The organism is Acinetobacter sp. YH12251 (assembly GCF_013417465.1).
Lineage (GTDB): Bacteria > Pseudomonadota > Gammaproteobacteria > Pseudomonadales > Moraxellaceae > Acinetobacter > Acinetobacter amyesii.
On record NZ_VPDZ01000003.1, the window covers coordinates 112,765 to 170,435 of the forward strand.

Below are 57,671 nucleotides of genomic sequence, written 5' to 3' on the forward strand. Positions count from 1 at the left end.
ATCAATCATAAAGGCACCGAGGACGGGACCGATCAGTGGCGCCAGTAGTGAAATATTCGCCATGATCGCCATGACTTTGATGGCATCTCGCTCTTCAAAAGTTTCCTGAACAGCAGCATAGCCCACGGCAGAAATAACCGATAAACCGAAACCTTGTAAAAAACGCAACGTTAAAAAGCTTTCGATATTATGTGTGAGCAATATCGCTAAACAGCATAAGCTAAAGAACGCCACACCACCCAACAGGACTTTTTTACGGCCTAATCGGTCTGACAATGGCCCTAATATTGCAGCGACACAAGCACCTCCCAATAAGTAAAATGACATCGACGAGGGTGCCCATGCACTACTCACACCAAACTCTTGGGTAATCGCAAGCATGGCGGGTTGGACTAAGTCGTTGCCGATATAGACAGAAAATTCAAATAAAACCAGTGCCAAGGGAAACATTAAGGTGGCACGACTTAATTTTGTGGTTTGTACGTTTTGCATTGTTATCTACATATCAAATATGTGCTGTCGAGCTTGAAATGACAAATAGGGAGAGACACTTCAGCCCAATGACGAGCACTGTAATATTAATTTTAAAAATGAATTTGCGGCGTATCCGCCATATGTGCGTCGTATTCACAAGACGCTAGATAGAGATAAAATGAACTTCAACGAACCGATCTGTCGGTTTGAGTCCGACTATTTTAACAGTGTTTGCTGGCGTTGTATTGGTCTTTTTAAACTACCGCTTTTATGGTTTTTCATTGTATGCTTTTTGGATAAAGCGACCTTGTTTTAGGTCTTCATAGGCTTGCATGACTTCTGCAAAATGATTCATCACAAAATAACCTCGCCCATAGATGGGTTCATTTAAAGGCTGCGCCGATAAATACAACATGTGGCTATCTTCAACTGCCGTCAATTCGACATTTTCACCTCGGCTCGACATGACTGCCATATGCTGTGCATTTAACGGTTCATCTGTTTCAGTAAATTTCAGTTTGCCTGAGCGTAAATATACCAGCGTGGTATCCCCTTCTTGTGCAGGCAGGGTGATGCTTTGATTGGCACTGACAAAGACATCAAATACTTGCATAGGTGTATGTGTCTCTGCAGGGCCGTGTGCTGTTAAATATTGCCCAGCAATCACCCTTACATAACCTGCATTATCTGCTAAATCCACTACAGGAATACTGGCTTTGGCTAAGCTCTGATAGCGTGCGGGAATCATTTTATCTTTGGCAGGCAGGTTGACCCAAAGTTGCAATATTTCAAATGCTCCGCCTCGCTGTGCAAAGGCTTGGCTAAAAACTTCTTCGTGCTGAATGCCTGAAGCAGCAGTCATCCACTGCACATCGCCCTCACCAATGACACCACCGCCGCCAGTCGTATCATGATGTTCAAGTTCGCCTTTAAACACCAAGGTGACGGTTTCAAAGCCTCGATGTGGATGTTCCAACACGCCTTTTTTCAGTTTGGTTGGTTTCAGCACTCCAGGCCCTAAATGATCGAGCAATAAAAAAGGCGAAACGGTATTCCCCAATTCATAATGGGAAAATACTGAAGTCACTGGGGCAAAGTCACCTACAGCTGAGCCTGAGTCATTGACGTGAATAAAAGCGAGGGTTTTCATCATAAATTTGAAATCTGATCATGATTTGAATTCGGTTTTATATTATTAAAAACTATACGAACTCACGAGAAAATTTTTAGGATTGAATATTCTATGTTTAGGATGAAAATTAAGATACGCGGAAACTCATCCGCAACTGTCCGAGTCAGGACACATTCAATATGTAAAGTTTCTGCGACCTACACAATTGAAGATGGTATTTGACGAGTTTTGCGGATGAAAGATGGTTTTGCTACTTTTGCCGAAACAAAAGTAGATACGAGCTCCAATCATCGAATTTAAAATGAAAGGACCCCGTCATGCTGAATATTTAATAAGAAATTTAGACCTTAACTTTTTATAATTTAAGGACACTTCGCTGATTGGAAAGTCTTGGTATTTTTACCACGTTGGCACTGATATTCCTTTTGCGTATTTACACGCTGCCAGTCACCATCCACCAATCTAAAACTATAAATAGTACGAATTGATTTCACCGAATCATCCATCAAACCCGTTTCCGTCACTTTCACCTGCCCCGCATTTGGCGACTCAACACGGTTAAAATACTGACGAATTTCTACAGTCGACAGCTCTTTACGCAAATCAGGACGTTCTTTTAATACCTGATCGAGTGGCGTAGCAGAAGAACCGACTTTAGACACAATTTTCTGCGTTGTCGCACAACCCGCCAACATCCCCACACACAATGCAGACACAGCAATTAAACGATACATAGAACCAACTCAAATTTATTATTCAGTCCTATCATGCCGAACATTTGTCCAAAACACTATTTAAGCAATGTAAAAGAAGTAGTCCAGTCCACAAAATCAACGTGCTGTTTCTCATCCATGCACGGCAAACAAGGCGTTTTATAGCCATAAAAAAACGCATCCGAAGATGCGTTCTAGTACGTCTTTAAAAATTAAAGATCGAACAATTTACCTGGGTTCATAATTGCATTTGGATCGAATACTTTTTTCAATGCTTTCATATATTCAATTTCTTCTGCTGAACGTGTGTAATCGAGGTAAGGCTTTTTAGTCATACCCACGCCATGTTCTGCAGAAATTGAACCGTCATATTTTTTCACAGTTTCAAATACGTATTTGTTTACCACTTGGCATTTTGCAAAGAATTCATCTTTACTTAAATCCGCAGGTTTCAAAATATTTAAGTGCAAGTTACCGTCACCAATATGACCGAACCAGCAAATTTCAAAGTCTGGGTAGTTCGCTTCCACAATTGCATCAATTTCTTTAATAAATGCAGGAACATGTGTAATCAGAACTGAGATGTCATTTTTGTATGGAGTGAACGGTGCGATTGACTCTGAAATGTCTTCACGTAAACGCCATAAGCTATGTACTTGGTCTAAGCTTTGGCTCATCACGCCATCCAGTACCCAGCCTTGTTCCATGCAATGTTCAAAGATTTCCATTGCCGCATCCATGATCGGTTCAAATGGTGCTTCAAACTCAAGTAATACATAGAATGGACATGGTGTTTCAAACGGACGTTGTACATGGCCATTGTCCAATACTTTTTGCATCGCAAGTTCACCAAAGAACTCAAATGCAGTCAGGTCAATTTTCTTTTGGAAGGCATGTAGAACAGGCATAATCGCATCAAAATCAGGCACACCAAGAACCAACACTTGTAAGTCATGGGGTTGGCGTTCAAGTTTGATTTCAGCTTCAGTCACGAGGCCCAAAGTACCTTCACCACCAATAAATAAGTGTTGAAGCGCATAACCAGTCGCGTTTTTGATCATGCCTTTGTTCAAGCGCAGGATGTCACCTTTACCTGTAACCACGGTCATGCCCAACACCCAGTTACGTGTCATGCCGTATTTGATAACTTTAATACCACCGGCGTTGGTACCAATGTTGCCGCCAATTTGAGATGAACCTGAAGATGCAAAATCAACTGGGTAGTACATGCCCTGTTCTTCAGCATAGTTCTGAAGTTGTTCAGTCACCACGCCTGCTTGTACGCGTACCATACGGTCAGCTGGGAAGAATTCCAAGATTTGGTTCATCTTGTCCATGCTCACCACGATTTCACCGTTAGCAGCCACAGCACCCGCAGACAAACCTGTACGACCGCCACTTGGTGTGATCGCAACATTAAATTGGTTCGCAAGTTTTACAATTTGTTGAACTTGTTCTGTGCTTGAAGGGAAAACGACGACCGACGGGTTTGGATCGAAGTGCTTAGTATGGTCACGACCCCAATTTTGGAGACTATCCGCATCGGTTTTAATTCGGCTTTCGCCAACAATAGCGGTCAATTGGGTCAATAACTCTGGGGTTAAAGCGACTGGAGCATTCATCGTTTTCAGACCTTGCAAGAAGTAAACAAGTTTTTTTAAAGGTCCAGACTTCATTCAGTCAAAACTGCGGTAACGCATATTTCAAGGGAAAAAGCCTGAAACAGAGCGCATCAAAATGTCAGGGAATTGGTCATGATGATTTTGAGCGGCACCATTATAAGCTATAACTGGGCTTTTTTTGACAAAACCCAAAGAAAAACGTGATTTCAAAATGTCACGAGGAATATGACCAAGTTAATTAGACCAAATCTAAAAAATATTGACTCATCATTCGCCAAAATAGCCATGACGTCGGTCATAAAGGAAATGTATATCGGGCGACTTCCTATGCTATTATATGCGCACTAAATTTGGCCTTTGTAGCGGAGCCGTAATGAGCCAACATCTTTCTTTACCTAAAGATAAAATTCGTTTCTTGTTGTTAGAAGGCGTTCACCAAAACGCAATCGACACTCTAAATGCTGCTGGATACACCAACATTGACTACCGTAAAACTGCGCTTGAGGGTGAAGCGTTGAAAGAAGCGGTTAAAGATGCTCACTTCATTGGTATTCGTTCACGTACTCAATTAACTGAAGAAGTTTTTGAAGCGGCGAACAAACTGATTGCTGTGGGTTGTTTCTGTATCGGTACAAACCAAGTGAACTTAAATGCTGCAATGATTCGCGGTATTCCAGTATTTAACGCACCATACTCAAATACGCGTTCAGTTGCTGAACTAGTACTTGCTGAAGCGATTCTATTACTTCGTGGTGTTCCTGCAAAATCTGCTTCAACTCACCGTGGTGGTTGGAACAAGTCTGCAGTCGGTTCATTTGAAACTCGTGGTAAAACTTTAGGTATTGTTGGTTACGGTTCGATTGGCTCGCAACTTTCTGTACTTGCTGAAAGTTTAGGTATGCACGTAATTTATTACGATGCCGTAACTAAACTTCCAATGGGTAATGCACGTCAAGTCGGTTCTATGGGTGAACTTCTTGCCAATGCAGACGTCGTATCTCTACACGTTCCAGACGTTCCATCAACTCGCAACTTCTTCGGCAAAGACCAATTTGCTCAAATGAAAGAAGGCGCAATCTTCCTCAATGCTGCACGTGGTACATGTGTCATCATTGAAGATCTTGCTGATGCAATCAAATCTGGTCATATTGCTGGTGCGGCTGTAGACGTATTCCCTAAAGAACCAAAAGCAAACGGTGAAGAATTCGTTTCTCCACTTCGTGGCTTAGACAACGTGATTTTGACTCCTCACGTGGGTGGTTCAACGATGGAAGCGCAAGCGAACATCGGTCTTGAAGTTGCTGAAAAATTCGTTGCTTACTCTGATAAAGGTATGACTTTATCTGCAGTGAACTTCCCAGAAATCGCGTTACCGTTGACTGAAGGCAAACACCGTTTACTTCATATCCACAAAAACGTGCCAGGCGTGCTTTCAAAAATCAACAACTTGTTTGCTGAACACGGTATCAACATCTCTGGTCAGTCTTTAATGACCAAAGGTGATGTCGGTTACTTAGTGATGGACGTTGACGCAACTGCTTCTAAAGAAGCATTGGATACACTTCACGAAGTGGAAGGTACGATCCGAGTTCGCGTATTGTTCTAATCACCTTAGACACTGAAGCCACAGCCTTCGGGCTGTGGTTTTTTTATTGTAATAAACTTTTAAAATCTGGCTAGTGCCACTCTCCCGCTCTTCGAGTCATCGAAACAAATTTAGTCTATGCCAAATTTTAAAATTACCCCTGCCCTACAAGCACCACTGATCTTGCTTATTGCAATGATCAGTATGCAAAGCAGTGGTTCTTTAGCCAAATACCTGTTTGGTCAGTTTCCCATCCTGACCGTGTCCGCGATGCGTTTACTGCTCGGTGCATTAATCTTGGCGATCATCTTTAAAATTTGGCAAATCAATTTTAAACAAGTCAAATGGTCTGCAATTATCAGCTATGGCTGTGCGCTTGCAGGCATGAATATGCTGTTTTACTTGTCCATTGATCGCCTACCTCTCGGCATTGCCGTGTCTTTTGAATTTATTGGCCCTTTAAGTGTTGCGCTATTGGCAGCAAGACGAAAATTCGACTTCGTCTGGGTCGGCCTTGCAATTCTAGGCCTAATTTTGCTGTTTCCTTTTGATCAAGCTGCACAACGACTTGATCCCGTGGGCATTGCCCTCGCCCTTGGCGCAGGTGCCTGCTGGGCACTCTATATCGTGGCAGGTCAGAAACCCTCTGGCGTTTCAGGCAACCATACGGTTTGTTTAGGTATGTTTGTCGGCATGTGTGTTCTGATGCCCATCGCAATCTTTGCAGGTATGCCGGCACAGGCGTTTGAGCCAAGTAGTCTGCTGTATTTTATTGCACTTGCGACCTTAGCCAGTGCTTTACCTTTTACTCTAGAAATGATTGCGCTACGTAACATGACTGCGCTGAGTTTCGGTACACTCATGAGTTTGGAACCCGCTGTTGCCGCTCTCTCGGGTTTTATCTTTTTGCATGAACAATTGTTATGGACACAATGGTTGGCATTAGCAGTGATTATCAGTGCTTCGATTGGCTGTACTTATACCACGCAAAAAGCCAAAGTCATTTAAATTCAAAATCCATCATGATTTGGTCAAATGTTAAAATTCACTCAATTGTTAGCATTAACCGCTATACTGTACTGACTCAAAAATAGGGCTCAACACCGCCCAACAACTGTGTGCCGCATGCCAAATTCACAACTTCTCGCTGTTGTTTTCATGGTGCTCTCCATGATCTCCTATCAGATCAGTGCTTCATTTGCCAAACAACTGTTTTTGGTACTAGACCCACTGAGCGTAACCATTTTAAGGCTGTGTTTTGCCTCGATTATTATTTGTTTGATGTTCCGCTCTTGGCACATTTTAAAACGACTTTCATTTTTAAAATGGCGTGATTTACTCTGCTATAGCGCAGCCCTGTGCCTGATGAATGTCTTGTTCTATATGTCACTGGGCAAACTCCCTCAAGGCATTGCCGTTGGACTCGAGTTTATTGGCCCACTGGGTTTGGCACTGCTGTCGATTAAAAATCGTAGTGACTATATCTGGGTGTTTTTGGCGATCTTAGGGATCGCGTTGATGGTGCCTTGGGGACAAGCTCAAAGCGGCAATTTCTCACTGATTGGTGCGGCGTGTGCATTGGCTGCCGGACTCTGTTGGGCCTTTTATATTTATTTCGGGCAAAAAGTGGTACACCAAAATATTGGTATGCATGCACTGACCATCGCCATTAGTTTATCGGCATTGACCTTATTACCCATCGGCCTCTATAACAACGCATCAGCTTTATTGGATACACAATATTGGCCTAAAGCCTTGTTGATTGCGATTTTAGCTACAGCCATACCTTATGCCCTTGACCTCAAAGCATTGAAGATTCTAAGCAAGCTGAGTTATGGCACATTGTCGAGTATCTCACCTGCTTTGGCAGCCATTACGGGTATGGTGGTATTGGGAGAACGCATTAATATAGGGCAATGGCTTGCTTTGGTGTGTATTATGCTTGCCTCGGTCGGGGTGACAATGCGCTCCTCTCGCACTACAACGACTAGCGGATCAAACTAATTTTCATCTTTATCGCTGAAATAAAAAGACGACCTCTGCCGTCTTTTTTAATTTGGAATTTGTCCTCAAAACTCACTAATATTTATCCCGTCAAACTGTCTTTATCCGCCTTCTTGTATTTTTTATATTCTGCCAAATATTGTTTGGCTAAACTTTCCTTTTGTTTTTCATCTAAGATTTTACCCGCTTGCTGAAAAAAGCCATGTTCTTCTTCCTGCAAATGATGATGTACCGTTTCAGATAACTTTTTCGCAATTGCCAACCAACCTGGATTACTAAATTCAGTTTCCGTCAGTTGCTCTAATAATTCATCCATCTCATGATGTTCCGCCAATGCATGACGGGTGATGTTTAGGCCTGAATCAGTCATCATTAACGGGATGTAAAAATAACGATCTTCGCCAACAGCATGAGCAAATAACTCATTTTTGAGCAGCTCAAATAAATCTCGACGCTCAGGTGTATCCCCTGATGTTTGAATGAGTTTTTCAGCAAGTTCACGTTGCTTTTCATGACTTTGGCGTAAAGCTTCAAATATATTCATTGTAGTGATGACCTCTGATGCTTAGCTAATTGTGTATTATGAAATTTAATTATTATCCACAACTCAAACGAGTCGCTTATTTTCATACTAATCATTTCAGCGACAGAATTCAGCAACGCTCTGTTAAGATTTGTTTTAAGCTTGTCCCGTAAAGGTTTGATAACCCAACCGTACAATCAAAATACTCACCAAAATCAAAAATAGAATTCGAATAAAACCACTGCCGTATTTAATCGCCGCACGTACACCAACGATCGAGCCTAAAATATTTGCTATAGCCATCATCAAGCCTATCGCAAATAACACATGGCCAGTGGGCGCAAAGAAACTCAGTGCAGCTAGATTTGTGGTTAAGTTGGCGACTTTTGACAAAGCAGAGGCATGTAAAAAGTCTGCTTGTAGATAACGAATAAAAAAGAAAATAAAGAAACTGCCCGTACCCGGCCCAAAGATGCCGTCATAAAAGCCAATCACCAGACTACCAATAGCGGCAAGACCGAGGATTTTAGGAGTCAGTTCTTGGCGTACATGCACCTGACCAAATTGTTTTTTGGCAAAGGTATAGATCGCAATCACGATCAACATGACCAAAACGAAAGGACGTAAGACTTCTTTTGGAATCATTGATACACAGGCTGCTCCCACAAAGGAGGCAACAAATGCAAAGCTTGCAATGACCGCAAGTAATTTCCAACGGAGTTTGACTTGGCGTAAAAAAGAATAGGAAGCTGACGCTGTACCAAAAATCGAAGACAACTTATTGGTGCCAAACACCGTCGCCGGAGATAAGTGCGGCATGGCATTCATAATGGCTGGAATTTGAATTAATCCTCCGCCCCCCACTGCTGCATCAATTGCACCGGCAAAAAATGCAAAAAATAAGAGGCTTAAAATAATTTCAATTTCCATAATTTGGCTTCAATGGCTGTTGATGACTATTCAAGATTTAATACACGTTTTGGTACTAAGCGCTTACGATCGGTAATTTCCGCTAGACCTAAGCAACGTTCCCCATCAAATACCAAAACCTGCGCTTCCGCAGCATGCTCAATATTACTTTCCATTCCACGACTAAAATATTCAGCTCGACCTTCCGGCGCTTGCACTTTGCAAAAATGATCGACAGGTGAATACACCGGCAGCAATAATGCTTCACGCTCAGCTTCGGTCAGACTCTCTAAATATTCAATGGTAAAGCTTGGGTTAAGATCAAAATGACCCGTTTGAATACGGTGTAGATAGGTTAAATGTCCGTAAGTACCCAATGCTTTGGCAATATCTTCGCCTAATACACGAATATACGTGCCTTTAGAACAGGTGATGTCGAGTGTAATACTATTCTCATTAAATGATAATAACTCGATGGCATAAATCGAAATTGGACGTGCTTCTCGTTCAATTTCTATCCCTTTACGTGCCAATTCATATAAAGGGCGGCCTTCTTTTTTCAATGCCGAATACATGGGTGGAATTTGTTGAATATCCCCTACAAATTGCGCCAAGACATTTTGAATATTTTCTTCAGTCAATGTTGGAACAGCTTGCTCTAATAGTACTTCACCTTCCACATCACCCGTCGTGGTACTGTGTCCTAAAAAGACGGTGGTTTTATAACGTTTAGTCGAATCCAATAAAAAATGCGAAAACTTTGTTGCTTCACCTAAGCAAATTGGTAATAAACCTGAGGCTAATGGATCTAGCGCACCTGTATGTCCTGCTTTTTGTGCTCGATACAACCAACGCACTTTTTGTAATGCAGCATTCGAGCTAATGCCCAAAGGCTTATTTAATAAAAATACACCATGTACAGGACGACGTTGGATCTTAGGAGAGGCTTTTTTCATGTCAAAATTTGGCTAATACAGGAACAGCGCAATGGTAACAACCCACCTCTAACGTTTACAACTCTTCTATGTTTTTATCTGCGTTTTATGTCATATTGAGTTCGCATTTAGAACTCTAGAACAATTAAAAACGGAATAAAGGTGCATTGGGATATGCAAAAAAATAAACTTTGGCTCATCATAGCCTTGGTCGTTATCGCAGTTGCTGCATTCATATATTGGCTGGCGCCAAAAGCATCACGAAATGATCCTTCAGATCAATCGGTTCAACAACAAAATACGCCTTTAGCGCAGGGCGAAAATGCTACAGCACAAGCCACAAGCGGTTCTTCACTGCTCAGTCCAAGTCAACAAGACACGGAAGTTAACTGTCAAATCAGTATGGATGGTTCAAACCGTCTGATCGTGAACGAACAAACACGGAATTGTTTTGAATATTTCATCACTCAATATGGTGAAAAGTCGATAGATCAAATCAAAAAGGATTTTAAAACCTACATTGCACAAGGTCATAAAGAACCTGCGCTATCCCAAATTTATGATTTGTGGGATCGCTATATGAAATATCGTGAACAATTAGGTCATTTACAGCCACCAAGTGACGACAAAGAATCACCACAATATTATCGCTCGATCTACAGCAGCACACAAAATTTAAGAAAACAGTTCTTTTCTGATTATGAAATTGAAGGTTTATTTGGCAAGGAAAATACTTATCACGAATACACGCTGAAACGGATGGAAGTAGTAAATGACAAAAAACTGTCTGAATCAGAAAAAGCCAAAAAACTAAAAGCCCTGTTTGATGAACTCCCAGAAGATTGGAAAGAAAATCTGGAACAAATCAATAAACTTGAAGATTTACGCAAGCTCACAGCAGACATTAAAGCCCGTGGTGGTTCAAGCGAAGAAATCCATCAAATGCGGTTAAATTTAGTGGGTCCAGAAGCTACTCAGCGCCTTGAAAATCTAGACAGCCAGCGCAGCTCTTGGAAATCTAGCGTAAATCAATACCTCACAGAGCGTGACAGCATTGTGAAAAGCAATATGAGTGACAGTGCGAAACAACAAGCGGTGCAGCAACTCCGTAATCAACATTTTAAATCGAAGGAAGATCAGCTCCGCGTCAGTACCTTTGAATCTGTGCATGATCAAGGTGGAAAATTACCTTTCGCAGAATAACTGCAAACAACAATTTAAAAACAACTTCAATTTCAGGATGAAATGATGAAAAAACCACAAGCTCTTTTATGCGCAATCATCGCTGCATCAGCAGTGATCTCCAGCACACAATCCCAAGCGGCGCCAGGACTCCAACATGTCACCGCCAACAGCTCGGCAAACTATGCCAAGACCAAATATCCGATTGTGTTTACCCATGGTATGTTCGGGTTTACTCGCATTGGTTTTGACAGCTTTGGCATGGATTATTTTTATCAAATTTTGCCAGATTTAGCTCGTAATGGGGCCAATACCTTTGCTGCCCAAGTTTCTCCGCTAGAGTCGACAGAAGTCCGTGGTGAGCAATTGCTCTCTCAAGTCGAAGAAGTTCTTGCTCTGACCGGCCAACCCAAAGTGAACCTCATTGGTCATTCACATGGTGGACCGACAACTCGCTACATTGCAGCGATCAAACCTGAATATGTGGCTTCGGTGACTGGGGTTGCAGGCACTTATCGTGGCTCTCTAGTCGCAGATAAAATCCAAGCGAATAAAACTATTAACTCAGTCTTTGGGGTCCTTGGCGATCAACTCTTAGCACCGATTATTACTTGGGCTGAAGGCAACTCGAGTCTACCCAACAGTGTTGATGCATCACTTACCGCGATCAGTGAAAAAGGTTCTGCTGAATTTAATGCAAAATTTCCAACCGCAGCACTGGCTGCGAACTGTAATCAGTCGGGTGCCAAAGTCGACAATGGCGTGTATTACTACTCATGGACAGGTACAGCACAAACCACGAATGTATTAGATGTACTAGATACAGTGATTAGTCAGCTTGCCCCTTTGGCCTATGGAAATCGTGACAATGACGGTTTGGTTGGACGCTGTAGCACCCACATCGGACAAGTAATCCGTGATGACTACAATCACAACCACTTAGATGAAGTGAATATGGTCTTTGGTCTACGCAGCCTATTTTCACCTGACCCAGTTGCGCTCTACCGCCAACATGCCAATCGTTTAAAATTACAGGGACTGTAGCTTCAAAAGTTGGCTCCCTTTCAGCACTGAACAGGACGTCTTTGGACGTCCTTTTTTGTTTACAATTTTTTTATTTGTACGCATTAAACAATTTAATTCAATAAGTTATTCAATAATAACAACTAAAATAAATAGCAAAAATAAAAGACGAATGTATATAAATATACTTGTCACCTCAATGCCGTCCATGTCCTAAAATGACATGGAATTTCAAACCGAGCATGAAAAAATGACAAGGCATCTTTGTCTATTCAAACTCTCTAAAATCAAAGATATGGCCTGGCCAATCACAAAGATGATGCTTAAAAATAGAGAGTATTTTCATTATTAAAAAGTAATAAAAACAACATCAGATCAAGGAACATTTATGCGATCTTTAGTAAACACGGCCAAGATGGCCTCTGTAGCTGCAATTGCAAGCTTAGCGATCAGTATATCGGCAAGCACTCAAGCTGCGCCTAGCGTCCTCCAGGTGAAGGAAACGGCAAAATCTGACTACGCAAAAACCAAATATCCAATTTTAATGGTGCATGGTTGGCTCGGTTGGTCACGTATCGGTACCGACACCATTGGACTGGATTATTGGTACCAAATCTTGCCAGATATGGCACGAAATGGCTCAACCGTATTCGCAGCGCAATTATCTCCTGCAAATACCACAGCACATCGTGGTGAGCAGTTAATTGCACAAGTTGAAGATGTTTTGGCTATTACAGGGAAGCCAAAACTTAACTTAATCGGTCACTCTCATGGTGGCCCAACGGTATTGTATGTGGCTCAAACAAAACCACAGTACATTGCGTCTATTACAGGTGTTGCAGGGACCTATCACGGCTCTAAAGTAGCGGATGATATTCAAGGCAACTCACTTTCTCGTACTGCCTTCAATATTTTAGGTGATTATATTGTCGGCCCATTGATTGCTTTGGGTCAGGCAAAACCTGAGCTTGAAATTGATTTCGATGCTTCTATGAAATCATTATCACAAAAAGGTTCTGCTACATTTAACAGTACGGTTGCAAAATCTGCTGTAGCTGACGGTGTTTTGGCATCTTCAGAAAATTGCAGTAAGAACTTGAAGCAAGTCGACAGCAAAGGCATCCAATACTATTCATGGACGGGTGTTGCGCAAACCACAAATCTACTTGATATCGACACGATCCTGATGCAACTCGGGCCATTGTCTTATGGTAATAAAGACAATGACGGTATGGTTGCACGTTGTAGTGCTTATATCGGTAAAGTCATTAACGACAGCTACAAACTTAACCATACCGATTTAGCCAATATGATGTTCGGCTTAACGGGTCTATTTGCACAAGATCCTGTGGCACTGTACCGTCAACATGCTAACCGTTTAAAACTGCAAGGACTTTAATTCTTATCGTTGAAGTTTCAATTCACTAAGGGGGCTTCGGCCCTCTTATTTACTTTAATCGATCTGATAAATCATGCTCTTTTATTTTGTTACATTTAGCGTCACAGTTAATCTTTTTCAATTTGCAACAGGTGGTCTTTATTGCTTTATTAGAAGTGACAATAAATATTGTCAAAAAACAATAATACATTGAGGATCGCTCATGAAATACGGACCATTTTTAGCAGGTTTAATTGCAGCTACATGCATCGGTAATGTATCTGCATCGCAAGCAACCCAAGTCACCGCCAAAGCTAGTTCTAGCTATGCAAAGACCAAATATCCAATCGTATTTAACCATGGTATGGGTGGTTTCATTACCGTTGGTACGGACTCTTTTGGACTCGACTATTGGTATCAAATCCTGCCTGATCTTGCCCGCAATGGTGCAAATGTCTGGGCAACGCGCGTATCGCCGTTTAACTCCACCGAAGTACGTGGCGAACAACTTTTACAACAGGTCCTTGAAATCCGAGCACTCACCGGTGCAGATAAAGTGAATTTGATTGGACATAGTCATGGTGGACCAACGATTCGTTATGTTGCCGGTGTGCGCCCAGATGTCGTGGCTTCATTAACCAGTGTTGCAGGACCTCATCAAGGCTCCCCTGTTGCAGATTTAATTTTAAAAGCTGAAGGCACCGCTGTCGAAGCACCCTTGGTCGGAGCTGTGAATTTTGTCTCTAAAGCCATTGTTTGGGCGCAAGGTCTAGATCCAACGACTTATCCTCATGATGCATTGGCAGGTGGTTCAAGTTTAACGCTAGCGGGTTCTGCAAAGTACAATACCGCATTCCCTCTGGGCTTGCCTAAATCCAATTGTGCTGATGGTAATAGCGTGGAAAAAGGCATTTATAACTATTCATTTACAGGTGTGGGCCAAATCACCAATATTTTAGATTTAGACTCAGCACTAAAAGTGACCGCATTACTGATCGATGGCGGAAAAGACAATGATGGCCTCGTATCACGCTGTAGTGCCAAGTTTGGTAAAACCATTCGTGATAACTACAACTGGAACCATTTAGATGAAGTCAACCAAGTGCTTGGTCTCAAAGCGTTGTTCGCACCAGATCCTGTCGATGTCTATCGTCAACATGCAAACCGGCTAAAATCTCAAGGTTTATAATTTTCTTTCTCGCATAAAAAATGCGCCAAAAGGCGCATTTTTTACAGCGTTGTAAAACAAATTATTTTGCTTTACGAGCTGGTAATTTTTCACGAATACGTGCAGCTTTACCAGACAATTCACGTAGGTAGTAAAGTTTAGCACGACGAACGTCACCTCGACGTTTCACTTCGATACCAGCAACGATTGGTGAGTGAGTTTGGAATACACGCTCAACACCGAAACCGCTAGAAATTTTACGTACTGTGAACGCAGAGTTCAAACCACGATTTTTCTTAGCAATTACAACACCTTCAAATGCCTGAAGACGTTCACGCTCACCTTCTTTTACTTTAACTTGAACAACTACTGTGTCACCAGGAGCAAAAGCAGGGATGTCTTGTTTCAACTGTGCATTTTCAACAGCTTGTACTAAAGGATGTTTACCGCTCATGGGGTATCTCCGATTATGCGAGTTAGAAGAGGTCTAATCATCGCTGGGGCTAGAGGCTAAAGCGCATAGACCCGATTGACTTTCCCTTTATGCTTGACCGCTTCAATGCATAAAGAGCCTAATATAAGATTTAAAAAATTAAACCTTGGAATCTTTTAGCCATTTCTTTTGCTGCTTGGTCAATTCAACTTTTTCAACCAACTCAGGTCGGCGTTCTAAAGTGCGTTGATATCGCTGCAAAAACCGCCACTTCTCAATATTGGCATGATGTCCCGATTTTAATACTTCAGGAACATCTAAACCTTCAAAATGGTCTGGCTTGGTATATTGTGGGCAATCTAAAAGACCATCCACAAATGAGTCTTGCACATGTGATTGCTCATCAGACATTGCACCCGGAAGTCTCCGAATCACACTATCCAATAAAACCATCGCAGGAAGTTCACCACCAGATAAAACGTAATCGCCTATTGACCATTCCTGATCAACATATTGTTGGATCAAACGCTCATCTACACCTTCATAACGACCACACAATACAATCAATCCATCATATTTGACGAAATCTTGTACCGAAGGTTCATTTAAGGTTTTTCCTTGCGGCGACATATACACCACAGGGACATGAACAGCACCCGCTTGCTTGGCAAGCTGTTTGGCACGATGAATTGCTCTCGCTAATGGCTCAGCCATCATCACCATACCTGGACCACCACCAAATGGACGTTCATCCACTCTTTTGTAGTTGCCCTCAGCAAATTCGCGTGGATTGATACAATGAACTTGCACAATGTCACGTTTTGCTGCGCGCCCGCTAATACCGTAGGCTGTAATCGCTTCAAACATTTCAGGAAAAAGCGTAATGACTGCAAAAAACATCGCAGACTCCTCTATTTTCCTGCTGCGTCAATCCTTAAAGGATTAATAATCTACGCCCCAATTTACGTAGATACGACCAGCTTCGAGATCAACACGCTGTACCACATCTTTATGCCATGGAATCATTCGCTCTTCGCTATCGACGCTCTCAGCAGTAGCGCGAACTACCATCACGTCGTTAGCACCTGTTTCAAACAATTCGTGGATTTGACCAAGGTTGACTTCTTGCTCATCTTCTCCAAGACCTAACACTGTTAAGCCCTTCAAATCTGACCAGTAGTACTCATCCACGCCTGCTTGAGGCAGTTGCGATTTAGAGATCCAGATATTTGCGCCAACCAAGTTATCTGCCGCGGTACGATCACTCACACCTTTTAGCGAAACAACTAAGCCTTTGCCATGTGGTTTCCAACGTTTTACATCTACTGTTTGCCAACCTGCTTTGGTCTCAATGTACCAAGGGAGGTAGTCAAAAATATTGCTCATAGGTTCTGTATTGGAATAGACCCAGAGCCACCCATTTAATCCATATGCTGAACGTAGCTGTCCAATCTGAATACGATCTTCGGGAACATTCTGTGTTGGTGTCATGGGTAACCTACTACTAATTAAGCAGTAGCTGCAGCTTTCTTAGCTTCAGCAGCTAAAGAAGCAACACGTTCTGAAGGTTGAGCACCTTGTGAAACCCAGTGAGCAAAACGGTCAGCATCTAAACGAAGTTTTTCTGCTTTACCTTGAGCTGTAGGGTTGAAGAAACCGATACGTTCGATGAAACGACCGTCACGTGCATTACGGCTATCAGTCACAATGATTTGATAGAACGGACGTTTTTTAGCACCACCGCGTGCAAGACGAATAACAACCATGATAGAACCTTATAGTTTTTACGGATTATCCCTGTACCGACCATCGATACATTTCAAACCCCTTTCATAGAGGGCAATATTTTACGTGAAATTTGCCCTGAATGAAAGATCAAAAAGTGTTTATCCACAATTTTGAATTTGAGGTTATTTACCGTCCCAGTTTGAGGTGGCAGATGGAGTACAAGGATTTCCATTGTTTTTATCTGAGCCTTTTGTCCAACAACGCTCGCCGCGAGAGTTTAGAACCAAATGGCCATTACCTGCTTGTTGTTGAGCAGGAACAGGAGTTGCTGTCATTGTCCATGTCTCTCCAGTCAACACCCCATCTGCTACAGGAGTAATCACAATATTGTAAAGCGCTTGTCCTGTGCGGGGTAAACTGTTTGGAATATCTAGATTTACGATGTTTGCACCTCGAAAACTATAATTACTTGCTTTAAAGTTGCTCAACTTTCTGGCTATTTCTAACATCTCAGTTTGCGCATCCACTCTTTTGGTCTTACGCACATATTCTTGATAGCTTGGATAGGCTATAGCAGCTAATACTCCAATAATAGCGACTACAATCATTAATTCAACTAAAGTAAAACCACGATTTACCATTTCTCAGCCCCCTCGCCACAGCCTGTACGAGTAACTAAGTTAGCCTTATTCTTGCATTTATTTCCTTCACTCGTCATCAAAAAGTTAAAACTCTTGTCTTTAACCAATGTATTGGATGTATTTTTCGTTACTATAATTGCCCATTGCTGAGCCAAACCCAATGTATCGGAATCAGGATCATTACAAGAAGCATCAACTAGGACTTGATTATTCGCCCTGCTATCAACCAAAGTTAATGTGTACTGCACATTTGTGCCGACAGCATTAATTGGATAATTAATAGCTGTTAAATTATCCAACGCCCCACCGTAGTAATCCTGCAAATCAAAACATTTATATGTAAAGTTTTTTGCTTTATGCTTTTCCAGCAATTCTGAAATTTTAAGTATCTCTTGAGTTACACCAGCTTCTGCTGCCCTACGGACATAAGCCTGATAACTTGGAAAAGCGATGGCTGCTATAATCGCCATAACCATCACTACAACCATAACTTCGATTAAGGTAAAGCCACGATTAGATTTTATCATCTCATGTTCCTACCTTTTCTCAAACCAACGTGTTGGATTCAATACACGAGTACATTGCCAATTACCTAAACCTGCATTATTCGTTGATAAGGTGTAATTACCACAGCTATTACCGCCACCACCACCATTATTCGCTAATGCCAAGCCTTGAATACCCTTTCCAACTACATTTGTGTTTTTATACTGCCCACCGACATTTTCAACCCTAAAGCCAGATTTCTTCTCTCGCTCTAAATCATTAGCTCCCGCTGCGGTTGTACAAATACCAAAAGGCAAACAATATTGCTGACGGTCGGTCTCACCAATAACGCGAGGCAAACAAGGGTCTTGAGGTGTTATACCAGTTCCCTCTGGATCATAAACAGAAAGAAATAAATTATTTCCAATTGCAATAGGCTCTTCAAAAGCCTTTAAACCACCTGATTGTCTAAAAGTGTTATTTGCTAATTCGGCACCAGCACTCGTTGTATCCCAACTCCAAGAAAGTGAGCGATACCATCCCTGTTTAGGTACTGTTGCATTAAAAAACTTGCTATAGATTGTTTCGTTACCTGAAATACTTGTTTGTGGATTTGCTAATAAATCCGCTAAAGTCAAATTCGTAGTTTTCAAACGGTTTTCAAACGGCACATCCACTACTGTCGTTGCTGTTGTATAATTACCAGTAAGCGCTCTATTTGTGATCAAGTCTTTATTAATAAAGTCCAAATCAAACAAACCATAAACTTTATTGGTCGGACGGTCTGTCAAGGCTACTAGTGGACTTAAACCATCACGCCCCTTAACAGGGGCAACATCTAATGGTGTACTACGGTCTCCAGAAGCAGCACCAACCAAAATAAATGTTTTTCCACCCTCATCATGGATTGTCAAAGTCACAGGTTCATATAACCGAGGGTTATCACCATTCGTTATTGCAGCACCTGCTGATGTAGTTGCTAAATCAGCCAATCTAACTGTACGAACCCCAAAGTCCGAATATGTGATTGCACCACTAGTTGTACTTTTGGTTTGATAGTTATCCATATCAACACGGAAAACTTGACCGCCTAAATCACCAAAGTACAAATGATCCACATAACCATCACCATCTCGATCTAAAGTACTAATACGTGAAACAATACTATGTTTTAAATTAGAGTTATTCGCATCAGAATTAGTATTACTGACCCAAAATAAACGCTTACCAGTTTCAGCATCAATTACATAAACAGCATTACCTTTAGTCTCTGTTTTATTACAAGTATCAACTACATTTCCAGTAGAATCTTTTAGTTGATATTCTGAAGGATTAGCTACACCTAATCTAAAACGTGGATTTTCATAACACGCATCATATCCACCGCCAACAACCATCGCCCGAGTTGGCACACCTTTATAACGGATATTAATTAATACAGGTTTCGACCAAGACTGCCCCATTCTAGTGTAATTTAATTGATCTGCTCCTATTCTAAATTTAAGCTTCGGCTCGCTAGTATCAAGAACATCTAAGGCATAATAGCTAGAACCACCCATTCGCAACCCGCCAAAAATATTCATTTTAGTTGCTTTAATTTGTGAAGCTGGATATTTACCCTCCGCCCTATACTCAGCATCAACTATCCAAGGAGAGTCCACGCCATGTGCCGGTGCTGGTGTACCAGAACCAGATTTAACCAAGGCATTTGATTCATTTGGCTTATTTAATATTTCTGATGGTAAGAACACCATTTGTTCCTCACCAGTTGTTCCATCAACAATATGCAAACCACCTTCCATCGAACCATACAAAATAGATTGCTTACGCGGCTTTAATATTGTTCCGTCTGGTAATTCAATATCGCTTGTTGCTAACTCGCCTGACTCAGTTACAGTACCTGAATATGTCATTTGTACTGGAAACGAATGAATTATTCCTCCCATCGAAAAATAAGGTGATCCTTCATAATTTACAGCAGCATTTTCTGGGAAATCCTCTAAAGCAGTATCGACTTTAAATCCAATATAATTCAGCAGCTTTAAACGAACCGCTAATGGAAAACTTTTTAAAACATCTTGGTTTCTAAATTGGTTAAGAATTGAATCCTTAGAGCTGATTGTTCCTGTTGCTAATTTAGGAATCTGCATCAATGGCTTAGCTACATCATACTCACCATTATTTTTTAGAGTCGATAATGCAGTAATAGTTGTACCATTTGAACTCCCCGCGTCTGTAAATACTTTTCTGAACTTTGCTGGGCTAGAAGCAATGGGAACTGGCATCATTTCATAAGCACCGCCTACGTTAATTTTCCCACCATCATTTTGAGTCCGAGCACCCCATAAATTTTTTGTTGCTGTTTCAAAATCACCTTTCGCATTAAAAATATTAGTTGTTCCATCAACCAGCACGCCATTATTAAGACTATATTTTTTTAAGTTTCCAACCCAAGCCAACAAACTGGGTTGGGCTGGATTTGGCTCCAACATGCGCAGGTAACCGACATTCTGCAACCCATTGGGATTTAAGGCATCTACAGGAATAGAAAGGGTGCCCGTCGGCAATGGCGCTAGGGGATCTGTACCTAAATTATCAATAAAGTTTAAAACGCTTGTGGTTACATCAGCCGCACTATTCCCCGTATAAAAACCACCATTACCATACCCGCCTACTGGATTGGCATGATCAACATTATTTTTAGTTAATCCGTCAGTTTGATAGTACGAACAATCATCACCTTTCAAACGAGACCCTAATTTACAAGCATTTTTTACATTATCCTTAGTCAAACTATTAAAATCAGAGCCAAATCCAACAAAAGCTGTTTGAATTTTTACTCCAGCATAATTGGTATTACTATATAGTTTTTGCGCAAATGCCCCCATGCATTTCCAACCAGTATTATTTTTAATATTTGATAAATTAGTACCAGCAGCTGAACAATTAAAGTCAGATAATGTCGTAGTGTTTGGATTTGTTAATACTTTCTGCATTAATTCTTGTGATTCTGTATCGCTAGTCCCATTAGGTTCACCATCAGAAAGTATATAAATACCCTGTCCATCACAACTGACTCGTTTTGAAGACTCCGGTAAAGGTGACTTATACTTCACACCGTCACGAACCAACACATTAGAGGCATAAAAAGATGAGTTTTTCTGAGCATAATAATAAGTATTACCAGATTTAACCTCACTTACTAGACCATCAATGTTAGGGCTATTTGTAATTTTCGACCAACTACATCCCCACCAATAACAATCATTCCTATACCAAACCGCCGGTGTATTGTTAGTTCTGTAATATATCGGGTCGGTATCTGGTTGCTTAACACCTAATAATGGACTCGTCCCCATCAAATAAGCTGCAGCCTCAGCATATGCATGAGCTGTAGGGGTATTACCACTCGCAGATAAGTCACTCACAGCATTTTTCAGAGCTATACGTTGTTCAGAACCAACAGCCCCTAATTTTTTTGCCTCTACTTTTATTACCCCTGTTTTACCATCACCATTATAAGAATAGTGACCTAAACCCATTACAATGTTATCTAATTTTGGATCAGTGCTGTTTAAAACAGCATTTAAACCATTTTTCATTGCCTGTAAGCGATTAACATCTTTAACACCCGTCGGGTCTTTCATACTCCCTGACGTATCCAACATCATTACAAGTGTTTTTTGTCCAGCTGTCGGCATGGCATAAATTTGTAAGTCACTAGCTTGTGTAACACTGCTGCACATAAGAGCCGTCAAAGAAGCACTCAGCACAGTCATTTGATTTTTTTTAAGTTGCATAATATATCTCCGACTTAGCTTAAGGTGCTTCTGTTTGTTTTAAAAATGCTGCCAACGTAAACTCTTGTACTTGGCTTACAACGGGAATATTGTATTCACTTAAGCACTCTCTAAGAGTTTTCTTGGTTGACAAATCTTCATTTAAATTATCTGAAATATAAGTTTTATTTGAAGACAAACAATTGGTTTGAACATTATTTAAGCTAGTATTTGCATAGGCTGGTAAAAAGGCTGTAGTCGTTACTCGAATTGTATCCTGAGAAACTAAATTTTTAGGCAATCCTGTACCCTCACTTAAATTTGTGCCTCGCACCAAATTATCACCGGGGCTTTTTGTTGCATCTCGTGATTTAGGGATAGTGATTGCAACTTGCGTCACTACTGCCTGCCTAGCACTGCCAAAATCACGCTCGATATCACAAAAGCCAGACACGCCACTATTAACCAACCGCGCATCATCGCCAGTCTCATTTGCAGTAATTATTGAGGTATCTGCATTTAATCCAAAAGCCCTATTATTAGTTGGCTTATAACAGAAAATAAATTCCTTATTTACACCTTTATCATCAATAGCTGCACCAACCGCTGTCGTATAGCTAACAAGCCTGCTTAAATCTGCTGTATTTAAATATTTATTTAATGGTGTGTCCGCAGATTGACTCAGTAATTGGTTAATTTGTGCATTAGTAGAAATCCCTAGAGAGGTGACACCCATTTTAATAGCATAAGTACCCACTACCATGATAATTAGGAGCAAGAAAAGAACAACCATAAGAGTTGCTCCTTTTTGGTTCTTTTTGAACATAATATTATTTTGATTAATCATTATTTCGCCCCAAACCATTTCTGAGTGCAACAGTCGCTATATATAATTGTCTTGGAACCCTATTAGCAGCCGTTGTATCAACCAAGGTACCAGATAAACCCGTTACCGTAGAGCCAAACAGATCGAATGTCTGAGCAGGGTTAATATTTTGGCTCGGAACCACGCTATCAGAGCGAATCAAGGCACTTAATTTTACAGCAACCACTCGTAAATTCGATTTTGTCTTAAAGGTTTCAATATCGTAATACGCCAAATTTCCTGCATCAGTCATACCACCTAACAGCACTTTAAACTGATCAACTTTTGGAATAATAACTTGAGCCTGAACTCCCAAACCATTAATCGTTGTTGGATTATTTTGTGTGGGGTTATCTTTGACAATTTTTTCTTTAGTTCCATCTGCGTTTGTTTTTTCTTCAGTAGTTGTGGCAGGTGTCGGTGTATTAGCATCACAAACCAGTGATAAAGAATTATTATCTTGTCTTAAAAAATACCGCTGAACAATTAAGTCACCAGTTCGAACAGATACACCTTCACAATTAAACATTGCAGTAGGTGCAATAAATTGAATTGTCAACTGATCACTTGCAATACCTGACATATTAGACGGGCCATTAGATCGACTAACAACATTTTCTGCAGTAATTGTCCCACTCAATGTTACATTTAAGTTGGAGGTCGCAGTCCCTGCAGTTAAAATCAGCCCCCCTCTAGGAGTATTTGATTTTATTTCATATTGGTTACTATTGCCAAAATTCAACATTTGAATATCTTTAACAATATAATCAAGGCCAAATAAGCCACTATCTTGTATCTGAGAGTTTGCTTCCTGCAGCCTTGTCGTAATAAAGCTTCCCAAAATAAGTTGAACTGCAGCCGCTGTCACAATCAACCCCAAAGTTAAAGCAACCATCAGCTCTAATAGTGTAAATCCTGATTGCTTATCATGAATGTTCATCAATAAACCTCCATCATCATGCAACTAGATCCAACCACATAAACACCTGCAACACTCATACACTGTGTCGTATTTTGACTTATGTTAGTTTCTCCCCATGCAGCAAAAAGACAATTTCTACGATCTGCTACCGTAACACTTGTTGTCCCAGGGCAATTTTCCATTCGCAGATGCAAACCAAAATTACGTGCATTGGCTTGAGCTTGCTGCACATCATTTCTAGCCAATGCCGCAGCATTGCATCCGGGGGTTGTTGGATTTATGCAGGCGGTAGAAATAGTATTAGGTATATCTTGATTTACTAACCCCATATACGAAGCTCTTCCTGCATTATTGGCCCTAATGCTTTCAGCAAGGCCTTTTAGCACAAAAATAGCATGCGATCGTTGAGCTGCTTCCGTAGAGGCTTCAACTGCTCTTACCTGCAATGCGGTATACCCTAGCACACCAATAGAAAGTAAGATTAATGCCACTAAAACTTCCATGAGCCCAACACCTTGTTGATTATGGATTTTCATCAACAACTCCCCTCTTCCATTGACTCAAATGCGCCAACAACCGAAAATGTAATAACTTTCGATTTTTTTAGTTTTTGTGAACAAATAGTTATTATTCTCGGATAATTTTCTATCTGATTTTCAGCTTTATTATTTACCAATATTTGATCAGCGACCCATTCTTTTTTACCATCTTCATTAGTTACTTCCTTCATTTTTACAAAACTTCTTGGCAACATTATACCCTGTGGGCTAAACACAATATCGGGTGGTGAATTATATCCCTGAGGAACACCTTCCAACGTAATATCGACATTTTTTGATACCCAAAAAAAATTGGTTGGTGTAGCTGTTGTACTCCCATTTAGCTGAACAACTGTATTTGTTTTAAGTAGAACGGCTTGACTGCGTGCTTGACTTAAAACTAATATCAATTCTTTTGTATTTGCGTCTAGTCGCTTTCTATTAAGTATATCCCCAAAAGAAGGCGCAGCCATCATGGCAATAATCGCCATTACAGCAATCGTCACCATCAACTCAATTAACGTAAACCCATTATTTTTCTGCATACTCCCCCCAAGGCAACAAAACCTTACCCTATTAAAAATAATACCCAATTAAATTACAAAACCAACACAAATAAGGATAAAAGGCATAAAAAAACAGATAATTGCCAAAAAGCAATTATCTGTCAATTCTTAAAAAAATTCAGAATGTTAAGTCATTAACACTTTATGCCTGAGTTACAGGAATACGTAACTCTTTTGGTAAACTAAAGGTAATATTTTCTTCGCGGCCATCTAGCTCTTGTGGTGCTTTTGCCCCCCAATCCTGTAAACGCTGAATCACTTGCTTAATTAAAATTTCAGGCGCAGACGCACCAGCTGTTACCCCAATTTTAGTCTGCTCATTAAACCATTCTTGCTGCAATTGTTCTGCATTATCGACCAAGTACGCATGTTTACCCATCCGTTCAGCCAATTCACGTAAACGGTTTGAGTTCGATGAGTTTGGCGAACCTACAACCAAGACCACATCGCACTGCTCGGCCAAATCACGTACCGCATCTTGGCGGTTTTGTGTCGCGTAGCAAATATCATCTTTACGCGGCCCCTGAATCTGAGGGAATTTCTGACGCAGTGCATCAATTACTTTGGCCGTATCATCAATGGACAGCGTAGTTTGAGTGACAAAAGCCACTTTTTCTGGGTTACGAACGTCTAGCGCAGCAACATCCTCTTCATCTTCAACCAAATAAATCGAGCCACCATTTTTAGTGTCATATTGTCCCATCGTGCCTTCAACTTCAGGATGCCCTTCATGACCAATCAAAATCGCTTCCACACCTTCACGTGCGTATTTGGTCACTTCAATATGGACTTTGGTCACCAACGGGCAAGTGGCATCAAAAACTTTTAGACCACGGCGCTCTGCTTCTTGTTGCACCGCTTTAGATACGCCATGGGCACTAAAGATCACGATATTATCGTCAGGTACTTCATCCAGTTCATCGACAAAAATTGCACCGCGCTGACGCAGATCATCGACCACAAATTTGTTATGCACCACTTCATGACGCACATAAATGGGTGGGTTAAAGCATTCGAGTGCACGGTTGACTATCGCGATGGCACGATCTACCCCTGCACAGAAACCGCGTGGATTAGCTAAAACAATTTCCATAGAATCCTCAATGCCCACTCAAATTTTACGGGTATCACTTGAAATAAATGCAAACAATAGACGTCTGACTATTTTGTTTGGCGCGCGTCTACTCTAAAATAGAGAAGATATTTTATCATATCAGGAAAAATATCATGTCGGGTCTCTTGTTTGTCGTTTCTGCTGCTTCGGGAACGGGCAAAACATCCCTCGTTAAAGCCCTGCTTGAACGTGTAAACAATTTACATGTCTCTGTTTCTCATACCACTCGTGGTCAGCGTCCTGGCGAATTAGACGGCGTACATTACCATTTTGCTAAAAAAGAAGATTTTCTATCTTTGGTAAATGAAGGCGGCTTCATTGAATATGCAGAAGTTTTTGGTAATTATTACGGTACTGCACAGCGCACAGTAAAAGAACAGTTGGCCAAAGGTCATGACGTTTTACTTGAAATTGACTGGCAAGGTGCTGAACAGGTTCGTAAACTTTTTCCTGAATCTAGACAAATTTTTATTCTTCCTCCGAGTCAGTTCGATTTACGTCAACGTTTATCCAATCGTGGTACAGACTCTGTTGAAGTAATTGAACATCGTCTTAGCTGTGCCGTAGAAGATATGCAGCAATACGTTAATTTTGACTATGTCATTATTAATGATGACTTTAATAAAGCACTGCATGACTTAGAGTCCGTTATTATTGCCAATCGTCTTGTTTTAAAACAACAAGCTATGCGCCATGAAAAACTGATTGAGAAATTAATCACCCCTATGGAACAGTGATTAAAACTTGAGTCTATAGACAAAGCACCTTATACTGCACAGTCTGTTAAAAATTTATATTCAAACGAGAATTCTTATGGCACGCGTAACCGTTGAAGATTGTTTAGACCATGTAGACAACCGCTTTGAGCTTGTACTAGTGGCAAGCAAACGCGCGCGTCAATTGGCACGTCAAGGTATCGAACCTACTGTTGAGTGGGACAATGACAAACCAACCGTTGTTGCTCTTCGTGAAATCGCAGCGGGTCACGTTTCTAAAGACATTTTGAAACAACGTGAACAAGACTACCAAACTTCAAGTTTAGACCTTGCACTTTCTGCAAATAACCTAAACTTAGACGGTTTTTCTTTCCAATAAGATAAACCTGACCTTAAAAGCCTAGTTTTTAACTAGGCTTTTTTTTATGGATTCTCTTTAATATTTTACTCAGAACAGTTATAACATAAGCTTAAGAAGTGCAAAGCAGGCGAAAAAGATTTTCATTTTTTTTAAACTAAAAAATTGACAAGTCATGCAATATGCATTTCATTAAAGTATTAACCGTTTCATTTGTAAATCAGTAGTAAAAGGGTGTTCTATGCCAGGCCCAATGGTCAGCCAAGCCAAGCAACAGTTAAATGTGATAATCGACGCTTACCTTTCAGTAAGTGATGTCGAACGCGTGCTTGAAGCTTGCGACTATGCGGATATTGCCCATGATGGCATTACTCGTAAAAGTGGCGAACCCTATATCCTTCACCCGATTGCGGTGAGCTGTATTTTGGCGCATATGCGCCTTGATGCGGAAACTTTAATGGCCGCTTTACTGCATGATGTCATCGAAGATACTGAATTTACCAAACAAGATATTACTGAAAAATTTGGCCTGACCGTTGCTGAACTCGTCGACGGTGTCACCAAACTCAGCCATTCTAGTGATAAAGAATATAATAAAGCCGCATCCTTCCGTAAAATTCTGCAAGCCACACTACAAGACCCACGTGTCATTATTATTAAACTAGCAGATCGCTATCATAATATGACCACACTAGGTGCTTTACGCCCTGACAAACGTGCTCGTATTGCCCAAGAAACCTTTGAAATTTTTGTACCTATGGCACGTCTTGTCGGTATGAATGAAATGGCCGACAACCTTGAACATTTGTGTTATCAAAATTTAGATTTAGATATGTATAACAATGTTCAAGAAGCTTTATTACAAACCAAACCGAAACGCTGCGAATACCAAACCAAGTGGGAAAACAACCTCACTACCCTACTTGAACAGCACCATATTTCAGGTCGAATTAAAAAGAAAAATAATAATATTGAATTACTTCGTCACTTTGTAAAAAACGATATCGATCTGCAAGAGCTCACCCATAGTCATGCCTTTGAAATTATTTTACAAAGTATCGCAGACTGTGACCGACTTGCAGACATCCTCAAAGAAAGCTTTAAAGTTTTAAATTACGCCGATCATATCCGTCGCCCACTCCCTGGTGGAAACCAGTCACTGATGATGCGCTTAAAAGGTGAAAAAACTATTTTGTCTCTGACCATCCAAACAGAGCTGATGCGTAAAGCAGCGCGCTTTGGTGTGGTCCTCGGTGAAAATGCACCGCAAGCTTGTCGTTCAGCGATCCAAGCCTCCATGCAAAATTTAAACGTGTTAGTCGATGGCGCATGTGCAAAGACCACATTTAGTGAATTACTGGATTATCTACATCAAGAAAAAATTTGGGTTTATACCCCACACGGTCATTTGCATGAACTCCCTCAGGGTGCAACAGCTGTTGATTTTGCTTATTCAGCAAGCTTATTTTTGGGCAACCATGCTGTTGGTGCGAAAATTAATGGGGAAACCAAGCCCCTTTCAACACCATTACTAAGTGGTCAAGTGGTTGAAATTATCACCGATGTTCTTGCAACACCGAATCCTGACTGGCTCAGCTTTATTAATACCCAAAAAGCCCGTCGTGCATTACAAAATATCCTTCGTGACCAAGACCAAGACGAACAACGTTTAGTTGGTCAGCAAGCTTTAAATCGCGCATTAAAACTCTTTAACCGTTCTGTGAGTGATTTGACATTAGCCGATTGGGAAAATGTACTGAATTGGCGTCATTTAAATGATAAAGAACAATTATTTGAACAGATTGCCGTGGGTGACTTACTACCTCAATTGGTTGCCAATCATTTATATGCTCAAGACACCATTCAGACTTCAAACTCTGCACGCTTGATCTTGGGCACTGACGGTGTCGATGTTAAATATGCGCACTGCTGCAACCCCGTTTTAGGCGATCCAATTCAAGGTCATTTATCACGTCGTGGTTTAATTGTGCACCGTTCACGTTGTCATAATTTATTACATGAACAGCATTTACATCCTGAAAATATCATGCCTTTACACTGGACCACAGAAGACAGTGAAGACATTAGTTTTACAGCCTATTTATGCCTAAACATGCTGTTAAATGATGAGCAAATTTCAGAACTGATCTATCTATGCCGTAAAGAAAAAGTCGGTGTAGAGACTGTCCGCTCACATGAAGAAAAAACCTATGTGAATATTGTTGTACATAACCGTAAACAAATTGCCGAAATTATCCGTAATTTAAGAATGCATTTTGGCTTCCCACGCATCAGTCGTTTGGCACAACCTGTTGCCATTGCTGAGCCTGCGAAAGTTGCCAGCTAACCTGACACCGCTTATTTATATGTGCTGTATCTGTGATGATAATAGGAGAAATAGATGTCCCGCCAGGTAATCCATACTGAAAATGCACCCGCTGCAATTGGTACTTACTCACAAGCCATTTTAGTGGGCGACACTTTGTATTTATCAGGTCAAATTGGCTTAGATCCATATAGCATGGAGCTGGTAGAAGGCATTGAAGCTCAAATTCGCCGTGTATTCGACAACTTAAAAGCGGTATGTGAAGCTGCAGGTGGTACGCTAGCAGATATCGCTAAGCTGAATATTTTCCTCACTGACCTTTCTAACTTCCAATTGGTCAACCAAATTATGGGCGAATACTTTGCTCAACCCTACCCTGCACGCGCAGCACTCGGTGTTGCTAGCCTTCCAAAAGGTGCACTAGTTGAAATGGATGGCGTGGTGATTATTAATCAATAATTTAGTAAACTCTGATTAAGCCTTTCGCGAAATATCTCATACTAAAAGATCAAAAGCCTTTCATGGAAATCTGAGCATTACTCAGATTTCCGCTTAAATGACATTTTTTTATTCAAAAACTCAATCAGCATTATAGTATTTTTAAATGATTTTTATTGACAAACGATAATAATTATCAATAATATTACTTATCCCATTTATTCACTTGGTTTTATTTCATGTACGTTTGTTTGTGCCGTGGTATTACTGATCAAGACATTAAAGATGCAATTGCCAATGGTGCAGAAAGCTATCGTGAAGTTCGCGATATGCTCGATTTAGGCACCTGTTGTGGTCGCTGTGCTCCTGAAGCACGCATGATCATCAGTGATGAAGTTGCACAAATTGCAGCCCGTATCGCAATTGCTGCTTAAACCAAGTTTTTAAGTTTCATCAACAATCATAATTATAAAACCAATGGTTTTAGACCATTCCTCCTCCCCCGCTTCTGACTCTAAGCGGGTTTTTATTTATTAAAGTCCTGAGAATTAGCGCCTTGTTTTGATTGTGATTTTCATTTGCTGTTCTATAAAATACTCGCTATAAAATGTCTTCTTGTTTAAGATATTTCTTATCTTGTTATATTCGCACGGCTCAGCTGGGCTAAGCATATTTGATGGAGCAAAGGCAATGAAAGGCAATCGTGATGTAATCAATCAGTTAAATCAGGTGCTGTACCATCATTTGACTGCAATCAACCAATATTTCCTGCATTCCCGCATGTTTAACGACTGGGGCATTGAACAGTTAGGCGCGGCGGAATACAAAGAATCGATCCGCCAAATGAAACATGCCGATAAAATTATTGAACGCATTTTATTTTTAGAAGGCCTGCCGAATTTACAGCATTTAGGCAAATTGTATATCGGCCAGCATACTGTTGAAGTATTAAATTGCGATATCCGTAAAGTCAAAGAAAATATTGAAGCGATTCAACAAGCCGTGGCTTTGGCTGAAATGCACATGGATTATGTAACACGCGACTTGGTTCAAGAAATTCTAGAAAAAGAAGAAGAATGGCTGGACTGGGCTGCTACACAGTTAGACTTAGTGGAAGCTGTGGGCGCTGAAAATTATATTCAGAGTCAGATTTGAGATTAATTGATTAATATAAAAAAACCTGCTTAAGCAGGTTTTTTTATACTTTCATAGTTACAAAATTATCAACCGCATCATAAAGCACAAAAACCTATAAACTTACAAACACGCTTCTTGCTTAAATTTAGGTATAAAATCTAAGCTATAGCGGCACTTCCAGTTGCCATTTAAATCCCTGTCAAAATAAATGACCCGATCACTCAGCGCAGATGATGCTTTTCCTAGAATTTTACATTCAAAAGCTGGAGCCGATACCCCATCGATAGGTTCATAAACTTTATATAAACAAAAATTTGACTTCTTATTTAAAAATACATTCTCAACAGTAAAAGAGCGGACACCAAAAACGGACGCACTATTTAATATTAATTCATATTGAAGCTTACCGCCCTTCAGTTCAGCTAAAATAGAATTTACTTGAGCTTTAACTATATAATTTTGATAATTATAAACACTAAGAGCTGCTAAAATGGAGATAACCGCCACAACAATAACAAGTTCCAGCAATGTAAACCCTATCTCATAAGTTTTCATAAAAATTCCTTATTTTTTTCAAAATAAGCAATTTTTATGCCAAGTAAATTACCAGTAAAATCAACATCTTAAAATTTTTATATTTTAATTGAGTCAATTAATCACAAAATTTGTCATTAAATTACACTAATACTCATTCAGGCCTAAGATCAACTATATTTACGATCTGTTTCTCTTTACGATTGATCAAAACAACCATGTCAATATTGTATGTTTTTAAAGGCAGCCAAGCATCTGCCTTCATGTTATTCTTCAACGCGTCTTTAATTTTATCTTTATCATTTAATCCGTTTAAATCATTTAAATCTTTAGACTTCCTTACTATCTCCGACTCCGCCGTGTCTAAGGTTTTATAAAATGCCGGCATTTGAGCGCGAGAATACCCTTGATTCATTTCTTTAAACATTTCGCTATACTTTTTCTCATCATCCCTCGAATATTCAGCTGCAACAAATTGCGGTTTAAACCATGACAACTTTTTGAATTGAGCAGCAACAGTACCGCCTTTGTCATCAATAATTTCATTTTTTCTTACCAAATCAAAATTATTACCTGTATAAACCACCCAAACAGGCCGTGTTTTTTCTAATGAGTACACCCCATAAGCCATTGCTAAACATTGAAAGAAAATGATCACCGCTAAATCTATTTTTAAAGTTTTTTTCCCTTTTTTATATACTAGAAACCCCAATAAAGGCCCCAAAATAATATCGACTATAATAACCATCCATAGAATATTGACAGCGCCAAGAGCCTTTGCCAGCGGTGCTGGATACCAGACAAAAAATACCCACCCCAAGATAAAACCAGACACTAAAACTGATAAAGCTAAATGTTTACAAAAAAAATGCAATCTGCTTTTTTCAAACATAAAAAACACCTAGAGCTATAACTCTTTATTTAATCAATGGAAAATATTCGTTTTGCAATGATAATCTTATTTCATCTATAACTGCATTTCTTTTTTTCTCACTGGTATAGCCATTGCTTAAACCCACAAGCACACCGCCGCGCTCATCAACTAATGCATAACCTGTAAAACCTGGGTAACTGCCAGTATTGCCATATAATTGAAAGCCACCTTCATAGAGCTTCTGCATTAATACGCCCCGGCTGCAGCTGCTACCATTTCTGCAATGATAGATATCTTGGTTGAAAATATATTCCTTGCCAAATTCACTTACAAAATATTGATATAATCTTGCTAATTCATCGGCACGCCCTGAAAGTCCAGATACAGCGCTCAATGCCTGCATATCTCTCGTAAGCCTAAAATCAGGGATGTAATTATAAAAATCATCATAGCCAACTTCATCTTCTAAGTAATCTTGATCTATAAACTTAAAGTGATTATCAGGTACTGATTTATTCAAAAAACTCATTGCAAGCTGTCTATATTCAAGCTGAGTTTGGCGCTCAATAACTGCACCCAATAAACAGTAGCCTAAATTTGAATAAATTGCCTGCTCACCTGGCGGATATTGAAGCTCTATTTCACTTAGCCTGTTTAAATTTTTTGGACACCATACTTGATCTTTCTGCTGAAACATTGGCTCACCCGTCACATACCGATCAAAACCAGCCTGATGACGCATCAAATCAATTATTAGAATCTTGCCCATTCTTTCATCTACTGGCTTGCTTTCATGTGTAAAACTAAAAGCCTTATCATTTAAATCCAGCGCCGCATGTTTTGCCTGCTCTAAAATGAGCGCGCTGGTCAATGCTTTGGTTATACTGGCATAAACAAACCGTGTGTCCTTGGTTATTTCATTGGCATCATCAAAGGACGCCTTACCGCCAACAACACATGTAAATTGCTGCTTCTCAGGAGAGATATAACTGACTTGACTTGCATAAGCTTCAAAATTTTGAATATTTTTAATAATCGTTTTTTTTAACCACGAAGGCGCATTGGCATCACATTTTATTTCTTTAAAATGCAATCTTAACTGAGCCGCATAATAATGATATTGAATACGATGCTGCCAGTCCCTGCGCTCAACATACACATAAGCCCCAAATACAGTCAGCCCTACCAGCAAAATGACCGTAAGGATATTAATAATTATTTTCTTCATAAAGTTCTCAAAATAAAAAAATGCACTCAGATGAGTGCATTTTTAATTCATAATAAAAATTATGAAGCAGGAGTTTGACTACCAGAACCGCCTGTAGAAGTTGGGTGTGGGCAGTTTTCAGGTAGGAATTTTGCATCGATTGTGTCTTGAGCTGAACAAGTCCAAGTGCCTGCATTTGCAGCAGTGTATGCAGCACGAGACCAAGTGATCGTTTTAGTGCTTAGCGCGCCGCTTGCACCCTTACCAAATTTACCTTGAATTGTTGAATTACCATCTGCACGGTTAAATGTAATCAACATACCTGTCGTAGTTAAAGAACCTTGGGTAGTCGGAACTGTAGCCGGAGCTGTAGGTGTATCGCCTTGTTTAAACAAAGATGACTCTGTAATTGTAAAAGTACATTCTTTGCTGTCTGTTAAGCAAAGATCAACAATCGTTTTATAGTTGCCTAATTCACCAATCGCACGAGTAACTTGAGATTTAGTGACATAGTTTTGGTACTGAGGAATCGCAATCGCAGCAAGAATACCGATAATCGCAACAACGATCATTAATTCGATAAGAGTAAAACCCTTTTGAACTGATTTCATAACATTCTCCACAAATGTTTTTTAATTTAATTATTTAATAAAGCTATGTAGCTTGTTTTATAAATAGCACAGAGCGTGCCAAGATTTATTATAATAAAATTGACAGAAAAAACAGCACTTTAAGAAAATATTTTTATTTTTGTAAATATTATGTCTCTTTTTGTGTAAAAAAGTGACGATTTGTGTCACTTTCCTACGCTTTATTACCTCAAAATAATTGGTGTATTGCTCAGTTCATTGGCACGGTCTACAGACTTACCTGCATAAAACTCATCCATGACATTTCCGATCTCTTTTACACCCTCTGTCATGGCAGTCCTATACATCTCTTTTTGCATGTGTTGAATGATCCTTTGGCAAATTCCATCCCAAATATTTTGCTCTGTTGCATTTTTAATGCCGCGATCAATCACAATTTCAACCTGACGTTCACACAGGTTTAAATACAGTAAAACACCACTATTAAATTCCGTATCCCACACACCCAGTTCCGCAAAGAGCTGTTCAGCACGTGCACGAGTATTCTGATAATAAGCTTGGTTTGAAGGAATATGCCCTTCGATCACCACTTGTATTTCACCTACATGTCCATGCTCTGCTGCTGTGACTGCTTGCGCAATGGCCTGCTGATCTTGCTTATTAAAAAAACGGTTTGCCGCAGGCATATAAAAGAAGTGCTTCAACCAGCGTTTAAAACTTGGTTGTTGTATTTCCTGTGTTTTAGGACAGGTGACAATTTCTGTTGTTTCTGTTTTCGTTACCATGAACCTGATGCTCCCCCTCCGCCAAAACCACCACCGCCTCCGCTATAGCCTCCGCCACCAAAGCCACCACCTCCGCTACGGCCTCCACCACCCCCACCACCGGCAAGGAACATTTGAAAAATGGTTTGAGCAATAGCAGTGATGAGTAGAAAGAATATTGCCCCACCCATCAACAGACTGGTGAGTAGACCTGCACCATTGACCAAACCCGCAACGGTCCCGGCAACAGCTGCAGTTGACGCACTTAAGCGCTTACCCACAATAAAGGATGCAAAAATACCAATCACCAAAATAATGAGAACCGTTGTAAACGTTTTCTCTTTGGCTTGTTGCTCGTGTAAGGCTTGTTCCTGACGTTCTTTCAGCTCTTGGGCTGCTTGAGCTGCAACTTCAGGGTCTTGATTTAAAATACGTGCTATTTCCGTTAAGCCAGCATCTATGCCTTGAGCATATTGGGCTTCCTTAAAATGAGGTGTAATTTGATTTCGAATTATGCGACTAACGATGATATCGGGCATGATTCCTTCTAACCCATAACCCGTTAATATTTGTATGCGACGATCATTCACAGCGATCGCCATCAATATCCCGTTGTCACGTTTTGCTGAACCGAGTTGCCATTTTTCTGCAACACGCATGGCATAATCAAAAATATCTTCTTGACCTGTGGTTGGCACAATCACGACACCAATTTGCGCCTTGCCTTGTTCGTGTAACTGTAAAATTTTCTGGCTAATGGCTTGCTTTTCAGCAGCGGAAAGTAAGTTTGCCTGATCAACTACAGGTTCATTGAGCGTCGGCAAGCCACGAATCGACTCGCCATCTGCCATATCATTGGCGATATTCGGCTGCTGAATTTTGATTTCAGGCTGTGCTGTTGTTTCTTTTTGCGTAGCTGACTGCTGATCTTTTAATATTTTACCGACAACAACTGTTTCAGCATCTACATCTGTAGCGGTGGCAGTTTCTGCATGTGTGAAACCCACCACACACAATAAGCATGCTAAGACTATGCGCTGCAGCCACAACAAACCTGTATGTTTTAGCTCAAAAACCACCATCAGCCCACCTCACAATGCAGTGACGCCAATTAATTAAAATCAACTTTTGGTGCAGTTTGTGCACTTTGCTCTGCGCTAAAGTTAGGCTTTGTATCCATACCAATGACTTTAGCCGTCATCACTTGCGGGAACTGGCGTGCATAGCCATTAAAGTCTTGTACCGTAGTAATGTAGCGATTACGTGCGACAGCGATCCTGTTTTCAGTGCCTTCAAGCTGTACCTGTAAATCACGGAATTGCTCATTGGCTTTTAAGTCTGGATAATTTTCCGAGACTGCAATTAAACGAGAAAGTGCGCTGGTCATCTGCGCTTGAGCTTCTTGATATTTTTGGAACAGTGCTGGATCTTCCAAAACTTCCTTATCCACTTTTAAGCCCGCAACATTGGCACGTGCTTGAGTCACTTCTGTCAGTACTTGTTCCTCATGTTTCGCGTAACCTTTAACCACATTGACAAGGTTAGGTACCAAATCTGCACGGCGTTGATATTGGTTTTGCACTTCAGACCATGCTGCTGTAACGGCTTCGTCTTTAACTTGTAATGTGTTATAGCCACAACCACTGAGGGTCAATGTACTGACTAATGCGATTGCGAGCATGCTTTTTTTCATTGAATTCATAACCCTTAACCTCAAGTATTTATTTGTAATTGTTTAAATAAATTCATTCTAACCCTATTTTTCGAATGAATTATGTATTTTCTTTGTGATTAAACTGATCCACTCGAAAAATATTTAGCATTAAAAAAAGCCCACGACTCGGGCTTTTTTTATCATATTGAACTAACTATACAATTGCGGTGTAATTTCAGTCTGAAAACTTTCCATTTGATATTCATCAGCAAGGCGTTCTTTCCAATATTTCACAAACTGACTGTAATCAATTTCGCTCGGATGGAATTCTGCTTTGTAATATGACAAATATTCTGGCGTCAGTTGAATAAACATTTTTGCCAGCAAATATGCCCCGAAAATATTTCCACCCAGCTTTGGCAAACTTTTTTCTTATCCTGCATAAATAGCTTTGTTGCAGAATAAAACGTAAGACTAGCAAAACCTGTGGTCACACTGCGCATAATCATGCGACGTATTTTGTCATCACCGTAGACATGCTGATATACATCGAATGCCACCGCGCGATGCTCAATTTCTTCAATCGCATGCCACACCCAAAGTTTCACCGCATCATCATCTAAAGTACTGAGCACTTCAGGATGTCTTAAAATATAGCCGCCAAGTAAAGCGGTAAAATGTTCAAATGCACAGGTAATTGCCAGCTGAATCTTTGGATGTAAGTTTTTTACATAGCTGTCTTTACGTGCCAGCCATGCTTGGAAACGATCTAAATTATAGGTTTCACTGCGCCAAGCATCGTTAAATTCAGCATGGGCTTTGGAATGCATCGCTTCTTGCCCAATGAATGCTGCGATCTCAGCTTGTAATTTTTCATCACTGACTTTATCGCGTACATTGCGCACGCTATGCACAAAGAATTGCTCACCAATGGGAAAGGTCGATGACAATGCCGTCAACAAATGCGACATCACCGGTGAATTTGCAAAATAATGCCGGCGAATCGCTTTAGGATTGAATTGTGCTCGACGTACCGTAATGCCAATGGCTTTCGGACGATTTAGATATGTTTTTTGTGTCGTCACTTGCGTCATGGTCGCTTCCTAAGATTTGGATCATGATCGCAGTATGTAATTCCTAAGCTCTTTCACACATGGCAAAATGTGCTAGCACATTTGCATAATTCACCATTCTAAAGCGCTGTCTGACAACTTTGCAGTGTATTTATCTGCAAAATCTATTCACGTGTCATTTGAGGTAAATTCCAAAAAAAACCCGCCGAAGCGGGTTTTTTGAATAAATCCAGTGTAAGCACTGGCGTGTCATGACTTAAACATCTAAGTAGTCAAGAATACCCTCTGCAGCTTGGCGACCTTCCCAGATTGCGGTTACCACAAGATCAGATCCACGTACCATATCACCGCCGGCAAAAATTTTCGGATTCGATGTTTGGAACTTAAATTCTTGCTGTTCAGCAGCAATGACGCGGCCTGAACCATCCATACTGATGTTTGATGTTGTAAACCAATCTGCGGGGCTTGTACGGAAACCAAAGGCTAGCAATACTGCATCTGCTGGTAAAATTTCTTCTGAACCTGGAACTGGCTCAGGGCTACGACGACCGCGACTATCAGGCGCACCAAGCTGTGTAGTCACAACTTTAACACCCGTTACTTTGCCATTTTCACCCACAATTTCAATCGGCTGACGATTAAATTGGAAATCTACACCTTCTTCACGCGCATTTTTCACTTCACGACGCGAACCCGGCATGTTTTCTTCGTCACGACGGTAGGCACAAACAACCGATTCGGCACCTTGACGGATCGAGGTACGGTTACAGTCCATCGCGGTATCACCACCACCGAGAACAATCACTTTTTTGCCTTCCATGCTGATGTATTCAGATGGATCTTTTTCCCAACCTTGCGTACGGTTGACATTGGCAATCAAGAAATCCAGTGCATCCTGCACACCAACAATGTCTTCACCCGCAAAACCGCCCTTCATGTAGGTATAGGTTCCCATACCCATGAATACAGCGTCGTAATCAGCCAATAGCTGATCTATCGTCACATCTGTACCAATTTCGGTATTTAGACGGAATTCAACGCCCATGCCAGAGAAAATCTCACGGCGACGTTTCATTACGTCTTTTTCCATTTTGAATTCTGGAATACCAAAAGTCAGCAAACCACCAATTTCAGGACGTTTGTCGAATACAACTGGCTTCACACCATTACGTACAAGAATATCTGCACAGCCAAGGCCAGCAGGACCTGCACCAATAATCGCAACTTTCTTGTCTGTCCACTTAACGTGTGACATATCTGGACGCCAGCCCAATGCAAAAGCCGTATCGTTAATGTATTTTTCAGCATTACCAATGGTGACTGCACCAAAGCCGTCATTTAGCGTACACGCGCCTTCACATAAACGGTCTTGCGGGCACACACGACCACAAACTTCAGGCAAGGTGTTGGTTTGATGACACAATTCTGCCGCTTGGAAAATGCGACCTTCTGCAATCAGTTTTAGCCAGTTTGGAATGTAGTTATGTACTGGACATTTCCATTCACAATACGGGTTACCGCAACCTAAGCAGCGGTGTGTTTGGTTTTTTGCAACTTCAGCTGTAAACGGTTTATAGATTTCCACAAATTCTGCTTTGCGGACAACTAGATCTTTTTTCTCTGGATCTTGGCGTGCTACATCCAGGAACTGAAAGTCATTATTTAGGCGCTCTGCCATGTCTCTCTCCGTGGGTAGGTGTAAGCATGTTTGCACTTACACCTGCCTATCAAATCTGCAGTAGTGGAATTATTGTGGATCAGCTTGAGTTGTTTTCAACAAAGTCTGCAAATTAGCAGCTTTTGGTTTCACAAGCCAGAATTTGCGGCTATAGAAGTCAAACTCGTTGCGGATCTTATACGCCCAAGCACTACCTGTTTCTTTAATATGTTCATCTAAGATACGGCACAAGAACTCTTTGTGTTCTTCCATCGACTCTGTAGAGATACGGTTCAATTCAATTAATTCGTGGTTGTAATGGTCAACAAAGTCATTGTCGAGGTCGAGCACATAAGCGAAACCGCCTGTCATACCCGCGCCAAAGTTATGACCCACTTTACCCAATACAGTCACGATACCACCTGTCATGTATTCACAGCAGTGGTCGCCTGCACCTTCAATCACAGCAAACGCACCCGAGTTACGTACTGCAAAACGCTCGCCTGCTGTACCTGCAGCAAACAATTTACCGCCTGTTGCACCATATAAACAGGTGTTACCAATGATTGCAGTATTTTGCGTTTGGAACGGTGAACCTTTAGGCGGGAAGATTGAGATACGACCACCAGCCATACCTTTACCCACGTAATCATTCGCATCGCCTTCTAGGCTGATGTGTAAACCGCCTGCGTTCCAAACACCCAATGACTGACCTGCAGTCCCTGTTAATTTAACTTTAACAGGATGCGCTTCCATACTGAGGTTGCCATAACGTTTTGCAATCTCACCCGAAATACGCGCGCCTATTGAGCGATCACAGTTACCAATTGTGAAGCTATATTCACCGCCTGTGCCTGCTTCAATCGCTGGCAGCATTTCAGCTACCATTTTCTCAGCCAATAAGCCTTTATCGAATGGTGCATTGCCTTGTACTTCACAGTACTGAGCTTTACCTTCAGCCGCAGGATGCGATTGGAGTAATGCACTCAAATCAAGGTGTGCATGTTTTTCAGTTTCACCTGGAAGCATTTCCAGTAAATCTGTACGGCCAATCAAATCTTTCAGACTTGAAACGCCTAGCGCTGCTAACCATTCACGTGTTTCTTCCGCAATAAAGTGGAAGAAATTGATCAGCATTTCAGGCTCACCGATATAGTGTTCCTGACGTAAATGATCTTGCTGAGTTGCAACACCAGTCGCACAGTTGTTTAAGTGGCAAATACGTAGGTATTTACAACCCAATGCGATCATTGGCGTAGAACCAAAACCGAAACTTTCAGCACCTAAAATCGCTGCTTTCACAACGTCTAGACCTGTTTTCAAACCACCATCAGTTTGTACACGTACTTTACCACGTAGGTCATTTACGCGAAGTGCTTGATGCGCCTCAGATAGACCAAGCTCCCATGGAGAACCTGCATGGTGAATTGAAGAAAGTGGAGAAGCCGCTGTACCGCCGTCATAACCAGAAATGGTAATGAAGTCTGCGTATGCTTTTGCTACACCTGCCGCAATCGTACCGACACCCGGCTCAGAAACCAGCTTAACGGACACCATCGCCTGTGGGTTAACCTGTTTTAAATCGAAAATTAACTGTGATAAATCTTCGATTGAGTAGATGTCGTGATGCGGCGGCGGAGAAATTAATGTCACACCCGGTACTGAGTAACGTAAACGTGCAATTAAGCCATTCACTTTACCGCCCGGCAACTGACCACCTTCACCTGGTTTTGCACCTTGTGCCACTTTAATTTGAAGGACTTCTGCAGAAGTTAGATATGCAGGGGTCACACCAAAACGGCCAGATGCAATTTGTTTGATTTTCGAGTTACGAATAGTGCCGTAACGCGCTGGGTCTTCGCCGCCCTCACCTGAGTTCGAGCGACCACCAATGGTGTTCATCGCGATTGCAATAGCTTCGTGCGCTTCAGGCGATAATGCGCCTAAAGACATCCCAGCCGAGTCAAAACGTGGCAGAATTTCTTCCACGGATTCAACTAGATCGAGTGCAATCGATTGATCTGTTTTCAGCTTGAATAAGTCACGAATCGTCGCGATTGGACGGTTATTCACTAGTTCCGCGTATTCTTTAAAGTCCGCATAATTACCAGAACGCACAGATTTATGCAGCGCATTGATCACGTCTGGGTTAAATGCGTGATATTCCTTACCGAATACAAATTTCAGCATACCGCCTTGATCGATTGGCTTACGTGATTTCCACGCCAAATCTGCCAATTTTTTCAAGTCATTTTCTAGATCAGAGAATGTTGCGCCTTTAATACGGCTCGGTACACCCGTAAAGCATTTTGCAACCACTTCATCAGAGAGTCCTACCGCTTCAAACAACTGACCGCCACGGTAAGAGGCAACAGTAGAAATACCCATCTTAGAAAGGACTTTCAGCAAACCTTTCTCAATGCCTTTACGGAAGTTCGCTTGTGCATGGATTGGGTCACCCAGCAACTCGCCTTTCGCGATCAAGTCATTAATCACGTCATAAGCAAGGTACGGATAGATCGCAGTCGCACCGAAACCAAGAATCACCGCAAACTGGTGTGCATCACGTGCCAAACCAGTTTCGACAATGATGTTGGCATCTGTACGTAGACCCACATTGATTAAATAGTGGTGAACTGCACCAGTTGCCATCAATGCATTTGCAGGTAAGAAACCTTGACTGATTTTCTTATCAGACAATACAAGTAAAGTTTTTCCATCGCGAATCGCTTGTGCAGATTCTTCACAAATACGCGCGATAGCAGCTTCTAAGCCTTCATCTTCTGCATAGTTCAGGTCAATATCTGCAATCTCGTAACCTTTACGACCAAGGGTACGAATTTGATGCATTTTCGAATTTGACAGTACTGGGCTTGAAATGATCAGACGATCTGCATGCTCTGGACCTTGTTCAAATACATTTTGTTCACGGCCGAGACATGTCTCTAACGACATTACGATCGATTCACGTAATGGATCGATTGGCGGATTCGTAACCTGAGCGAACTGCTGACGGAAGTAGTCAGACACATGGCGCACCTGACGAGACAATACTGCCATTGGCGTATCATCACCCATTGAGCCCACGGCTTCCTGACCGCTTTCAGCGATTGGACGAAGCAATTGGTCACGTTCTTCAAATGTCACCATGAACATTTTTTGTGAAGCTTTCAGGTCATCGCCTTTTAAGCCTTGATCACATAAATATTCTTCTAGCTCTGGACTACCTTGCACACGTACTGAGTTTTCACGTAACCACTGACGGTACGGACGCATACGTTTGAGGTGATTACTCACATCTTGAGTATCGAGCATTTTGCCAGTAAAGGTATCAATCACCAAGATTTGACCCGGACCGACACGGCCTTTAGACACAACGTCTTCTGGTTCATAACCCCAAACACCAATTTCTGATGCCAATGTGATGTAACCATTTTTGGTAATTACCCAACGTGCTGGACGTAAACCATTACGGTCAAGCATACAAATCGCATGACGACCATCTTGAATTACCAGACCTGCTGGACCATCCCATGCTTCCATATGCTTCGAGTTGAATTCGTAGAATGCACGTAAGTCCGCATCTAAAGTTTCAACGTTTTGCCAAGCAGGTGGAACCAACATGCGTAGCGCACGGAACAAGTCCATACCGCCACCGACAAGGATTTCCAGCATATTATCTAAGCTTGAAGAATCCGAACCTGTACGGTTTACGATTGGATTCAGCTCAGTTAAACCCGGCAATAATGGGTTTTCAAATTTTGGTGTACGTGCCATCGCCCAGTTACGGTTGGCGGTAATGGTATTGATCTCACCATTATGTGCTAAGTAACGGAACGGCTGAGCCAATGGCCAACGAGGCAAGGTATTGGTTGAGAAGCGCTGATGGAATACAACAATGTGTGACTTTAAACGCTCATCAGCAAGATCGGTATAGAAATCAGCAATGGCTGCTGGCATCATCAAACCTTTATAGCTGATCACAGTTGAGCATAAAGTGGTTACATAGAAGTATGGGTCAGCAGTCAGCTGTTGTTCTGCACGACGACGTGCCATCACCAACTTACGGTTGAATTCAACCTCTGAAACACCCATTGGGCAATTCACGATAATTTGTTCAAATGCAGGCAATGACTGCATCGCGATTGAACCCAACACATCGTTATTGGTTGGCACAACACGCCAAGCGATGACTTTACAACCTTCGTCTTCGATTTCTTTGGTTAAAATTTGTTTTGCATGTGCGGCTAATGCAGGGTCTAGGTTTAGAAATACCGTACCCACAGCAAAGATTTCACTCAATGTAATGTCACTGAGTTTTTTCGCTTCTTCACGGAAAAATTCTTTGGGCATAGCAAGGAGTAGACCGCAGCCGTCACCGGTTTTACCATCTGCGGCAATACCACCACGGTGGGTCATACAACTTAAACTATGCATTGCGGTTTTGACGAGATCATGGCTTGCATCACCCTGCATATGGGCGATTAAACCGAAACCACAGTTATCTTTAAACTCATCCGGTTGGTATAAACCTTGAGCGGGAGCTACAGTATTAGGCGATGGCATGTGCATAGCGTACCCTTCTTTTCTTTACAGCTCTTTCGAGCACTTAACAAACTAATTTCTTGTTGCGATTCGTCTTAACTTACTCACATGAATTGTTCTGTCGAGCAAAATTATTTCTTATTCACACCCTTAAGATAAACCGAATTCACCTTTGATGCATGAATAAAAAGTCAAATTTTCTGCTTTTGCAGTTCAGATCAGGGATAACGACTGGATTAATGACTTCGCACTTTTATCGAATCATTTTCGCGCCAAAACAGGGAGAAAAGTTCAATTTACGCACCAATTAAGCAATTTATATGCCAACTTGATGCATTTTCTCCTAAGATGGCTGATTACAAGCATTTTTTAGTTATAACAAATAATTCAAATTGTTCTTTTTTAATTTTATGCACTTTTTCTGTGCAGTTTAGACTTTTCCTAAGAGGTCTTGCGCTATTTTAGAACTAATTAAAAGGATCGGTTACTTCTTGTTCTACCGGTGCAGGTTTTGGACGTGGTGCATCTACACTACTTTGTGATTTTTGCACATCAATCACATTTCCTTCAGCATCACGACGTGTCACCGTAGTACTTGTCGTTGCATTAGTTGGTGTTGTTACCGTCGCTGCAGCCGCTGCTTTTCGTGCGGCGATTTGAGCTTCATCAATTTTCGGTAAAGGCACAGATTTTAATTTAACAGCATATAACTTTTGACTCGACGACATTTCTTCCGTGCCTAAATCATTCACATATGCTTGATATTGTTTAAATTCCACAACTTCAGGTTTGATTGAAGCAGGCAAAGCGATGTTGAGGCTCGACATTGCAGCTTTGGCATCATTTTGCGACGAATATGGTCCAGTTAAAATGACGTATTGCTCAGGATGGTCTTCACCTGAAAGACGTAGATAAATAAATTTATGACGCTCAGGCTGCTTGCGTAAGAAACTTTTTAAAATATCTTCCTCAGAAACCCGAAATAATTCAACACCATAAAGTTTGGCAGAATCATTGATAAATTTAGTGCCGCGAAATTCTGGCTCATGTTGAGCTGTAGCAACCACACGGGTCGTCATATCAAGTGGACGTACTTCTTCATTTAATGCACCAAGATGGGACATTGCTGCCACTTTCTCTGGCTGAATTTGCAAATCCACTTCGGTTTCCGCTTGCTTTTCAACTTCAACCAATTCTTTGGTATCTGTAATCGCCCAGAAAACCAATGCAGCGAACAGACACACAGCTCCACCCACCAACCATGCGTAGTGATGAACTTTTTGCCATTGAGACTGCCGCGCTGCCATGATGTACCTACTCTGCCTGATTTGCCAAAATTGCCTGTTTCATTAACTCAACATCAAACTCTTTGGTGATGATGGCCTGACCTAATGATTTCAGTAAAATAAGTCGTAATTGCCCATTCAATACTTTTTTATCATGAGACATATACGCCAAAAAATCCTCTAGCGGAATTTTAGGGCAAACTATCGGTAATTGTGCACGTAAAATGATTTTTTTTGTACGTTCTAAATCTTCAGCAGTGATCCAACCCATACGCTGGGACAAATCTGCAGCCATTACCATCCCTGTTGCAACGGCTTCACCATGTAACCATTCACCATATCCCAAGTACGATTCAATCGCATGACCAAAGGTATGACCCAGGTTTAATAACGCACGTTCGCCTTGTTCTTTTTCGTCATTGGCCACAATACGCGCTTTATGAGCACATGAACGATAAACCGCTTCAGCCAACAAGGTTGCATCACCTGCAACTAAAGCATCCATATGCTGTTCAAGCCAAGCTAAGAATTCAACATCACCTAACAATGCATATTTGATCACTTCGGCCAAACCTGCAGAAAGTTCACGCGCCGGCAAAGTTTTTAATTGCGCCATATCCGCAAGGACCACTTGGGGTTGCTGGAAAGCGCCAATCATGTTTTTACCCAGTGGATGGTTTATCCCAGTTTTTCCACCGACACTTGAATCCACTTGAGAAAGCAAAGTCGTCGGCACTTGAATAAAATACACACCACGTTGATAGCATGCAGAAGCAAAACCGGTCATATCCCCAATGACACCCCCACCTAATGCCAAAACCGTACAATCGCGGTTAAAGCCTGCTTCGAGCAAGGCATCAAAAATTAAATTCAAATGCTCTAAATTTTTATACTTTTCACCATCAGGCAAAATACATGTTGCAACGGTTTTCCCTAATGCCCCAATTGCTTCTACATAATGTTTTAAATAGAGCGGGGCAACTGTGGTATTAGAGACAATCATTACTTGTTTACCCTGAATATAAGGCTCAAGTAAAGTTTGTGGATTAAGGTCACTCCCAATAAAAATAGGGTAGCGACGATCACCGAGTTCAACATGTAAGGTTTGCATGAATTTAACCTTTTCTAACGAGATATATTTTGTGAAACAATTAAATTAAAAATTTTTTGCGCAAGATCTCTCGCGGCACCTTGATTGGTTTCAATAATATAGTGCGCGACTTCACGATAAAGCGGATCACGGGCAGCCAATAAATCTCGTAGCTTTTGCTCTGGATTTTCCACTTGTAGAAGTGGGCGATTTTTGTCGCGGTAGGTTCTTTGTAACTGAATTTCCACCGGAGTATATAGATAAACAACAATACCACGTTGTTTTAAAAATTCACGATTTGGGGGCTGAGTCACAGCACCACCGCCAGTCGCTAAGACCAGTTGTTTCTTTGCAGTTAACTCATCAATGACATTCGTTTCACGACTTCTAAAGCCTTTTTCCCCTTCCTTTTCAAAAATCCAAGGAATGGTCGCACCTGTTTTACGTTCAATTTCATGATCACTGTCTAGAAATTCACGTCCTAACAATTCTGCTAAATGTCGCCCTACGGTTGTTTTTCCTGCCCCCATTGGCCCTACCAAATAGATATTTGGTAGGGTTTCAAACTCTTTGCTTGGCAAGGAGTCACCTATTTCTTTTGTTAAATTGAAAATATATTAATGATTTCTGGTAACACTGTCATTAACAATTCGCGGAGTAACAAAAATCAGGAGCTCTGTCTGTGCGCTAGTTTTCACATTATTTTTAAATAAGTTTCCGAAAACCGGCAAATCCCCCAAAAAAGGTACTTTGGTATATTGATTTTGTTGAATGTCATCAAAAATACCACCTAGGACCACTGTTTCACCATCACCGACTAAAACATTAGTCTCAAGTTTATTGGTATTAATTAAATAACCAGCCGCGGTTAATCGACCAACAGTATCCTTGTTAACTTTTAAATCCATCTGTACCCTCCCATCTGGCGTAATACTTGGGGTCACTTCCAGTTTCAAGTTTGCATCAACAAAACTAGTTGTCGTACCACCTTCAGCACTCCAACTTTGATACGGAATTTGATCGCCTCTTAAGATTGTTGCTTTTTGCTTATCACCCGTTAAAACTTTTGGTGCTGCTAAAACTTCACCGTGACCATCCGATTGTAAAGCTGTAAGTTGTAGATCAAGCATAAAGTCTGAAATTTTAAGCAACCCAAAACTAAAATTTCCTGCTGATGCCGTCCCTAAATCTACCGCTAAATCTAACTTTGGAGAATAATCTCCACCCCAAACATTTGATCCATTAGCACCACCACTTAAACTCGGATTATTACGCTGTATACCCCAGTTAACACCGAGTTCTCTCGAAAATTCTGTTTGAGCGGTCACAATTCTTGTTTCAACCATGACTTGTTTGACAGCAACATCTAATAGATCAATCATCTTACGAACTTTATCAATATTCTCAGATGTATCATTAACAATAAGTGTATTGGTCCGGTTATCAGAAACTACACTACCTCTTGGGCTCAGCATACTTTCTAATGCAAGTGATGTACCTCCTGCTGTGCCATTCGACTCGGCTCCTTTTCCATCTCGGGAATCTTCTAATAATTTTAAAATATCTGAAGATTTCGCATAGCTCAGCTGAATATATTCAGTTTGAATCGGCGCTAATTTTATTCGCTGTGCAAGTGCTTTTGCTTCATCATCTTCCGCTTTAATCAACTCAGATACAGGTGCGATCCAAATCACATTACCATTACGACGTTTATCTAAATTCTTGGTTTTCAACACGATATCTAGCGCTTGATCCCAAGGCACATCTTTTAAGCGAAGTGTAATATTTCCTTGAACCGTATCAGCAGCAACCATATTTATTTCAGTGAAATCAGCCAAAAGTTGCAGCACACGACGTACTTCAATATCTTGGAAGTCTAATGAAATCTTCTTACCGGTATAATGATTGGCAGCTTTAGGACGTAATGGATTCTTATCTTCCGGACGTTTCAAACTTACCGTTAATTTATTATCAGTTTGGTACGCCATATATTCATAGCTGCCCGTCGACTGAATGGTAATCACACCATTACCGCCATCATTATGTGCATCCACCGTTGCAACAGGTGTTGCAAAATCATTGACATTTAAACGGCGAGTCAAATGTGCAGGTACTTTATTGCCTAAAGTACGGATCACCACTTTACTGCCTTGCTGTTGAACATCAACAGGGGTATTTCCACCCAGCAAATCAACAACAACTTGACCTTCACCATTAGAACCACGGTGGAAACCAATATTTGAAATACCTTGTTGCTGACGTTGTGCTACAGGCTGTACATAACTAGTAGCTTGAGCAGAGTTAATTTTTAGAATGAAGGTATTACCTTCAACACGCGTGGTAAATGCACCCGCATTGGCTAAATTCACAGTTAAGCGCGCACGTTGTGCATCCGAACTCACATCCACAGTGCTTGCTTCAGCCGTTGCAACAGGAATTGAACTTTGTTTTAAATTTTGCTGTGCTTTATCAAAATCTAAGACCAGTCGTGATGGTTGATCGAGTTGATAAGCTTGTGGTTGCGGCGGTAAGCCATTAAACATCACGCGAATTTCAGTCCCTTGACCTGGAATTTGCATTGGTACCACATTGGTTACACTCACCTGAGCATTGGCAACTTGCATCATCGCCATTGCAACAGCCCCCATCGAAAACTGACGAAACACATGATTCATTGTATTGCCATCCCCAAAAATAAAATCTTGTACACTATTCTTCATTTTTATTCCTTTAAGCTTAAGGTGCTGGTCCAATTAATATGAGACTTCTAGGACGCTCTACATATCCTTCTCGCCCATCCGGAATAATCTCAATCAAATCAATTTGAGTCGGGGTAATATTTACCACTCGACCATGATTGAGCCCCATATAACTTCCACGTTGAATACGCTCAACTTCACCATCAGGTGTCTGAATCAAGGCTAATATTTGCCCAGATTGGTTACGCATACTACCCTTCATATTCAGGGTTTCAAGTGCATAACTCTCCAAAGGTTGAGGCTGACGGCTCAAGTTTGGATAAACACGCTTACCTGCCATGATTTTAAGTTCTGCTGCCAAGGAACTTGGCAAGAACGGACTTTTTAAAGAATGCGCCGCATAATTAAAAGTTTCGACAGGTACAAAATCTGGCGCAGGTTCAATCGCTAGTGGAGCTTGATTGCGTATATTTGCCATCTCTTGATTGACCACATCAATACGTGATTCACAACCAGCCAATACAAATCCAACCATCACAGAAAGTGCCAATTTATTCATTTTCATTTTGGAGCCTCCTGTGTGCTTGCTGAATCTGCAGCTTTCGCAGCACTTTCAGTATTCCCTTCATAACGATATGTTTTCGCAGAAATGACATAGTCAATTTTTGGAATATCTGAGTTCTTTTCTTTATTTTCAGTTGCTGTAATCGTTAAATTATGCAAAGTCACAATCCGTGAAAGCCCGGCAATGCCACTAACAAATGAACCAAAGGCGTGGTAATCACCCGTTGCTTCAATACGAATTGGCTGTTCCGTAAAGAACTCTTGCTTCACTTCAGGCTCAAGACGAATAATTTTAAATTTCAATCCAGAATTCACGCCTGTTAAGTTGATATCTTCAACCAAACCTGGAATTTCAGTTTCTTTCGGCAATTGTTCTAATTGTTGATTAAAACGTGCTTCCATATCCTGCAACTGCAATTGATATTGTTGCAAATTACGTAGTTTTGAATCTTTTTCACGAAACTCATTTAACAAATTTTGTTCTTGCGCATTGGCACTTGAAATAGCTTCAATCTTGCCTTTAATCGCCAAGAAATAGCCCAAAATTGCCACAAGGATAATGATAAAAATCCAGCAGGTAATTTTGACTGAAATTGGCCAACTACCATAGTTATTAGGGTCTAAGGTATTGAACTGCTGTACAAACTTATCAAAAGTCATTTTCTTTTTCGGAATGACAACAGCATCTTGATTCAATTGTTCAAATTCATCACGACTCATTTTGCAGCCTCCGGAGTTGGTGTTGCTGCAGTTTGTGCGTCAGATGTTTGCGCCGATGAAGCTGACTGTCCTGCATTTGCTGCTGGATCATTAATGGTCGGCTGCGCAATTTGCTCCAAATCAGCAGTCACAGTAAATGCACCATAAGATTCTTCTACGCGAGGAACCACTGACGTCGGCGCTTTGTCTTTTTTCTCTTCAGCCACAAGGAATGAGCTCATGAAGGCATTACGATACCAAGGCGATGCTTCCAAATTACGCAGTAAATCTGCAACAGTATTTGGACTTTCCGCACGCCCTTCGATCATAAATTTGTCGCCATTACGCTCAAATTTTGTGATGTACATATTGGCAGGTGTCACACGAACCAATTCATCTACAAGATGTACCGCGATTGGACGTTGACCTTGTAAGCCTTGAATCAGCTTCATGCGTTCAATAATGGCATTACGCTGTTCTTGCAAACCATCTAAAGACTTTAATTGAACATCTAAATTTTGGTTATGACTGATAATCAATTGGTTCGCTTGTTCTTGATCTTTTAATTTGTGATCAAAGTACAACCATGTTAAACCAACCCCAATTACCCCAATTAAGAAAGCCCCAATACAAAGTGCAATAAATTCTTTTTTTCGTTTCTCTCTTAGCTCATCACGCCAAGGGAGCAAGTTAATTTTTGCCATTAATCAAAACTCCTCAATGCTAGACCGCATGCCACCATGAGTGACGAGGCATCATTTTCAATTTTTTTAATATCAATTTGAGGTGAAAAACCCATTTGTAAGAATGGATTGGCAATCGTGACGCGGTAACCCAATTTTTGTTGAAGTAATTTTGCAAGCCCCGGAATATTGGCATTCCCCCCTGCCAATAAAATATGGTCAATTTCGTTGAACTGTGAAGATGAGAAAAAGAACTGTAAAGAACGTGCTGCTTGTTGAACGACAGCTTCTAAGAAGGGTTCTAAGACTTCAACATCATAATCATCTGGCAAGGCACGTGTTTTTTTCGCACGACCAGCTTCTTCGAAAGACAATGCATAGCGATTTTGAATTTCCTGTGTCAATTGTTTGCCACCAAACACTTGCTCACGGGTATAAATCACTTTGTTATTCTGCATGACAGATAAGGTCGTCATACTATGACCAATATCTAAAATACCCACGGTATTTACACCCATTGGCAAAGTATCTGAGAAAACTTTAAATGCATTTTCAATTGCAAAGCTTTCTACATCACCAATTTTTGGTGTCAGACCAGCAAGCTGAATGACTTCCGCACGCGCTTCAACATTTTCAATACGCGTAGCGACAAGCAAAACATTGACACGATTTGGGTTGGACAGACGATCTGGCAAGACCTCAAAATCAAGGCTCGCTTCATCAAGTGGGAACGGAATATATTGCTCAGCATCATCACGAATCTGAATTTCACGTTCATCATCGTTCATATCTGCGTCCATTTCGATGATTTTTGTAATCACCATCGACGTTGGAACCGCCAAAGCTGCATTAGTGGTCTGCGTATTGGCCAAATTAATTGCGCGCTCTAAACAGTCACCGACAGCTTCCGGATTCAATATGTTCTTTTCAACAACACTTCCTTCTGGTAATGGTACCAAAGCATAGCTTTCTACCCAATACCGCCCACTCTTTACAGAAAGTTCCAAAACCTTAACAGAAGTCGAACTAATATCTACTCCTATTAACCCCTTATTTGGCTTACGATATAACCTGAGCACAATATAATTCCTATTATTTTTTTATCCCCAAAAAAATTAACCCACTAATTAGCATTGGTCTATAATTTTATACAGATACAATAACTCATCTAACAATCCGTATATCGAAAGGATATACTGACCACCAATTAGTTTGCCATTAGCTCTTATTAAAACTTACTTGTTATGAAAAAGCTATCTTGTTCAGGCCTTGTTCATCCATTTTTTTTGGCCATTATTATTGTTTTGGTCGCAATTCCAATGGGTTTCTATGGCATGTATCTCTATATTGCCCCGTCTTTGCCTGAAATGTCCATCTTAAAAAAGGCTCCATTATTAAAACCATTGCAAGTTTATAGTGCTGATAATGAGCTGATTGCAGAATATGGTGGCAAACTTTCGGTTCCTGTAGAGTACGACCAAATCCCGTCTCATTTCATTCATGGCTTTTTAGCTGCGGAAGATTCTTCGTTTTTTGAACACAGCGGCATTAGTTTCAAAGGATTGGGGCGTGCCGTCAGTGAAAGTATTACAGGCTCAGATGTGCAAACGGGTGGTTCAACCATTACCATGCAGGTTGCAAAAAACTATTATCTGACTCCAGAGCGTACTTTAAAACGTAAACTAACCGAAGTTTTCCTTGCTCGAAAAATTGAACAAAATCTAAGTAAGGAAGAAATTTTAACGCTGTATGTTAACAAAATCTTTTTGGGCAAAAATGCATACGGGATCGCAGCAGCTGCAAAAATTTATTATAACAAGAGCTTGCAAGATTTGAGCTTGGCTCAAATGGCAATGATTTCAGGCCTACCCAAAGCACCATCAAAATATAATCCTGTAGCCAATCCAAAACGTGCTTTAGAGCGTCGTAATTGGATTTTAGGACGTATGTTACAATTGGGTTATATCAATCAATCGGAATATCAAGAAGCAATTGCTGAACCAATTAATCTCGATATGCCTGACCGCGGAGTTAGCAACAAATTCCCCTATGTCGGGGAAATGGTTCGCTCTGAGCTCGTAGAAAAGTTTGGCGAACAAGCGACAGATTCTGGCTATAAAGTCTATACCACCATCAACAGCCAACGCCAAGCCTATGCTGAGCAAGCTGTGCAAGATGGTCTTGAAGCTTACGATAGACGACATGGTTGGCGTGGTGCAGAAGCACATGATGAGCCATTAAAAAACTTTATTCCATATGCTAACACTTATCCTGCCCAAGTCACTAAAGTCAACAACACCAGTATCGAAGTGTTGATGCAAGATGGCAGTAGTGTGACTGTTCCATGGTCAGGTCTGTCTTGGGCACGTCCCTATCGCAATGCCAATAGTGTAGGCAATGCGCCAAGCAAAGCCTCACAAATTGTTAAAGTAAAAGATATTATTCGCCTACGTCCGAATGCTGATAAAAGCTCATGGGCTTTAGTGCAAATTCCAAAAGCGCAAGGTCAATTGATCGCACTCAACCCCAATAATGGTGGCATTGAAGCCATTGTCGGTGGTTATAATTTTTATCAATCTAAATTTAACCGTGCCTTACAAGGCTGGCGTCAGCCAGGTTCAACCATTAAACCCTTTGTTTATGCTTTAGCACTTGAACGTGGCATGACTCCGTATTCCATGGTCAATGACAATCCAATTACGATTGGCAAGTGGACGCCTAAAAACTCTGACGGTCGCTATTTAGGGATGATACCTCTACGCCGTGCCCTCTATTTATCACGTAACACAGTTTCAGTACGCTTATTACAAGTCGTCGGGATTGAACGTACTCGCCAATTATTTATGGATTTTGGCTTACAAGAAAACCAAATTCCACGTAACTACACCATTGCTTTAGGTACCCCACAGGTGTTGCCGATTCAAATGGCGACAGGTTATGCGACTTTTGCCAACGGTGGATATCGTATTCAACCCCATTTTATTAGCCGTATTGAAGATGCTTATGGCAAAGTCATTTATCAAGCCAATCCTGAATATGCATGTATTCAATGTATCAATCAAAAGGACGAAGTTGAATCTGCAGATCCGACCACGCCGGATGATGAAGTGATTGAAGTCACCAATCAGGATAACAAGCCCGCTGAATCAAAAATTTCCGATACTGAAGCAGCAAACTATAAACAAGCTCAGCGGATTTTGAAGTCAAGTTCAGCCTTTGATATGGCGAACATCTTGCGTGACGTGATCCAACACGGTACAGGTCGTGCGGCTTTAAAAATTGGTCGCGGTGATTTAGGCGGTAAAACCGGTACAACCAATGATGCAAAAGACGCGTGGTTTGCTGGATTTAATGGAAAATTGGTCACTGTGGCTTGGGTCGGTTTTGACCAACCCTCTACTTTAGGTCGCCGTGAATATGGTGGTGTTGCAGCATTGCCTATTTGGTCAGATTTTATGGCGAAATCACTTAAAGGCACACCTGAAGCTTGGGTGCGTTTAGACACCCATGCCAAGAATCCAATCAACCGTAATTCGGCTAAAGCGACTCAAGGTCAACCTGAACAAGATCGTGCAGCAACGCCACCAATGGCTCAACCGCTGTATCGTCCTGCTCCTGTTGCACCGAAGCCTCAGGCTTCGCAAAATGATTTTGACGACCTTCCTGGGTCTACTGAAACCAATCTTACACCTACTCGAACTGCGCCACCGCCAATGCAGCCTAAACCACAAGGTACAGAGCATAAAACTGACGCACTTGATCATCTCATCGATCAAGTTCAGTAAATAAGCTGCATAAAAAAAGCCCTCAAACGAGGGCTTTTTTTATCACTTCCAATGCATTATTTCTTTTTAAAGAGATAAATTTGATACTGCGCTTGCAACTCAAATTGTTCATTTTTTTCTAAAGCTTCTCGACGCTCAGCTTTCACTTTATAGGCATAAGGTGTCATTGCAATTAAGTTTTTGAGATCCTGCTGAGAAAGTGACATGTTCGCTTGAACCACTTGTTCACTTTCCAATTCAAAATCATTCGCCAGTTGTTCCACAAATTTATGCGGTTCATGCGGTTTTACTTCTTCAAACAGGGCTTCACGCATTGCATAAAGATGCTCTGGTGCAGGTGTAACCACCATCAAGTGCCCCTCAGGCTTTAAAACACGAAGGATTTCTTCTTTAGGAATAGGACTAAATAAACTCGTACACAAGTCAATCGAATGATCCAATACAGGCAAGGTTGCCCCTGTCCCTACCACCCAAGTCACCTCTTTATTCAGCTTAGCGGCCACTTGTACTGCATTTTTAGCAATATCGACACCCATACATTGTAGTACTTCAGCTTGCATCGCATCGGTGTAATAGCCTTCACCACAGCCAATATCCAACAAGTTTTCAACCCGTAATTTTTGAATCAAAGCCACCACTGCCTGTTGCAAAGGTGCATAGTGACCTGCACTCAAAAACGCACGACGCGCCTGTACAGATTCAGGCGTATCGCCCGGGTTTTTACTGTGTTTATGTTGAACCACATGTAAATTGACATAGCCTTGTTTTGCAACATCATAGCTATGATTATTTTCACAGCGCCATGTCCGCTCTGTGAGTTTCAATGCTTCACGGCATACAGGACACATCAACAGGTTCATCATTTACTCCACTATATTTTGAAATAAAAAAACCGGCATCTGTGGGAGCAAATGCCGGTTTCGTTTATTTATTTGCTTAACGTAATTTTAAAGTCATTAGACCCAAAACTACCAGCATAATTGTGATAATCCAGAAACGGATTACCACTTGCGTTTCACGCCATCCCTTTTTCTCATAGTGATGGTGCAGCGGTGCCATTAAGAATACACGCTTGTTCCGCATACGCAGCGAGCCAATTTGCAAGAAGACAGAAATAGCTTCAACCACAAAGACACCGCCCATAATGGCAAAAACGATTTCTTGACGAACCATGACTGCGATCGTACCGAGCATCGCACCTAGAGATAAGGCACCGACATCACCCATAAAGACTTGGGCAGGATGCGCGTTAAACCATAAGAATGCTAAGCCAGCACCGATCATTGCCGCACAGATCACGACAAGTTCAGATGCGTATTTCACATAAGGGATATGTAAATAATCGGCAAAACGAACATCACCAGCCAGATAAGCAAATACACCTAAACCTGCGGCAACCAGAACGATTGGCATAATCGCCAGACCGTCCAAACCATCCGTTAAGTTCACAGCATTAGATGCGCCGTTAATCACCAAATAAGTAAAGACAATAAAGCCAATACCGAGTGGAATAATAGACAACGGAATGCTAATTTCTTTAAAGAATGGAATCAGCAGATCCAACATATTTGAGGTATGTACTGGGTTTGCTTGCTGTGTCGCAATCACATAGAGCGCAATACCGGCGCCTAACGATGCTACAGAAGTCCAAAAGAATTTCTTCTTCGCAGGTAGACCGGCATTATCTTTATAACGGATTTTAATCCAGTCATCGGCCCAGCCAACAGCACCAAAGATCACCATCACGCCAAGTACAATCCATACATAAGGGTTTGAAAGATCGGCCCAAAGTAAGGTTGAAATCCCAATAGATAGTAAAATCAACACACCGCCCATAGTCGGTGTGCCCATTTTTTTGGCATGATTTTCAGGTGCAAATGAACTGACTGCCTGACCATATTTGAGAGCTTGCAATTTGCGGATCATCACAGGTCCAAGCAACAGACCAATGGCCAATGCCGTTAAGACACTGAGTAGTGAACGAAGCGTTAAATAACGAACAACCTGAAACGAGCTGTGATAACCCGCAAGCTGCTCAAATAACCATAACAGCATTAAAGTTTCTCCATCAATTCAGCCATCAAAGTTTCCATGTGGGTATAACGAGAACCTTTAAACAGGAAACTCATGGACTGAGGCTGATGTGTTTTGACTAGACTAATTAATAACGGTAAAGCCTGTTCTTGAGTAAGAAAGGCCTGTAATTTTTTACCATATTGTGTACTGCGCGCGCCTTCTTGCACAGCAGGTGAAAACTCACCGACAGCAACAACAAATTGAAGACCAGAGTGTGACACAAGGTCACGTCCCAACATGTAGTGCTGCTGTGCAGCAGATGAACCTAACTCACCAATATCCCCAATGACCATGACTTTGATGCCATCTTGCTGCGCAAGCACATCAGCAGCAGCGCGCATTGAGGTTGGATTTGCATTGTAAGTATCATCAATAAACAAATAATCTTTGTGTTGAATAAAGTTTAGACGACCTTTGGCTCCTGTCGCATGTTCAAGACCCACAACGATATCATCTAAACTCACGCCAATCGACAACGCGAAAGCTGCGGCAGCAGTGGCATTTTGCACATTATGTTCACCAGCAAATGGCAGTTGAACAGGACGTGAACCTTGTGGCGTATTTAAGATAAAACGTGAAGATTGAGCTTGAAGTTCAGTTTCAGTCGCAAAGACATCCCCGCCCTGACCAAAACTCATTACTTGCTCAGTTTGCACGGCTTGACGAATGGCATCTGTAAAATCATCTGCCGCAGGGACAATCGAAGTTCCTGTTTTCGCTATATGTGCATAAATTTCAGACTTGGCACGACAAATACCATCACGCCCACCAAACTCCCCCATATGAGCGGTGCCAATATTTAAAATACCGGCAACCTGAGGCTGTACCAAATTTGAGGTGTAATCAATTTCACCCTTATGACTGGCACCAAGCTCCATCACGGCATACTGATGTTCTGGACGCAACTCAAGTAACATCATCGGTACGCCAAGGTCATTATTTAAATTACCGCGCGTAATTAACGTTGGTGCAAGACGAGAAAGGATACTCCCGAGCATCTCTTTGGTTGTGGTTTTACCACTACTTCCTGTCAAGGCAATCACTTTTAAGGCTGGGTTTTGGGCACGACGAAATGCACCTAAATGTCCAAGTGCTAAACGTGTATCTGCAACCACCAACTGACAAATATCCACATCGACCGGATGACTGACAATGGCAATTTCACAACCCTTTTCAGCCACTTGAGCAAGGAAAT

General features: G+C 41.2%; 53 protein-coding genes and 1 pseudogene (2 of these 54 only partly in view). 14 read left to right on the forward strand and 40 right to left on the reverse strand.

Annotated features, from left to right (window positions below):
- The 4 genes from FTV27_RS03785 to FTV27_RS03800 all read right to left on the reverse strand — a co-directional run.
- A protein-coding gene (locus FTV27_RS03785; RefSeq protein ID WP_180077089.1) for an MFS transporter crosses the window boundary here: on the reverse strand, nt 1-492 show its start. Its footprint begins 738 nt before the window's first position; only the first 492 of its 1,230 coding nucleotides appear in the window; it begins with the start codon at nt 490-492; its stop codon lies beyond the left edge, outside the window.
- 250 nt (nt 493-742) lie between these two features.
- The gene (locus FTV27_RS03790) at nt 743-1,624 is read right to left on the reverse strand and encodes a pirin family protein (RefSeq protein WP_180077217.1); all 882 of its coding nucleotides are present in this window, start codon (nt 1,622-1,624) and stop codon (nt 743-745) included.
- 344 nt (nt 1,625-1,968) lie between these two features.
- Complete coding sequence (locus tag FTV27_RS03795; RefSeq protein WP_078192499.1) at nt 1,969-2,340, reverse strand: hypothetical protein; 372 nt, start codon at nt 2,338-2,340, stop codon at nt 1,969-1,971.
- A 191-nt stretch (nt 2,341-2,531) separates the two neighbouring features.
- A complete protein-coding gene (locus tag FTV27_RS03800) occupies nt 2,532-3,941 on the reverse strand; it encodes an FAD-binding oxidoreductase (protein ID WP_078189543.1) in 1,410 nt (469 codons plus the stop codon).
- Between the two features lie 373 nt (nt 3,942-4,314).
- Here FTV27_RS03800 and serA point away from each other — a divergent pair, with 373 nt between their 5' ends.
- The 3 genes from serA to FTV27_RS03815 all read left to right on the forward strand — a co-directional run bounded on the left by serA (nt 4,315) and on the right by FTV27_RS03815 (nt 7,530).
- Entirely contained in the window at nt 4,315-5,547 is a 1,233-nt protein-coding gene (gene serA, locus FTV27_RS03805; protein WP_078192852.1) for a phosphoglycerate dehydrogenase, read from the forward strand.
- 117 nt (nt 5,548-5,664) lie between these two features.
- Nucleotides 5,665-6,534 (forward strand): EamA family transporter, encoded by an 870-nt coding sequence (locus FTV27_RS03810; RefSeq protein ID WP_180077090.1) that lies wholly within the window; start codon nt 5,665-5,667, stop codon nt 6,532-6,534.
- Between the two features lie 117 nt (nt 6,535-6,651).
- The gene (locus tag FTV27_RS03815; RefSeq protein WP_180077091.1) at nt 6,652-7,530 is read left to right on the forward strand and encodes a DMT family transporter; all 879 of its coding nucleotides are present in this window, start codon (nt 6,652-6,654) and stop codon (nt 7,528-7,530) included.
- Between the two features lie 82 nt (nt 7,531-7,612).
- Here FTV27_RS03815 and FTV27_RS03820 read toward each other — a convergent pair whose 3' ends face one another.
- The 3 genes from FTV27_RS03820 to truB form a co-directional block, all read right to left on the reverse strand.
- Complete coding sequence (locus FTV27_RS03820) at nt 7,613-8,074, reverse strand: hemerythrin domain-containing protein (protein WP_078192502.1); 462 nt, start codon at nt 8,072-8,074, stop codon at nt 7,613-7,615.
- A gap of 135 nt (nt 8,075-8,209) precedes the next feature.
- A complete protein-coding gene (locus FTV27_RS03825) occupies nt 8,210-8,983 on the reverse strand; it encodes a TSUP family transporter (RefSeq protein ID WP_180077092.1) in 774 nt (257 codons plus the stop codon).
- A gap of 26 nt (nt 8,984-9,009) precedes the next feature.
- Nucleotides 9,010-9,918, reverse strand: coding sequence for a tRNA pseudouridine(55) synthase TruB (truB, locus tag FTV27_RS03830; RefSeq protein WP_180077093.1), 909 nt, complete (start codon nt 9,916-9,918; stop codon nt 9,010-9,012).
- Between the two features lie 153 nt (nt 9,919-10,071).
- On the opposite strand from truB, the gene FTV27_RS03835 reads away from it, so the two are divergent.
- The 4 genes from FTV27_RS03835 (at nt 10,072) to FTV27_RS03850 (ending at nt 14,669) form a co-directional block, all read left to right on the forward strand.
- Complete coding sequence (locus FTV27_RS03835) at nt 10,072-11,100, forward strand: lipase secretion chaperone (RefSeq protein WP_180077094.1); 1,029 nt, start codon at nt 10,072-10,074, stop codon at nt 11,098-11,100.
- Nucleotides 11,101-11,142: 42 nt separating this feature from the next.
- Complete coding sequence (locus tag FTV27_RS03840; RefSeq protein ID WP_373683060.1) at nt 11,143-12,123, forward strand: esterase/lipase family protein; 981 nt, start codon at nt 11,143-11,145, stop codon at nt 12,121-12,123.
- 367 nt (nt 12,124-12,490) lie between these two features.
- Nucleotides 12,491-13,501 (forward strand): triacylglycerol lipase, encoded by a 1,011-nt coding sequence (locus FTV27_RS03845; protein ID WP_180077095.1) that lies wholly within the window; start codon nt 12,491-12,493, stop codon nt 13,499-13,501.
- A 202-nt stretch (nt 13,502-13,703) separates the two neighbouring features.
- Nucleotides 13,704-14,669 (forward strand): triacylglycerol lipase, encoded by a 966-nt coding sequence (locus tag FTV27_RS03850; protein WP_180077096.1) that lies wholly within the window; start codon nt 13,704-13,706, stop codon nt 14,667-14,669.
- A gap of 61 nt (nt 14,670-14,730) precedes the next feature.
- Here FTV27_RS03850 and rplS read toward each other — a convergent pair whose 3' ends face one another.
- The 12 genes from rplS to ispH form a co-directional block, all read right to left on the reverse strand.
- Nucleotides 14,731-15,102 (reverse strand): 50S ribosomal protein L19, encoded by a 372-nt coding sequence (rplS, locus tag FTV27_RS03855; protein ID WP_078189351.1) that lies wholly within the window; start codon nt 15,100-15,102, stop codon nt 14,731-14,733.
- A gap of 138 nt (nt 15,103-15,240) precedes the next feature.
- Nucleotides 15,241-15,981 carry a tRNA (guanosine(37)-N1)-methyltransferase TrmD gene (gene trmD / locus FTV27_RS03860; protein ID WP_180077097.1) on the reverse strand — a complete coding sequence of 247 codons (741 nt, stop codon included), beginning with the start codon at nt 15,979-15,981 and terminating at the stop codon, nt 15,241-15,243.
- 42 nt (nt 15,982-16,023) lie between these two features.
- Entirely contained in the window at nt 16,024-16,572 is a 549-nt protein-coding gene (gene rimM, locus FTV27_RS03865) for a ribosome maturation factor RimM (RefSeq protein WP_180049205.1), read from the reverse strand.
- 17 nt (nt 16,573-16,589) lie between these two features.
- Nucleotides 16,590-16,847 (reverse strand): 30S ribosomal protein S16, encoded by a 258-nt coding sequence (gene rpsP / locus FTV27_RS03870; protein ID WP_078189354.1) that lies wholly within the window; start codon nt 16,845-16,847, stop codon nt 16,590-16,592.
- A gap of 144 nt (nt 16,848-16,991) precedes the next feature.
- Nucleotides 16,992-17,450: a type IV pilin protein gene (locus FTV27_RS03875; protein ID WP_180077098.1), complete on the reverse strand. Its 459-nt coding sequence runs from the start codon at nt 17,448-17,450 to the stop codon at nt 16,992-16,994.
- A complete protein-coding gene (locus FTV27_RS03880) occupies nt 17,444-17,977 on the reverse strand; it encodes a type IV pilin protein (RefSeq protein WP_218949522.1) in 534 nt (177 codons plus the stop codon). Before FTV27_RS03880 ends, FTV27_RS03875 begins: the two co-directional genes overlap by 7 nt.
- Nucleotides 17,978-17,986: 9 nt before the next feature.
- The gene (locus FTV27_RS03885; RefSeq protein ID WP_218949517.1) at nt 17,987-21,736 is read right to left on the reverse strand and encodes a VWA domain-containing protein; all 3,750 of its coding nucleotides are present in this window, start codon (nt 21,734-21,736) and stop codon (nt 17,987-17,989) included.
- Between the two features lie 19 nt (nt 21,737-21,755).
- A complete protein-coding gene (locus FTV27_RS03890) occupies nt 21,756-22,562 on the reverse strand; it encodes a pilus assembly PilX N-terminal domain-containing protein (RefSeq protein WP_180077099.1) in 807 nt (268 codons plus the stop codon).
- Complete coding sequence (locus FTV27_RS03895) at nt 22,555-23,520, reverse strand: PilW family protein (protein ID WP_180077223.1); 966 nt, start codon at nt 23,518-23,520, stop codon at nt 22,555-22,557. Before FTV27_RS03895 ends, FTV27_RS03890 begins: the two co-directional genes overlap by 8 nt.
- Nucleotides 23,520-24,038: a type IV pilus modification protein PilV gene (pilV, locus tag FTV27_RS03900; protein WP_180077100.1), complete on the reverse strand. Its 519-nt coding sequence runs from the start codon at nt 24,036-24,038 to the stop codon at nt 23,520-23,522. The genes FTV27_RS03895 and pilV overlap by 1 nt, the downstream gene beginning before the upstream one ends.
- A complete protein-coding gene (locus FTV27_RS03905; protein WP_180077101.1) occupies nt 24,038-24,586 on the reverse strand; it encodes a Tfp pilus assembly protein FimT/FimU in 549 nt (182 codons plus the stop codon). The genes pilV and FTV27_RS03905 overlap by 1 nt, the downstream gene beginning before the upstream one ends.
- Nucleotides 24,587-24,749: 163 nt before the next feature.
- Entirely contained in the window at nt 24,750-25,700 is a 951-nt protein-coding gene (gene ispH / locus FTV27_RS03910) for a 4-hydroxy-3-methylbut-2-enyl diphosphate reductase (RefSeq protein ID WP_180077102.1), read from the reverse strand.
- A 134-nt stretch (nt 25,701-25,834) separates the two neighbouring features.
- On the opposite strand from ispH, the gene gmk reads away from it, so the two are divergent.
- The 6 genes from gmk (at nt 25,835) to bfr (ending at nt 30,714) form a co-directional block, all read left to right on the forward strand.
- Nucleotides 25,835-26,458, forward strand: coding sequence for a guanylate kinase (gmk, locus tag FTV27_RS03915; RefSeq protein ID WP_180077103.1), 624 nt, complete (start codon nt 25,835-25,837; stop codon nt 26,456-26,458).
- A gap of 76 nt (nt 26,459-26,534) precedes the next feature.
- Nucleotides 26,535-26,816, forward strand: coding sequence for a DNA-directed RNA polymerase subunit omega (gene rpoZ / locus FTV27_RS03920; RefSeq protein ID WP_067762989.1), 282 nt, complete (start codon nt 26,535-26,537; stop codon nt 26,814-26,816).
- A gap of 220 nt (nt 26,817-27,036) precedes the next feature.
- Complete coding sequence (locus FTV27_RS03925) at nt 27,037-29,142, forward strand: bifunctional (p)ppGpp synthetase/guanosine-3',5'-bis(diphosphate) 3'-pyrophosphohydrolase (RefSeq protein ID WP_180008708.1); 2,106 nt, start codon at nt 27,037-27,039, stop codon at nt 29,140-29,142.
- Between the two features lie 54 nt (nt 29,143-29,196).
- The gene (locus FTV27_RS03930) at nt 29,197-29,580 is read left to right on the forward strand and encodes a RidA family protein (RefSeq protein ID WP_078189365.1); all 384 of its coding nucleotides are present in this window, start codon (nt 29,197-29,199) and stop codon (nt 29,578-29,580) included.
- A 218-nt stretch (nt 29,581-29,798) separates the two neighbouring features.
- A complete protein-coding gene (locus FTV27_RS03935) occupies nt 29,799-29,993 on the forward strand; it encodes a bacterioferritin-associated ferredoxin (RefSeq protein ID WP_078192519.1) in 195 nt (64 codons plus the stop codon).
- 256 nt (nt 29,994-30,249) lie between these two features.
- Nucleotides 30,250-30,714, forward strand: a complete 465-nt coding sequence (bfr, locus tag FTV27_RS03940) for a bacterioferritin (RefSeq protein ID WP_180077104.1) — start codon at nt 30,250-30,252, stop codon at nt 30,712-30,714.
- 102 nt (nt 30,715-30,816) lie between these two features.
- On the opposite strand, the gene FTV27_RS03945 is transcribed toward bfr, so the two are convergent.
- From FTV27_RS03945 to FTV27_RS04030, 18 genes and pseudogenes are all read right to left on the reverse strand, one after another.
- The gene (locus FTV27_RS03945; protein ID WP_121531523.1) at nt 30,817-31,251 is read right to left on the reverse strand and encodes a pilin; all 435 of its coding nucleotides are present in this window, start codon (nt 31,249-31,251) and stop codon (nt 30,817-30,819) included.
- Nucleotides 31,252-31,384: 133 nt separating this feature from the next.
- Nucleotides 31,385-32,122: a TfpX/TfpZ family type IV pilin accessory protein gene (gene tfpZ / locus FTV27_RS03950; protein ID WP_180077105.1), complete on the reverse strand. Its 738-nt coding sequence runs from the start codon at nt 32,120-32,122 to the stop codon at nt 31,385-31,387.
- 25 nt (nt 32,123-32,147) lie between these two features.
- The gene (locus tag FTV27_RS03955) at nt 32,148-33,332 is read right to left on the reverse strand and encodes a serine hydrolase (protein WP_180077106.1); all 1,185 of its coding nucleotides are present in this window, start codon (nt 33,330-33,332) and stop codon (nt 32,148-32,150) included.
- A 59-nt stretch (nt 33,333-33,391) separates the two neighbouring features.
- Complete coding sequence (locus FTV27_RS03960; RefSeq protein ID WP_180077107.1) at nt 33,392-33,922, reverse strand: pilin; 531 nt, start codon at nt 33,920-33,922, stop codon at nt 33,392-33,394.
- Between the two features lie 203 nt (nt 33,923-34,125).
- Nucleotides 34,126-34,686 carry a TPM domain-containing protein gene (locus tag FTV27_RS03965; protein WP_180077108.1) on the reverse strand — a complete coding sequence of 187 codons (561 nt, stop codon included), beginning with the start codon at nt 34,684-34,686 and terminating at the stop codon, nt 34,126-34,128.
- On the reverse strand, nt 34,680-35,747 hold the full coding sequence (locus tag FTV27_RS03970) for a YgcG family protein (protein WP_180077109.1): 1,068 nt from the start codon (nt 35,745-35,747) through the stop codon (nt 34,680-34,682). The genes FTV27_RS03965 and FTV27_RS03970 overlap by 7 nt, the downstream gene beginning before the upstream one ends.
- A gap of 29 nt (nt 35,748-35,776) precedes the next feature.
- On the reverse strand, nt 35,777-36,367 hold the full coding sequence (locus FTV27_RS03975) for a LemA family protein (protein WP_078189372.1): 591 nt from the start codon (nt 36,365-36,367) through the stop codon (nt 35,777-35,779).
- Nucleotides 36,368-36,529: 162 nt separating this feature from the next.
- Nucleotides 36,530-37,413, reverse strand: a pseudogene (locus FTV27_RS03980) (metal-dependent hydrolase).
- A gap of 235 nt (nt 37,414-37,648) precedes the next feature.
- A complete protein-coding gene (locus FTV27_RS03985) occupies nt 37,649-39,070 on the reverse strand; it encodes an FAD-dependent oxidoreductase (protein WP_180077110.1) in 1,422 nt (473 codons plus the stop codon).
- A 69-nt stretch (nt 39,071-39,139) separates the two neighbouring features.
- Entirely contained in the window at nt 39,140-43,615 is a 4,476-nt protein-coding gene (gene gltB, locus FTV27_RS03990) for a glutamate synthase large subunit (protein ID WP_180077225.1), read from the reverse strand.
- A gap of 446 nt (nt 43,616-44,061) precedes the next feature.
- Entirely contained in the window at nt 44,062-44,901 is an 840-nt protein-coding gene (locus tag FTV27_RS03995; protein ID WP_168378178.1) for a hypothetical protein, read from the reverse strand.
- A gap of 7 nt (nt 44,902-44,908) precedes the next feature.
- A complete protein-coding gene (gene aroB / locus FTV27_RS04000; protein ID WP_180077111.1) occupies nt 44,909-45,991 on the reverse strand; it encodes a 3-dehydroquinate synthase in 1,083 nt (360 codons plus the stop codon).
- Nucleotides 45,992-46,005: 14 nt separating this feature from the next.
- The gene (gene aroK / locus FTV27_RS04005; protein WP_078189378.1) at nt 46,006-46,551 is read right to left on the reverse strand and encodes a shikimate kinase AroK; all 546 of its coding nucleotides are present in this window, start codon (nt 46,549-46,551) and stop codon (nt 46,006-46,008) included.
- 36 nt (nt 46,552-46,587) lie between these two features.
- Nucleotides 46,588-48,690: a type IV pilus secretin PilQ gene (pilQ, locus tag FTV27_RS04010; RefSeq protein ID WP_180077112.1), complete on the reverse strand. Its 2,103-nt coding sequence runs from the start codon at nt 48,688-48,690 to the stop codon at nt 46,588-46,590.
- 16 nt (nt 48,691-48,706) lie between these two features.
- Nucleotides 48,707-49,234: a pilus assembly protein PilP gene (locus tag FTV27_RS04015; RefSeq protein WP_078192530.1), complete on the reverse strand. Its 528-nt coding sequence runs from the start codon at nt 49,232-49,234 to the stop codon at nt 48,707-48,709.
- Complete coding sequence (locus FTV27_RS04020) at nt 49,231-49,953, reverse strand: type 4a pilus biogenesis protein PilO (protein WP_168378181.1); 723 nt, start codon at nt 49,951-49,953, stop codon at nt 49,231-49,233. The genes FTV27_RS04015 and FTV27_RS04020 overlap by 4 nt, the downstream gene beginning before the upstream one ends.
- Nucleotides 49,950-50,636, reverse strand: coding sequence for a PilN domain-containing protein (locus tag FTV27_RS04025; protein WP_078189382.1), 687 nt, complete (start codon nt 50,634-50,636; stop codon nt 49,950-49,952). The genes FTV27_RS04020 and FTV27_RS04025 overlap by 4 nt, the downstream gene beginning before the upstream one ends.
- Nucleotides 50,636-51,694 carry a pilus assembly protein PilM gene (locus tag FTV27_RS04030; RefSeq protein ID WP_078189383.1) on the reverse strand — a complete coding sequence of 353 codons (1,059 nt, stop codon included), beginning with the start codon at nt 51,692-51,694 and terminating at the stop codon, nt 50,636-50,638. Before FTV27_RS04030 ends, FTV27_RS04025 begins: the two co-directional genes overlap by 1 nt.
- A 165-nt stretch (nt 51,695-51,859) precedes the next feature.
- Here FTV27_RS04030 and ponA point away from each other — a divergent pair, with 165 nt between their 5' ends.
- Nucleotides 51,860-54,400: a penicillin-binding protein PBP1a gene (gene ponA, locus FTV27_RS04035; protein ID WP_180077113.1), complete on the forward strand. Its 2,541-nt coding sequence runs from the start codon at nt 51,860-51,862 to the stop codon at nt 54,398-54,400.
- 56 nt (nt 54,401-54,456) lie between these two features.
- On the opposite strand, the gene FTV27_RS04040 is transcribed toward ponA, so the two are convergent.
- From FTV27_RS04040 to murF, 3 genes are all read right to left on the reverse strand, one after another.
- Nucleotides 54,457-55,260 (reverse strand): putative RNA methyltransferase, encoded by an 804-nt coding sequence (locus FTV27_RS04040; protein WP_180077115.1) that lies wholly within the window; start codon nt 55,258-55,260, stop codon nt 54,457-54,459.
- 76 nt (nt 55,261-55,336) lie between these two features.
- Nucleotides 55,337-56,455 (reverse strand): phospho-N-acetylmuramoyl-pentapeptide-transferase, encoded by a 1,119-nt coding sequence (mraY, locus tag FTV27_RS04045; RefSeq protein ID WP_078189386.1) that lies wholly within the window; start codon nt 56,453-56,455, stop codon nt 55,337-55,339.
- Nucleotides 56,455-57,671, reverse strand: the 3' portion of a protein-coding gene (gene murF / locus FTV27_RS04050) for a UDP-N-acetylmuramoyl-tripeptide--D-alanyl-D-alanine ligase (RefSeq protein ID WP_180077117.1). It continues 193 nt past the right edge of the window; the window shows 1,217 of its 1,410 coding nt (coding positions 194-1,410); the start codon falls outside the window, past its right edge — the gene reads right to left on this strand; it ends in the stop codon at nt 56,455-56,457. Before murF ends, mraY begins: the two co-directional genes overlap by 1 nt.

Bases quoted from the DNA above. Each gene is read 5' to 3' on its own strand.
- FTV27_RS03790 (WP_180077217.1), bottom strand. From the start codon at position 1,624: ATGAAAACCCTCGCTTTTATTCACGTCAATGACTCAGGCTCAGCTGTA.
- FTV27_RS03795 (WP_078192499.1), bottom strand. From the start codon at position 2,340: ATGTATCGTTTAATTGCTGTGTCTGCATTGTGTGTGGGGATGTTGGCG.
- FTV27_RS03800 (WP_078189543.1), bottom strand. From the start codon at position 3,941: ATGAATGCTCCAGTCGCTTTAACCCCAGAGTTATTGACCCAATTGACC.
- serA (WP_078192852.1), top strand. From the start codon at position 4,315: ATGAGCCAACATCTTTCTTTACCTAAAGATAAAATTCGTTTCTTGTTG.
- FTV27_RS03810 (WP_180077090.1), top strand. From the start codon at position 5,665: ATGCCAAATTTTAAAATTACCCCTGCCCTACAAGCACCACTGATCTTG.
- FTV27_RS03815 (WP_180077091.1), top strand. From the start codon at position 6,652: ATGCCAAATTCACAACTTCTCGCTGTTGTTTTCATGGTGCTCTCCATG.
- FTV27_RS03820 (WP_078192502.1), bottom strand. From the start codon at position 8,074: ATGAATATATTTGAAGCTTTACGCCAAAGTCATGAAAAGCAACGTGAA.
- FTV27_RS03825 (WP_180077092.1), bottom strand. From the start codon at position 8,983: ATGGAAATTGAAATTATTTTAAGCCTCTTATTTTTTGCATTTTTTGCC.
- truB (WP_180077093.1), bottom strand. From the start codon at position 9,918: ATGAAAAAAGCCTCTCCTAAGATCCAACGTCGTCCTGTACATGGTGTA.
- FTV27_RS03835 (WP_180077094.1), top strand. From the start codon at position 10,072: ATGCAAAAAAATAAACTTTGGCTCATCATAGCCTTGGTCGTTATCGCA.
- FTV27_RS03840 (WP_373683060.1), top strand. From the start codon at position 11,143: ATGATGAAAAAACCACAAGCTCTTTTATGCGCAATCATCGCTGCATCA.
- FTV27_RS03845 (WP_180077095.1), top strand. From the start codon at position 12,491: ATGCGATCTTTAGTAAACACGGCCAAGATGGCCTCTGTAGCTGCAATT.
- FTV27_RS03850 (WP_180077096.1), top strand. From the start codon at position 13,704: ATGAAATACGGACCATTTTTAGCAGGTTTAATTGCAGCTACATGCATC.
- rplS (WP_078189351.1), bottom strand. From the start codon at position 15,102: ATGAGCGGTAAACATCCTTTAGTACAAGCTGTTGAAAATGCACAGTTG.
- trmD (WP_180077097.1), bottom strand. From the start codon at position 15,981: ATGTTTTTTGCAGTCATTACGCTTTTTCCTGAAATGTTTGAAGCGATT.
- rimM (WP_180049205.1), bottom strand. From the start codon at position 16,572: ATGACACCAACACAGAATGTTCCCGAAGATCGTATTCAGATTGGACAG.
- rpsP (WP_078189354.1), bottom strand. From the start codon at position 16,847: ATGGTTGTTATTCGTCTTGCACGCGGTGGTGCTAAAAAACGTCCGTTC.
- FTV27_RS03875 (WP_180077098.1), bottom strand. From the start codon at position 17,450: ATGGTAAATCGTGGTTTTACTTTAGTTGAATTAATGATTGTAGTCGCT.
- FTV27_RS03880 (WP_218949522.1), bottom strand. From the start codon at position 17,977: ATGATAAAATCTAATCGTGGCTTTACCTTAATCGAAGTTATGGTTGTA.
- FTV27_RS03885 (WP_218949517.1), bottom strand. From the start codon at position 21,736: ATGCAACTTAAAAAAAATCAAATGACTGTGCTGAGTGCTTCTTTGACG.
- FTV27_RS03890 (WP_180077099.1), bottom strand. From the start codon at position 22,562: ATGATTAATCAAAATAATATTATGTTCAAAAAGAACCAAAAAGGAGCA.
- FTV27_RS03895 (WP_180077223.1), bottom strand. From the start codon at position 23,520: ATGAACATTCATGATAAGCAATCAGGATTTACACTATTAGAGCTGATG.
- pilV (WP_180077100.1), bottom strand. From the start codon at position 24,038: ATGAAAATCCATAATCAACAAGGTGTTGGGCTCATGGAAGTTTTAGTG.
- FTV27_RS03905 (WP_180077101.1), bottom strand. From the start codon at position 24,586: ATGCAGAAAAATAATGGGTTTACGTTAATTGAGTTGATGGTGACGATT.
- ispH (WP_180077102.1), bottom strand. From the start codon at position 25,700: ATGGAAATTGTTTTAGCTAATCCACGCGGTTTCTGTGCAGGGGTAGAT.
- gmk (WP_180077103.1), top strand. From the start codon at position 25,835: ATGTCGGGTCTCTTGTTTGTCGTTTCTGCTGCTTCGGGAACGGGCAAA.
- rpoZ (WP_067762989.1), top strand. From the start codon at position 26,535: ATGGCACGCGTAACCGTTGAAGATTGTTTAGACCATGTAGACAACCGC.
- FTV27_RS03925 (WP_180008708.1), top strand. From the start codon at position 27,037: ATGCCAGGCCCAATGGTCAGCCAAGCCAAGCAACAGTTAAATGTGATA.
- FTV27_RS03930 (WP_078189365.1), top strand. From the start codon at position 29,197: ATGTCCCGCCAGGTAATCCATACTGAAAATGCACCCGCTGCAATTGGT.
- FTV27_RS03935 (WP_078192519.1), top strand. From the start codon at position 29,799: ATGTACGTTTGTTTGTGCCGTGGTATTACTGATCAAGACATTAAAGAT.
- bfr (WP_180077104.1), top strand. From the start codon at position 30,250: ATGAAAGGCAATCGTGATGTAATCAATCAGTTAAATCAGGTGCTGTAC.
- FTV27_RS03945 (WP_121531523.1), bottom strand. From the start codon at position 31,251: ATGAAAACTTATGAGATAGGGTTTACATTGCTGGAACTTGTTATTGTT.
- tfpZ (WP_180077105.1), bottom strand. From the start codon at position 32,122: ATGTTTGAAAAAAGCAGATTGCATTTTTTTTGTAAACATTTAGCTTTA.
- FTV27_RS03955 (WP_180077106.1), bottom strand. From the start codon at position 33,332: ATGAAGAAAATAATTATTAATATCCTTACGGTCATTTTGCTGGTAGGG.
- FTV27_RS03960 (WP_180077107.1), bottom strand. From the start codon at position 33,922: ATGAAATCAGTTCAAAAGGGTTTTACTCTTATCGAATTAATGATCGTT.
- FTV27_RS03965 (WP_180077108.1), bottom strand. From the start codon at position 34,686: ATGGTAACGAAAACAGAAACAACAGAAATTGTCACCTGTCCTAAAACA.
- FTV27_RS03970 (WP_180077109.1), bottom strand. From the start codon at position 35,747: ATGGTGGTTTTTGAGCTAAAACATACAGGTTTGTTGTGGCTGCAGCGC.
- FTV27_RS03975 (WP_078189372.1), bottom strand. From the start codon at position 36,367: ATGAATTCAATGAAAAAAAGCATGCTCGCAATCGCATTAGTCAGTACA.
- FTV27_RS03985 (WP_180077110.1), bottom strand. From the start codon at position 39,070: ATGGCAGAGCGCCTAAATAATGACTTTCAGTTCCTGGATGTAGCACGC.
- gltB (WP_180077225.1), bottom strand. From the start codon at position 43,615: ATGCCATCGCCTAATACTGTAGCTCCCGCTCAAGGTTTATACCAACCG.
- FTV27_RS03995 (WP_168378178.1), bottom strand. From the start codon at position 44,901: ATGGCAGCGCGGCAGTCTCAATGGCAAAAAGTTCATCACTACGCATGG.
- aroB (WP_180077111.1), bottom strand. From the start codon at position 45,991: ATGCAAACCTTACATGTTGAACTCGGTGATCGTCGCTACCCTATTTTT.
- pilQ (WP_180077112.1), bottom strand. From the start codon at position 48,690: ATGAAGAATAGTGTACAAGATTTTATTTTTGGGGATGGCAATACAATG.
- FTV27_RS04015 (WP_078192530.1), bottom strand. From the start codon at position 49,234: ATGAAAATGAATAAATTGGCACTTTCTGTGATGGTTGGATTTGTATTG.
- FTV27_RS04020 (WP_168378181.1), bottom strand. From the start codon at position 49,953: ATGAGTCGTGATGAATTTGAACAATTGAATCAAGATGCTGTTGTCATT.
- FTV27_RS04025 (WP_078189382.1), bottom strand. From the start codon at position 50,636: ATGGCAAAAATTAACTTGCTCCCTTGGCGTGATGAGCTAAGAGAGAAA.
- ponA (WP_180077113.1), top strand. From the start codon at position 51,860: ATGAAAAAGCTATCTTGTTCAGGCCTTGTTCATCCATTTTTTTTGGCC.
- FTV27_RS04040 (WP_180077115.1), bottom strand. From the start codon at position 55,260: ATGAACCTGTTGATGTGTCCTGTATGCCGTGAAGCATTGAAACTCACA.
- mraY (WP_078189386.1), bottom strand. From the start codon at position 56,455: ATGCTGTTATGGTTATTTGAGCAGCTTGCGGGTTATCACAGCTCGTTT.